General features: G+C 68.1%; 44 protein-coding genes, 1 tRNA gene, 1 other RNA gene and 3 riboswitches (1 of these 49 running past the window's edge). Of the genes, 24 read left to right on the top strand and 22 right to left on the bottom strand.

Going from position 1 to position 57,671, the window contains the following annotated elements:
* Positions 1-590, top strand: the 3' portion of a protein-coding gene (locus tag AC5RUH_RS01835) for an oxygenase MpaB family protein (RefSeq protein WP_494127745.1). The gene continues 316 nt to the left of window position 1, outside the view; only the last 590 of its 906 coding nucleotides appear in the window; its start codon lies beyond the left edge, outside the window; its stop codon occupies positions 588-590.
* Between the two features lie 269 nt (positions 591-859).
* On the opposite strand, the gene AC5RUH_RS01830 is transcribed toward AC5RUH_RS01835, so the two are convergent.
* Positions 860-947 (bottom strand) — tRNA-Ser (locus AC5RUH_RS01830).
* A gap of 541 nt (positions 948-1,488) precedes the next feature.
* Here AC5RUH_RS01830 and AC5RUH_RS01825 point away from each other — a divergent pair.
* From AC5RUH_RS01825 to AC5RUH_RS01805, 5 genes are all read left to right on the top strand, one after another.
* Entirely contained in the window at positions 1,489-2,502 is a 1,014-nt protein-coding gene (locus tag AC5RUH_RS01825) for a prenyltransferase/squalene oxidase repeat-containing protein (protein WP_494127744.1), read from the top strand.
* Positions 2,503-2,548: 46 nt separating this feature from the next.
* Positions 2,549-2,644: signal recognition particle sRNA small type (gene ffs, locus AC5RUH_RS01820), an RNA gene on the top strand.
* Positions 2,645-2,719: 75 nt separating this feature from the next.
* Positions 2,720-6,316 carry a DNA polymerase III subunit gamma and tau gene (locus AC5RUH_RS01815; RefSeq protein ID WP_494127743.1) on the top strand — a complete coding sequence of 1,199 codons (3,597 nt, stop codon included), beginning with the start codon at positions 2,720-2,722 and terminating at the stop codon, positions 6,314-6,316.
* Positions 6,317-6,340: 24 nt separating this feature from the next.
* Positions 6,341-6,937, top strand: coding sequence for a recombination mediator RecR (gene recR, locus AC5RUH_RS01810; protein WP_494002065.1), 597 nt, complete (start codon positions 6,341-6,343; stop codon positions 6,935-6,937).
* Between the two features lie 241 nt (positions 6,938-7,178).
* Positions 7,179-8,468, top strand: coding sequence for an aspartate kinase (locus tag AC5RUH_RS01805; protein WP_494002064.1), 1,290 nt, complete (start codon positions 7,179-7,181; stop codon positions 8,466-8,468).
* A gap of 90 nt (positions 8,469-8,558) precedes the next feature.
* Here the strand turns inward: AC5RUH_RS01805 and AC5RUH_RS01800 are convergent, their stop codons facing one another.
* Together AC5RUH_RS01800 and AC5RUH_RS01795 are read right to left on the bottom strand one after the other, a co-directional pair.
* Positions 8,559-8,771 (bottom strand): hypothetical protein, encoded by a 213-nt coding sequence (locus AC5RUH_RS01800; protein WP_494002063.1) that lies wholly within the window; start codon positions 8,769-8,771, stop codon positions 8,559-8,561.
* A 74-nt stretch (positions 8,772-8,845) separates the two neighbouring features.
* A complete protein-coding gene (locus tag AC5RUH_RS01795) occupies positions 8,846-9,058 on the bottom strand; it encodes a hypothetical protein (protein WP_494002062.1) in 213 nt (70 codons plus the stop codon).
* A 91-nt stretch (positions 9,059-9,149) separates the two neighbouring features.
* Here AC5RUH_RS01795 and AC5RUH_RS01790 point away from each other — a divergent pair, with 91 nt between their 5' ends.
* Complete coding sequence (locus AC5RUH_RS01790) at positions 9,150-9,614, top strand: MarR family winged helix-turn-helix transcriptional regulator (RefSeq protein ID WP_494127742.1); 465 nt, start codon at positions 9,150-9,152, stop codon at positions 9,612-9,614.
* A 113-nt stretch (positions 9,615-9,727) separates the two neighbouring features.
* Here the strand turns inward: AC5RUH_RS01790 and AC5RUH_RS01785 are convergent, their stop codons facing one another.
* Positions 9,728-12,886, bottom strand: a complete 3,159-nt coding sequence (locus tag AC5RUH_RS01785; RefSeq protein ID WP_494127741.1) for a S8 family peptidase — start codon at positions 12,884-12,886, stop codon at positions 9,728-9,730.
* A 318-nt stretch (positions 12,887-13,204) separates the two neighbouring features.
* On the opposite strand from AC5RUH_RS01785, the gene AC5RUH_RS01780 reads away from it, so the two are divergent.
* Both AC5RUH_RS01780 and AC5RUH_RS01775 read left to right on the top strand, forming a co-directional pair.
* Complete coding sequence (locus AC5RUH_RS01780) at positions 13,205-14,245, top strand: 3-methyladenine DNA glycosylase (protein ID WP_494127740.1); 1,041 nt, start codon at positions 13,205-13,207, stop codon at positions 14,243-14,245.
* A gap of 2 nt (positions 14,246-14,247) precedes the next feature.
* The gene (locus AC5RUH_RS01775; protein ID WP_494127739.1) at positions 14,248-14,844 is read left to right on the top strand and encodes a hypothetical protein; all 597 of its coding nucleotides are present in this window, start codon (positions 14,248-14,250) and stop codon (positions 14,842-14,844) included.
* An 83-nt stretch (positions 14,845-14,927) separates the two neighbouring features.
* On the opposite strand, the gene AC5RUH_RS01770 is transcribed toward AC5RUH_RS01775, so the two are convergent.
* Positions 14,928-15,098, bottom strand: a complete 171-nt coding sequence (locus AC5RUH_RS01770) for a hypothetical protein (RefSeq protein ID WP_494013269.1) — start codon at positions 15,096-15,098, stop codon at positions 14,928-14,930.
* Positions 15,099-15,320: 222 nt separating this feature from the next.
* Here AC5RUH_RS01770 and purS point away from each other — a divergent pair, with 222 nt between their 5' ends.
* The 4 genes from purS (at position 15,321) to AC5RUH_RS01750 (ending at position 19,326) form a co-directional block, all read left to right on the top strand.
* Entirely contained in the window at positions 15,321-15,593 is a 273-nt protein-coding gene (purS, locus tag AC5RUH_RS01765; protein ID WP_494002056.1) for a phosphoribosylformylglycinamidine synthase subunit PurS, read from the top strand.
* Positions 15,593-16,375, top strand: a complete 783-nt coding sequence (gene purQ, locus AC5RUH_RS01760) for a phosphoribosylformylglycinamidine synthase subunit PurQ (protein WP_493977174.1) — start codon at positions 15,593-15,595, stop codon at positions 16,373-16,375. Before purS ends, purQ begins: the two co-directional genes overlap by 1 nt.
* Positions 16,376-18,790 carry a phosphoribosylformylglycinamidine synthase subunit PurL gene (gene purL, locus AC5RUH_RS01755; protein WP_494002054.1) on the top strand — a complete coding sequence of 805 codons (2,415 nt, stop codon included), beginning with the start codon at positions 16,376-16,378 and terminating at the stop codon, positions 18,788-18,790.
* Positions 18,791-18,921: 131 nt separating this feature from the next.
* Positions 18,922-19,326, top strand: coding sequence for a VOC family protein (locus AC5RUH_RS01750; protein WP_494127738.1), 405 nt, complete (start codon positions 18,922-18,924; stop codon positions 19,324-19,326).
* 54 nt (positions 19,327-19,380) lie between these two features.
* On the opposite strand, the gene AC5RUH_RS01745 is transcribed toward AC5RUH_RS01750, so the two are convergent.
* From AC5RUH_RS01745 to uriH, 4 genes are all read right to left on the bottom strand, one after another.
* Positions 19,381-21,828 carry a penicillin acylase family protein gene (locus AC5RUH_RS01745; RefSeq protein ID WP_494127737.1) on the bottom strand — a complete coding sequence of 816 codons (2,448 nt, stop codon included), beginning with the start codon at positions 21,826-21,828 and terminating at the stop codon, positions 19,381-19,383.
* A gap of 375 nt (positions 21,829-22,203) precedes the next feature.
* Complete coding sequence (locus AC5RUH_RS01740; protein ID WP_494127736.1) at positions 22,204-23,163, bottom strand: ribokinase; 960 nt, start codon at positions 23,161-23,163, stop codon at positions 22,204-22,206.
* On the bottom strand, positions 23,160-24,584 hold the full coding sequence (gene uriT / locus AC5RUH_RS01735; protein WP_494024819.1) for a uridine transporter UriT: 1,425 nt from the start codon (positions 24,582-24,584) through the stop codon (positions 23,160-23,162). Before uriT ends, AC5RUH_RS01740 begins: the two co-directional genes overlap by 4 nt.
* Positions 24,581-25,624, bottom strand: a complete 1,044-nt coding sequence (gene uriH, locus AC5RUH_RS01730) for a uridine-preferring nucleoside hydrolase UriH (protein WP_494127735.1) — start codon at positions 25,622-25,624, stop codon at positions 24,581-24,583. The genes uriT and uriH overlap by 4 nt, the downstream gene beginning before the upstream one ends.
* Positions 25,625-25,832: 208 nt before the next feature.
* Between uriH and AC5RUH_RS01725 the strand changes: the two genes are divergently transcribed.
* Positions 25,833-26,825, top strand: coding sequence for a LacI family DNA-binding transcriptional regulator (locus AC5RUH_RS01725; RefSeq protein ID WP_494127848.1), 993 nt, complete (start codon positions 25,833-25,835; stop codon positions 26,823-26,825).
* Between the two features lie 30 nt (positions 26,826-26,855).
* Here AC5RUH_RS01725 and AC5RUH_RS01720 read toward each other — a convergent pair whose 3' ends face one another.
* The 4 genes from AC5RUH_RS01720 to AC5RUH_RS01705 form a co-directional block, all read right to left on the bottom strand.
* Positions 26,856-27,656 (bottom strand): SDR family oxidoreductase, encoded by an 801-nt coding sequence (locus AC5RUH_RS01720; RefSeq protein ID WP_494127734.1) that lies wholly within the window; start codon positions 27,654-27,656, stop codon positions 26,856-26,858.
* A 56-nt stretch (positions 27,657-27,712) separates the two neighbouring features.
* Positions 27,713-28,033 (bottom strand): putative quinol monooxygenase, encoded by a 321-nt coding sequence (locus AC5RUH_RS01715; RefSeq protein ID WP_494002047.1) that lies wholly within the window; start codon positions 28,031-28,033, stop codon positions 27,713-27,715.
* Positions 28,034-28,118: 85 nt separating this feature from the next.
* Positions 28,119-28,664 carry a DUF1990 domain-containing protein gene (locus AC5RUH_RS01710; RefSeq protein WP_494127733.1) on the bottom strand — a complete coding sequence of 182 codons (546 nt, stop codon included), beginning with the start codon at positions 28,662-28,664 and terminating at the stop codon, positions 28,119-28,121.
* A 3-nt stretch (positions 28,665-28,667) separates the two neighbouring features.
* A complete protein-coding gene (locus tag AC5RUH_RS01705) occupies positions 28,668-29,072 on the bottom strand; it encodes an MmcQ/YjbR family DNA-binding protein (RefSeq protein ID WP_494127732.1) in 405 nt (134 codons plus the stop codon).
* Positions 29,073-29,415: 343 nt separating this feature from the next.
* Between AC5RUH_RS01705 and AC5RUH_RS01700 the strand changes: the two genes are divergently transcribed.
* A complete protein-coding gene (locus tag AC5RUH_RS01700; protein WP_494013280.1) occupies positions 29,416-30,255 on the top strand; it encodes a DUF1206 domain-containing protein in 840 nt (279 codons plus the stop codon).
* 78 nt (positions 30,256-30,333) lie between these two features.
* Here the strand turns inward: AC5RUH_RS01700 and AC5RUH_RS01695 are convergent, their stop codons facing one another.
* The 4 genes from AC5RUH_RS01695 to AC5RUH_RS01680 all read right to left on the bottom strand — a co-directional run bounded on the left by AC5RUH_RS01695 (position 30,334) and on the right by AC5RUH_RS01680 (position 36,228).
* Positions 30,334-31,755: an LLM class flavin-dependent oxidoreductase gene (locus AC5RUH_RS01695; protein ID WP_494127731.1), complete on the bottom strand. Its 1,422-nt coding sequence runs from the start codon at positions 31,753-31,755 to the stop codon at positions 30,334-30,336.
* Between the two features lie 88 nt (positions 31,756-31,843).
* Positions 31,844-31,933: riboswitch (SAM riboswitch) on the bottom strand.
* Between the two features lie 88 nt (positions 31,934-32,021).
* Positions 32,022-33,485: an APC family permease gene (locus AC5RUH_RS01690; RefSeq protein WP_494127730.1), complete on the bottom strand. Its 1,464-nt coding sequence runs from the start codon at positions 33,483-33,485 to the stop codon at positions 32,022-32,024.
* Positions 33,486-33,498: 13 nt separating this feature from the next.
* A complete protein-coding gene (locus AC5RUH_RS01685; protein ID WP_494127729.1) occupies positions 33,499-34,776 on the bottom strand; it encodes an acyl-CoA dehydrogenase family protein in 1,278 nt (425 codons plus the stop codon).
* A gap of 213 nt (positions 34,777-34,989) precedes the next feature.
* On the bottom strand, positions 34,990-36,228 hold the full coding sequence (locus AC5RUH_RS01680; protein ID WP_494127728.1) for an acyl-CoA dehydrogenase family protein: 1,239 nt from the start codon (positions 36,226-36,228) through the stop codon (positions 34,990-34,992).
* 75 nt (positions 36,229-36,303) lie between these two features.
* Positions 36,304-36,418: riboswitch (SAM riboswitch) on the bottom strand.
* A 327-nt stretch (positions 36,419-36,745) separates the two neighbouring features.
* On the opposite strand from AC5RUH_RS01680, the gene AC5RUH_RS01675 reads away from it, so the two are divergent.
* Positions 36,746-37,702: a zinc-binding dehydrogenase gene (locus AC5RUH_RS01675; protein WP_494127727.1), complete on the top strand. Its 957-nt coding sequence runs from the start codon at positions 36,746-36,748 to the stop codon at positions 37,700-37,702.
* 63 nt (positions 37,703-37,765) lie between these two features.
* On the opposite strand, the gene AC5RUH_RS01670 is transcribed toward AC5RUH_RS01675, so the two are convergent.
* Positions 37,766-38,182 carry a CoA-binding protein gene (locus AC5RUH_RS01670; RefSeq protein ID WP_494127726.1) on the bottom strand — a complete coding sequence of 139 codons (417 nt, stop codon included), beginning with the start codon at positions 38,180-38,182 and terminating at the stop codon, positions 37,766-37,768.
* Between the two features lie 138 nt (positions 38,183-38,320).
* Entirely contained in the window at positions 38,321-39,619 is a 1,299-nt protein-coding gene (locus tag AC5RUH_RS01665; protein WP_494127725.1) for an alpha/beta hydrolase, read from the bottom strand.
* 119 nt (positions 39,620-39,738) lie between these two features.
* On the opposite strand from AC5RUH_RS01665, the gene AC5RUH_RS01660 reads away from it, so the two are divergent.
* A complete protein-coding gene (locus tag AC5RUH_RS01660; protein ID WP_494127724.1) occupies positions 39,739-40,281 on the top strand; it encodes a helix-turn-helix domain-containing protein in 543 nt (180 codons plus the stop codon).
* A 170-nt stretch (positions 40,282-40,451) separates the two neighbouring features.
* Here AC5RUH_RS01660 and AC5RUH_RS01655 read toward each other — a convergent pair whose 3' ends face one another.
* Positions 40,452-40,817: a VOC family protein gene (locus tag AC5RUH_RS01655; protein WP_494127723.1), complete on the bottom strand. Its 366-nt coding sequence runs from the start codon at positions 40,815-40,817 to the stop codon at positions 40,452-40,454.
* A 360-nt stretch (positions 40,818-41,177) separates the two neighbouring features.
* Here AC5RUH_RS01655 and AC5RUH_RS01650 point away from each other — a divergent pair, with 360 nt between their 5' ends.
* From AC5RUH_RS01650 to AC5RUH_RS01635, 4 genes are all read left to right on the top strand, one after another.
* Positions 41,178-42,017 carry an ABC transporter ATP-binding protein gene (locus tag AC5RUH_RS01650; RefSeq protein ID WP_494127722.1) on the top strand — a complete coding sequence of 280 codons (840 nt, stop codon included), beginning with the start codon at positions 41,178-41,180 and terminating at the stop codon, positions 42,015-42,017.
* A 106-nt stretch (positions 42,018-42,123) separates the two neighbouring features.
* Complete coding sequence (locus AC5RUH_RS01645; protein ID WP_494024577.1) at positions 42,124-43,167, top strand: aliphatic sulfonate ABC transporter substrate-binding protein; 1,044 nt, start codon at positions 42,124-42,126, stop codon at positions 43,165-43,167.
* Positions 43,167-44,090 (top strand): ABC transporter permease, encoded by a 924-nt coding sequence (locus tag AC5RUH_RS01640; RefSeq protein WP_494127721.1) that lies wholly within the window; start codon positions 43,167-43,169, stop codon positions 44,088-44,090. The genes AC5RUH_RS01645 and AC5RUH_RS01640 overlap by 1 nt, the downstream gene beginning before the upstream one ends.
* Entirely contained in the window at positions 44,081-46,252 is a 2,172-nt protein-coding gene (locus AC5RUH_RS01635) for an acetate--CoA ligase (RefSeq protein WP_494127720.1), read from the top strand. Before AC5RUH_RS01640 ends, AC5RUH_RS01635 begins: the two co-directional genes overlap by 10 nt.
* 155 nt (positions 46,253-46,407) lie before the next feature.
* On the opposite strand, the gene AC5RUH_RS01630 is transcribed toward AC5RUH_RS01635, so the two are convergent.
* Both AC5RUH_RS01630 and malQ read right to left on the bottom strand, forming a co-directional pair.
* Entirely contained in the window at positions 46,408-47,235 is an 828-nt protein-coding gene (locus AC5RUH_RS01630) for an endonuclease domain-containing protein (RefSeq protein ID WP_494127719.1), read from the bottom strand.
* Positions 47,236-47,673: 438 nt separating this feature from the next.
* A complete protein-coding gene (gene malQ, locus AC5RUH_RS01625) occupies positions 47,674-49,833 on the bottom strand; it encodes a 4-alpha-glucanotransferase (protein WP_494127718.1) in 2,160 nt (719 codons plus the stop codon).
* Positions 49,834-50,110: 277 nt separating this feature from the next.
* Positions 50,111-50,205, top strand: a riboswitch (SAM riboswitch).
* Positions 50,206-50,294: 89 nt separating this feature from the next.
* Here malQ and AC5RUH_RS01620 point away from each other — a divergent pair.
* The 3 genes from AC5RUH_RS01620 to AC5RUH_RS01610 form a co-directional block, all read left to right on the top strand.
* Complete coding sequence (locus AC5RUH_RS01620; protein WP_494127717.1) at positions 50,295-51,770, top strand: O-acetylhomoserine aminocarboxypropyltransferase/cysteine synthase family protein; 1,476 nt, start codon at positions 50,295-50,297, stop codon at positions 51,768-51,770.
* A complete protein-coding gene (locus tag AC5RUH_RS01615) occupies positions 51,767-52,264 on the top strand; it encodes a CoA-binding protein (protein WP_494127716.1) in 498 nt (165 codons plus the stop codon). Before AC5RUH_RS01620 ends, AC5RUH_RS01615 begins: the two co-directional genes overlap by 4 nt.
* 201 nt (positions 52,265-52,465) lie before the next feature.
* Positions 52,466-57,671: Ig-like domain-containing protein (locus tag AC5RUH_RS01610; RefSeq protein WP_494127715.1), on the top strand; the 5,206-nt coding region annotated here is incomplete at its 3' end.

Below are 57,671 nucleotides of genomic sequence, written 5' to 3'. Positions count from 1 at the left end.
CGGCACGCTCCGCCTGCGACCTGGTGTTGCGCCTCCATGAACGCGTCCGCGGAACCTACACCGACTCGGCCGGCGGACAGCAACCGTACTTTGCCAACGACCCCCACCTGTTGCGGTGGGTGCACCTGACCTTCACGGACGCCTTCGTCACCGCGCACCTTGCCTACGGCCGACGGTTCCCGGGTGGTCCGGACCGCTATGTGGCCGAATGGGCCAAGGCCGGCGAGCTCATGCAGGTCTCGGACCCGCCCCGCACTTATGCGGAACTGCGCGCCCAACTGGCCGGCTTCGCCCCGGAGCTCGCCTCATCGCCCAACATGGAGGAGACGGTCGCGTTTGTCAGGCGGCCGCCGCTGCCCCGCTCGCAACGGCTGGGCTACCGCATCCTGTTCGCCGCCGCCGTCGAAACGCTGCCCGAGGAGCACCGCCGCCTGCTGGGGTTGCGCCCGACCACTCCCCTGCCGCTGCGGATCCTCATCAAGCCCGCCACCCAGCTCGTCCTAGGCGTCGTCCGGCTGGGGCTGAGCAAGACCGGGCCGAGCGAAGCCGCCGCTCGCCGCCGCCTCGCCCGGCTCGGGCAGCAGGCTTGACGGCGCGCGTCACGGGACGCAACTGTCCACGTTTAAAACGACCCTGGGGCAAAGCCGCAGGTCAGGGGCCTGTGATTCGCCAAAAGATGGACAGTTATGGCTGAACATGGACAGAAGCAGCCGGATCCGCGGCTGGCTCGCCGGTAAGAACCCCTCGCCCGGCCTTGCGCTGCGCCTTCTCGTCCGCCCTTGCGCTGCGCCTCGGCAACCGGCCTTGCACCTTAACGCCAGCGGCCCCGGTCTACAGTGCAGATCGGGGCCGCTGGGTCTGGCGGAGGATGGGGGATTTGAACCCCCGAGGGCGTGAACCCAACACGCGTTCCAGGCGTGCGCCATAGGCCGCTAGGCGAATCCTCCAGATGCTTGCTCACAAGAGCAGATACCAGAGTACCCGAAAGCGGCCCCATGTGCCGAATCGGCAGGAGTGCAGGGAACTGGGCGCGGGAGTCCAGAAAGCTGGAGTGCGCGAGTCCAAGGAACTGGGGCACGGGACGTCATGCGGCTGGGGCCGAGGACTCCAAGGACCTCGGTCGCGGGCCGACTAGGGGCTGAGGGCATGAAGGTTTAGGGAGCCGGGCGAAAGTCCAGGGGAGCCCGGCACGGAAGTCCAAAAAGCTGGGGCCGAGGACTCCATGGGGCTGGGGCGCGGGAATTTAGGGAGCCGAATCCGGGAGTTCATGTACCTCAAGCCAAGCCTCTAAGGGGCCTGAGGTTGGGCGGCCTGGCCTCCTCCGGAGACGGCCGCCACCCCTTCTGTACGGGCCCAAAAATCGAATCCGAGACCGCGCGGGTACCGCCGCCGTTTAGCTCTGGAAGGCTGCGACCGGCAGTGGCAAACTTACGCCATGGGTGAGGTGAGGGGCTGGGGGCAGCCCCTTTTCTAAGGGGACTAAACAACATGGCCACCGGTACAGAGTCAGCGGTAGGCAGCGTGCCACCGGCACGCATTGTGGACTGGCTGCTGGCCGGGGATGCGTCAATCCGGTTCCAAACCCTGCGTGATCTCTGCGACGCGCCCGAAGGCGAAGTGGCGGCCGCGCAAGCCCAAATCGCCGACTCCGGCTGGGGTGCCCTGCTGCTCGCGGCGCAGGATTCGGACGGCAGCTGGGGCGGCGGCCTCTACAACCCCAAATGGACCTCCACCATGTTCACCCTGCTGCTGCTGCATTGGCTCGGACTCGCCCCGGGGCACCCTCAGGCCGTGGCCGGCTGTCGGAGGCTGCTGGACGGGGCAGAGTACTTCGACGGCGGGCTGACCTACGGCCGGCACCAGGACCGGGCCGAGAACTGCGTCACCGCCATGGCTGTGCTGGTCGGCTCCGAGCTGGGCCAGCGACTCGGCGGCGATCCACGGATCGACAAGGCAGTGTCGTGGCTGCTGGCCGAGGAACTGGACGACGGCGGTTGGAACTGCGAGCCCCACAGCTCACCGACCAAGCACGCCTCGTTCCACACCACCATCAGCACCCTGGAGGCGCTGGCTGCCTACCGGCACAGCGGCGGCTCGATCAAGGTGGACGTCGCCGAGGCACGCGGCCGCGAATTCCTGCTGATGCATTCGCTCTACCGGTCACACCGGACCGGGGCCGTGGCGCATCCTTCGCTGTCCCAGTTCCGGTTCCCGCCGCAGTGGCACTACGACATCCTGCGCGGACTGGAGTACTTTCGCGCCGAGGGCTGCCCGCACGACGACCGGATGGCGCCCGCCATCAAGGTAGTGGCCCACGGACGGCGCAGCCCGGGCAACTGGGGCGGGTACCGCCCGTATCCGGGGCGGATGTGGTTCCGCTGGACGGCAGAGGACATCGGCCGCTGGGCCACGCTGCGGTGCTCCCGCGTGCTGCGCTGGTGGGATGCTCCCGACGCCGTTCCCGACGCCGCCGCCGGCTCCCCGACGACCCCCGGCGGGTGACGGGCGCCTGATTTCGGGCCGCCGTCCGACGTCAGGTAGACTGTTCGTCGGCCCCTCATGCGGTGTCATCCTGTGAACTCCCCCAGGACCGGAAGGTAGCAAGGGTAAGCGGGCTCTGTCAGGTGCATGAGGGGTCTTTACTTACCCCCATGCTGCCTATCCCCAGCCCGGCCGCTCCGGCGTGCACCGGCCCAGTTTCAACCGATAGGGTTTGATCGTGAGTACAGCCCTTTACCGTCGCTACCGCCCGGACACTTTCGCGGACGTTATCGGGCAGGAACACGTCACCCATCCGCTGATGGCGGCGCTGCAGAAGAACCGCGTCAACCACGCGTACCTGTTCTCCGGCCCGCGCGGCTGCGGCAAGACCACCTCGGCCCGCATCCTGGCCCGCTGCCTGAACTGCGCGGAGGGCCCCACCCCCACCCCTTGCGGCACCTGTGACTCCTGCGTCGAGCTCGGCCGCGGCGGACCCGGCAGCCTCGACGTCATCGAGATCGACGCCGCATCCCACGGCGGCGTGGACGACGCCCGCGACCTGCGCGAGCGGGCCACCTTCGCCCCGGTGCGCGACCGCTACAAGATCTTCATCATCGACGAGGCCCACATGGTCACGTCTGCCGGCTTCAACGCCCTGCTCAAGATCGTCGAAGAGCCGCCGGAACACATCAAGTTCATCTTCGCCACGACCGAGCCGGACAAGGTCATCGGCACCATCCGCTCCCGGACCCACCACTATCCTTTCCGGCTGGTCCCGCCGGAACCGCTGATGCAGTACCTGGAACTGCTGTGCCGGCAGGAGAACGTTCCGGTGGCCCCGGGCGTCCTCTCGCTCGTGATCCGGGCGGGCGGCGGTTCGGTCCGCGACTCGCTCTCCGTGCTGGACCAACTGATGGCCGGCGCCGGACCCGACGGGCTGGACTACGAACTGGCCGTTTCCCTGCTCGGCTACACGCACGCCTCCCTGCTGGACGACGTCGTCGACGCCTTCGCCGCGGGCGACGCGTCCACCGTGTTCAGCGCGGTGGACCGCGTGGTGCAGACCGGCCACGATCCGCGCCGCTTCGTCGAGGACCTGCTCGAGCGCTTCCGCGACCTGATCATCGTGCGCGCCATGCCGGAAAGCGCCCACGCCATCCTGCGCGGCGTCCCGGAGGACCAGATCGCCCGGATGCAGACCCAGGCCAACCAGCTGGGCGCGTCCGAGCTCTCCCGGGCCGCGGACATCACCAACCAGGCGTTGACCGAAATGACCGGCGCCACCTCCCCGCGCCTGCACCTTGAACTGCTGTGCGCGCGGATCCTGCTGCCCGCCGCCGACCAGGGCGAGCAGGGCGTCGCGGCTCGGGTGGACCGGATCGAGCGCCGGCTCAGCTACGGTGGGGCCCCGGTTTCCGCACCGGCAGCCGGCCAGCCGCAGGCGCCCGCCGTGCATGCCGCCGCGGAGCCCCCGCTCTCCGGGCCCGAAGCCGCGCGCGCCGCGCTCCGGGGAGCCAACGCACAGAAGGCCGAGCCCGCCCGCCCGGACGCCGAGCGCCTCACTCCCCCGCGGGTGAGCACCACCGACTGGCCCCGCGAAGACCAGCAGGGTCCCGCCGCCCCCGCCGCCAACAACCCCCCAACTTCAGGCCAGCCTGCCCAACAGCACGACGGCGGAGCTCCCGCTGGCTCCGGGGGTACGGCACCTGTGACGGCGGCATCCTCCGGATCTCCGGATGGGAACGGCGCCGCGGCCGCAGCCGAGGCCCAGGCGTCTTCCGCCCAGCCGCCTTCGGCTCCGGCATCCGCCAACGATTCCAGCCGTCCGACCGTCCCGTCGTCGGTGTTCGGGAATCCGCGAGACGGCGGCAGGCAGGACGCCGGTGTGCAGGTCCCCTCCGATGCGGCCGGCCAGCAGAACGCTGCTGCCGGCTCCTCCGGCGAAAGCGCGGCCGACTGGGGTGGCACCTGGGGCGCCATGCCGGAGCCGGCTCCGGCACCCGAAGCCCAGCGCCCCGCCCCGCCGGCCGGAGACCAGGCCCGTGGATCGGGTCAGCCGGCTCAATCTCCCCGGAACACGGCGGCGCCGGTAGCGGCAGCCAACGAGCGGTCGCAGGCACAGGGCCAGCCCCCGGCGCAGCAGCGCGGACCGCAGCGGCAGGCGCATGCAGCACCGCAGGCTCCGGCACAACCGGATCCCGTTGCACCACAGGCGCAGGCTCCGGGACAACAGGCTCCGGCGCGTCCGGAACAGGCCGCACCGCCGGCGCACGCTCCTCGTCAGGGCCAGTCCGGCCCCCAGGCGTCCGGGCAGATCGAGATGATCCGCCGCGCTTGGCCGGAGATCCTGACCACGCTCAGCGGCATCCGCAAGGTGACGTGGATGAACGTCAGCACGAATGCCTCGCCGCTCAGCCTCGACGGCACGGCGCTGACGCTCGGCTTCAAGAACCAGGGGTCCGCCACCAACTTCAACAACGGCGACCACGCGGACAACGTGCGTCAGGCCATCCAGCAAGTGCTCGGCATCGACCTGCAGATTCAAACCGTCGAAGACGCGTCGGTGACAGCGGGTGAGTCAAACCCAAAAGTACCTACTAGCCGGCCGCAGCCGGCAGACGGAGGTTGGCCCGCCAACACCGCTACGGTAGGTGCGCCCGCGCCGGTTTCCCAACCGGTTGTTGGGCAAGCAGGTCATCCGCAGCCGGCACCGGCCGCTGCCGGGATGACCGGATTCATGTCCGGCTCGGCCTCGGCGCCTTCTCCGTCTTCTGCTGAACCGGCGATGCCGGCTGCCCGGGCCGAACCGGCCGGGTCGGCGACGTCGGCTGGCTCCGCAACGTCCGGCTTCCCCGGTGGTCCTGCGATGTCGGGGGGATCCGGCGTATCCCCTGCCTCGGCCGTTTCCGGTCCGTCTGCCCCCAGCGGGGTCTCCGCGTCCACCGGCGTTTCAGCCGCAAGCGGGATGTCGGCGCCAACCAGCGCTTCAGCCCCAAGCGGGATGTCCGCGGGCTCAAGCTTGTCGGCACCCACAGCCGCTTCAGCCCCCAGCGGCATGTCCGCGGGCTCAAGCCTCTCGGCGCCCACCGCCGCCTCCGCACCCAGCGCTACCTCCGCCGCGTCAGGGGCATCAGCCCCCAGCGGTTTCTCCGGGGCCACCGCGGCGTCAGCGCCGTCGGCCGAATCGCCGAACGGCGCCTCCGGCAACGGCCAGCGGCCGCCGGCCCTGCCCGGGGAGAAGCCGGTGTTCGCGAAGCTGGCCGAGCGGATGGCGGCCCCGGGGGCTCCCACCGCTGTCCCCGTGGCAGCCGGTGCGCCATCGGCCTCAAATTACTCCGGCTCGGCGCTGGCCGGCTTCCCCGCCCCCGCCCCCGCATCTCCAACAGGTCCAGCAGCTCCAGCCTCTCCAGCCTCTCCAGCAGGAGGAATCCTCGGGGCTGCCGCCCAACCTAACAGCCAGCCCGCCGGCGCCCTGTCGGCACCCCCAAGCACTCCCGCCCCCTCCTCCCCGGCACAGGCTTCTCCGTACGACGACATCCCCTACGCGAACGACGAACCACCCGCCGAGGAATGGGAAACGACGCCGGACCGGCAGATGCCCGGGCAAAAGCGCAGCCGCTACCAGCAGTTGCTGGATCAGGCGAAGGCCACACGGGCGACATCTGCCGCCGCGGCGCCGTCCCCGGCAGCCCGTGACCTAAACTTGAAGTACGTCGAGGACATCCCCAGCGAAGACGACGAGGCCATCGAAGATTCCGGACTGGTGGGCCGCGCTGCCATTGAAAGGCTCCTCGGGGGACGCCTGATCGAAGAACGAAGCCTCGACGGTTCCTAACCGCCCGCGGAGATTGAAGGTTCAGTGTACGAAGGTGCTGTCCAGGAGCTGATCGACGAGCTCGGCCGCTTGCCTGGAATCGGCCCGAAGTCCGCCCAACGCATCGCGTTCCACATCTTGGAGTCCGATCCGGCCGACATGAAGCGGCTCGTTGACGCCGTTACCCACGTCAAGGAGCGGGTGAAGTTCTGCTCCATCTGCGGGAACGTCTCCGAACAGGACACCTGCAACATCTGCCGCGACCCGCGCCGGGATCCGACGGCCATCTGCGTGGTGGAAGAGTCCAAGGACGTCATAGCGATCGAGCGCACCCGGTCCTTCAAGGGCCGCTACCACGTGCTCGGCGGCGCCATCAATCCGATCGGCGGCGTCGGTCCGGAGCAACTGCGCATCCGCGAGCTGCTCGGCCGCCTCTCGGACGGACAGATCGAGGAAATCATCATCGCCACCGATCCGAACCTTGAAGGCGAGGCGACGGCGACCTACCTGGGCCGGATGCTCAAGACCATCGGCATTCCCGTCAGCCGGTTGGCGTCCGGCCTGCCGGTGGGAGGCGACCTCGAGTACGCGGACGAAGTTACGCTGGGCCGCGCCTTCGAAGGCCGCCGCATGCTCACGTAGCAAACCGGCGGCCCAGCCACGCGTCAGTCGGCGGTGTCGGGCGCCTGGCCCGGCACCGTCGTCGTTATTACCCTGGCCGGTCATACTGTCCGCCGCATTCTCCGCCGTAACCACTACGGCGCTAGAATGGCGGTTGCCGCGCGGTGCGCAGCCGGGATGCGTGGCAGCAAATCCATGAGCCCGGCGGCGCGCCCTGGCGGCCGCGGTCCGGGCCCCAACCCAGGAGTTGTTTAGAGAACACATGAGCCTGATAGTGCAGAAGTTTGGCGGTTCCTCAGTATCGGACGCGGAGGGGATCAAACGCGTGGCACAACGCGTGGTCGACACCCAGGCCGCCGGCAACCAGGTTGTCGTCGTCGTGTCCGCCATGGGAGACACCACCGACGAACTGCTGGATCTGGCCAACCAGGTCTCCTCCAGCAGCAGCAGCGCCCGCGAAATGGACATGCTGTTGTCCGCCGGCGAACGAATCTCGATGTCGCTGCTGGCCATGGCCATCCAGGAATTCGGCTCCAGGGCCCAGTCCTTCACCGGCAGCCAAGCCGGCATGGTCACCGACGCCATCCACGGCAGGGCGCGGATTATCGACGTCTCGCCGCACCGGGTGATGACGACCATCGAAAAGGGCGAGATCGCCATTGTCGCCGGCTTCCAGGGCATCAGCCGGGAGAGCAACGACATCACCACGCTGGGCCGCGGCGGTTCGGACACCACCGCGGTGGCGCTGGCGGCGGCACTGGGCGCCGACGTCTGCGAGATCTACACTGACGTGGACGGCATCTACACCGCCGATCCGCGGGTGGTGCACACCGCCCGCAAGATCGACGCCATCTCCAGCGAGGAGATGCTGGAAATGGCGGCCTCCGGCTCGAAGATCCTGCACCTGCGCTGCGTCGAGTACGCCCGCCGCTTCGGCGTGAAGCTGCACGTGCGCTCGTCCTTCAGCACGAACGAGGGAACCTGGGTACTGCCCAACCCCGACGACAAGATCAAGATTCAAGAGGGAGAACCCTTGGAACAGCCCATCATCTCCGGCGTTGCCCACGACCGCTCCGAAGCCAAGGTCACCATCCTGGGCGTGCCCGACATCCCCGGCAAGGCCGCGGAGATCTTCGGCATCGTCGCCGGCGCGCACTCAAACATTGACATGATCGTGCAGAACATCTCCACCCGCGGGACCGGCAAGACGGACATCTCCTTCACGCTGCCCATGGTGGAGGGCAAGGAAGCCCTGGAGGCACTCAACGCGGCCCAGGACGTGGTGGGCTTCGAGGGCATTCTCTACAACGAAAACGTCGGAAAGCTCTCGCTGATCGGGGCGGGCATGCGCTCCAATCCCGGCGTCTCCTACAAGTTCTTCGAAGCCCTGCACAAGGCCGGCGTGAACGTGGACATGATCTCCACCTCCGAGATCCGCATCTCGATTGTCACGCACGCCGATCTGCTGGACACGGCGGTCCGCGCTGTCCACGCGGCATTCGACCTGGACACCGACGAGGAAGCCACGGTCTACGGCGGCACCGGCCGCTGACGCCGCGGGGCGGAAACGGAGAGGGGCTGTCAGCAGTTGGCTGACAGCCCCTCTCCGTGTGTGTCAGGCCCTGCGCGGCCTCGTCGCGTGTCAGGCCTTGCGCGGCTTGCGGTAGGCGTAGGCGTGGCCGGGACCGCGCTCCACTTCGATCTCGGCCAGTTGTTCCTCCGCCGCTTTCTCCGCCGCGTCGTGCCGGTGCACCACCGGGGTGTCGGCTTCGATGCGATCGGCAGGGCCCCAGACCTTCGCCGCCTTCTCCGTGGCTCGCATGAAGCGGTCCATGAAACGCCGATTTCCAGCCATCTGAATCACCTTCTTGCTCAGAAGAATCCGTGGCATCAGTTTAACGAGGCCCGGTACGGAAGAACAGGGCGGGGCTAGGCCGGCTTCTTCGGCACGATGTAGGTGCTGCCGTCCGCCCGGGTGACCGTTTCCCACTGCGACGCTTCGGCCTCGCGCTGCTGGAGCAGCGCCTTGTTCTCCTCGGTCATGGGATGGTCGACGCCGCTTTTCTGGGCCGGGCCGAAGACGATGCGGAACTTGCCGGTCGCCCGCATGAACGCGTTGACGCGGGACTTCTTCTCGGTCATGGGCGTGATCCTTCTTCCGGTGCCCGGTAGACTCTGCGGGCATTCAACCCCATAATAGGGGACGAACAATTAGCGCACGAACTGATGGAGAGTGGTGGCCGTGACAGCGACGGCGGGGACGACGGACGACCTGCTGCTGGAGCACCAGCTGTGCTTCGCGCTGTCGGTGGCGTCGCGCAGCGTGGTGGCCTCCTACAAGCCGGTGCTGGAGAAGCTGGGCCTCACGCATCCGCAATACCTGATGATGCTCGCCCTCTGGGAGCAGAGCCCGCGGATGGTCAAGGACCTGTCCGAGGCGCTGCAGCAGGAACCCGCCACCCTGTCCCCCATGCTCAAGCGGCTGGAGCAGGCCGGCCTCGTGACCCGGGAGCGGGTGGAAGGCAACGAGCGGGCGCTGGCCGTGGGGCTGACCGCTGCCGGCCAGGCGCTGCGGGAGGAGGCACTGGCCGTGCCCGGAACCATGCTGGCGCGCCTGGGTCTTGAACGCGAGCAGTTGCGCGAACTGAACGCCTCGATGCATGCGCTGATCAAGGCCGCGCGGGAAGCCACGGACTAGCGCCAACGCACGGAGCCGCCGGAAGATGCGGCGGGAGGGTGGCCGGTGGTTGTATCCACCGGCCACCCTCCCGCTTGTTCAGGTGCTGTCAGCGGCCGGGGCCGCCGGCGCCGTTAGCGGCCGGAGCGCTGCCCGGGCTGCTCCGAGGCACTGCCGTCGACTATCACGGCCGTACCTTCAGCTGCCGGCGCCTGCGCCGCGGCGCCGTTGCCGGAGACGTTGACCGTCACCGCCGTGGCCGCGCCGTCGCCGAACTTGATCAGGCCGACCCAGCTGCCGGCTGCCAGGCCGGACCAGGCGGCGGTTACCGTGCCGGTCTCGCCGTTGGCCAGCTGCAGCGGATCCGGGCTGACCGTCAGGTTGCCGGCGTCACCGCTCAGCGCAACCGCGTCGATGGTCCCCTTGCTCGCCTTGCCGTCCGGGCTGCTGTACAGGTGCGCGATGGCATAGTACGTGCCCGGGGCCGGATTGTTGATGGCCAGGGACTCGCTCGCCGACGCAGTGGCCGCGGAGATTACGGTACCGGCTGGGGTGTAGACATACAGATCCCAGTCTGCCCCCGGGTCGGCCGCGGTGATGGAGAACTGCGCCAGCGTGGCACCCGCCGGCACCGCCTGCGGGGCGAATCCGGTGCTGCCGTTGGAACCGATCACGGCGGGCTGGCCAGGGACCTTCTCCACTGCGGTGGCGTTGGCCTTGGCCAGGCCCTCGACCGCGACGTCGATCGGCGAGTTGGTGCCCGAGGTGACCTCGATCGTGCCCGAGCCGTCGCCGCCGTCGGAAGCGAACGCGACGCTGGCGGGAGCCACCGCGGTGACCGGCCGGACGGCGATCGGCGAGACGACCGCGTGCTGGCCGGAGCCCTTGGCCTCTTCCGTCCAGACCAGCTCACCCATGGTGAACTGATCCAGCGGCGCATCCGCATTCTCGAAGGTGACCTTGAACGTGCGTTCCTGGCCGGCCTTCTTGAAGGTCAGCTTCGCGGGCGAGACCTTCACGTTCACGCCCGGCAGGTCCACGGCCGCCGTGTAGGTGCCGGGCTTCAGGGCTGTGAGCGTGCGCTCCACGGTGACCTTTCCGGCCAGCTTCCCGAGGGCGAACGACGGCACGTTGATGTCCTTGGACTCGACGGTGTCCCGCTTCTTCAGGCCCAGGTCCAGGCCTGTGCCCTGGATGAAGCCGAGCCAGTCGTTGATATCGGCATCGTAGGCCAGGCCGGGATCGCCCATCCGGGCGGTATCCACGTGGCCGGCGCCGGTGGCGAAGCGGTCTTCGTTCACCGAGCCGTCTTCCGTGACCAGGTCGCCGGCGGTGGTCATCATCGCCGACTTCACGGTGGCCGGGGACCACTTGGGGTTCTTGGCCAGCAGCAGCGCGCCGAGGCCGGCTACGTGCGGCGCGGCCATCGAGGTGCCGGACATAAAGCCGCTGGTCTCGCCGCCAACTACCGGGGAAACTCCGGCGAGCACGTTCACGCCGGGGGCCGTGACGTCCGGCTTCAGCAGGTTCGAGTCCACCGCCGTGGACGGACCGCGCGAGGAGAACTCGGCGACCTGCGGGACCGGGCTCTGCGGCAGCCCCGTGGTGTCACGGTCGCGCAGCGCCGCGGTCAGCGACGGGTCCGCGGCGACCTTGTCCTTGATGGACGGGTCGTCGATGTGCACGGTGGGGACGGCATGCAGGTCCAGGTCGAGCGACCCGGGGGTCACGTTGACGAGCACCATGCCGACACCGCCGGCCTGCTCGACGGCGACCGATTTGTCCGCGCGGGCGATCACGCCGCGGTCGCAGATGACGATCTTGCCTTCGACCTTGGCCGGATCAAGCTTGCCGGGGTAGCACAAGCGTGCTTCGTCACCGGTGGCGCCGGCCGCACCGGCCTGCGCGGAAAGGATCAGCGCAGTCTGCGGAACCTCGCGGTTCATGATGGACGTGCCGCGGTACTTGGTGCCGTCCGAGAGTTCCACGGTGCCCTGCAGTTCGTTGGAGAACGTGCTGGCGGCCACAGTGGTCACCCAGGGCGCGCTGTGGTTGACGGTGGCGGGAGCCGGACCCGCGTTGCCGGCGGAGGCGGAAACGAAAACGCCCACCTCGGCCGCGCTCAGGAACGCCACCGACACCGGGTCCAGGACGGAGTTGTTGTTGCCGGAGATGGAGTAGTTCAGCACGTCGACGCCGTCGAGGATGGCCTGCTCGATCGCGGACACGGAGGCCGAGGTGTAGCAGCCGCCGGTGGCGTCGTCGTTGTCCTCCCAGCAGATCTTGTAGACGGCGACCTTGGCGGCCGGAGCCACGCCGTTGCCGGTGCCGAAGTCGCGGCCGTCAACGGTCTGCGTCACGCCGCTGTTGCCGGCGGCCGTGGTGGCGGTGTGGGTGCCGTGGCTGGCGATGTCCAGCGGGGAGATGGACTCCTGCGGGTGCCTGTCTTCCGGCGGCACGTAGGCCAGGAAGTCGTCGGCGTAGTAGCGGGCGCTGAGCACCTTGGAGTTGCATTCGGTGCCGTCGAATCCGGAGCCTTCCTGGCCCGGCTGGCATTCGCCCAGGAACGTGCTGCCGTCTGCCTTGAGCATGGCGATCTTGCCATCCGGCGTCAGGTACGGTTCGCCGACCTTGGCCTTGCCGGTCAGCGGCTTGACCTCTTCGCCGGCCAGGAAGTCGCTGTCCGGGTAGTAGCCGGTGTCGATCACGCCGACCACGGTTCCCTTGCCGGCGTTTTGTGCGCCGCCATACTGTTCGGCCCAGACGCCGTTGCCGCCGGGCAGGTCCAGGAAATCGGTGCTGGAGTAGTCCGGGTGGTGCTGCTCGTCCGGAGCTACCGCCGCCACGCCCGGCTTCTTGGCCAGCTCGGCTGCCTGCAGCCCGGTCAACTCCGCCGCGAAGCCGTTCACCGCCGTCGTGAAGCTCTTCCCGATCTTGACGCCCTGGGAGGCGGCGACGTCGTTCTGCTGCTCCTGCAGGTGTGCCCGGTACTTCTTGGCGTTGGCGCTGTTTCCGTTCAGCTTTTCGCCCGGCGCGGGCTTCGTTGCCGCGATGCCGGACACGCCGCCCTCATAGGTGGCCAGCGGGTCGCCGGAGAGCATCACGATGTAGCGGCCGTCCTCGTAGACGGCCTGCTGCCCGTCCGGATTCGAGGTGATGGTGCGGGCGAGGTCGGCGGGTGCGGCCGCCGCCGGGCCGGCGAGCCCGGAGAGGATCAGCGGTATCCCCAGTGCGAGTGCCGCGGCAGAGCGCAATCCCTGCCGGTGCACAAAGCTGCTGCTTTGCTGTGTCATGAGAAGGAAATGCCTTTCATCCGGTGGGCGCGACCGCTTTGGTCGGCCCGCAGACGCAGCCGAATGCCTATCCTGCAGGCCGTGCGGCCGCAGGGTATTGGATTTCCCCGGCGTGCGAGGCCGGCCCCATCCCCATCTGTGACAACAGCCACATGGTGCGTCTGTGGGATCAAAGTACCGCACCGGAAGGTCTGAAAGAACCGTTTCACCCTTCTTGGGTGCGCCGCCGCGGAAATTCCCTGCGCGTACTTCCCTGCCGGGGCCGGCGGTGCTATAAGCCGGGTGCCAATCTGACGCGGCGGCTGGGACAATGGAACCATGGCGCCGCAGGTTCTCCTCGACCGGCTCCGGGTGCTCGAACCGGAGCAGTGGCTGCCGCGCGCCCGGGCCCACGGCGAGCGCGCCGAGCGCTTCACCCAGCCCTACCTGCAGCGCCGCTCGGCCGGGCTGAAACACCCGGTGGAAGACTTCCTCTTCACGTATTACAGCCTTAAGCCGGGGCAGCTGGCGCGCTGGCATCCCGGCGCTGGCGTAATGTTGACCGGCGACGGCGCCGGCGAGCGCCGCGGGTGGAAGTTTTACCGGGCGCTGACCGCCGCCGAGTGCCGCGCCACGGGAGTGGAGCACGACGCCGGTGCCGTCACCTTCGACGCCGAAGCCTTCCTGGCGGCGCGGGGAACGGCGGTGGCGTTTTCGCGGGAAATCCTGGCCGGCGCCGCGTCGCGGCCGGCCCGGTTCGGCTGCTTCGGGCTGCACGAGTGGGCCATGGCCTACAAGTCACGGCTCAACGGCGTCCGGCACGACTACCTGGAGCTGCGGCTCGGCGCGGAGGGAACGGATCAGGTGGTGGAGGGCAGCCGGATCAACTGCTCGCACTTCGACGCCTTCCGGTTTTACACGCCGCAGGCCATACCGCTGAACACGCTGCAGCCCACCCGGGAAAACCAGCGGCAGATGGAACAGCCCGGCTGCCTGCACGCCAACATGGACCTGTACAAGTGGGCGTACAAGCTGGCCCCGGCGCTGCCCAGCGAACTGGTGATGGACTGCTTCGAGCTGTCCTGGCGGATCCGCGAGCTGGACATGCGGGCCTCGCCCTACGACCTCTCGGGCTGGGGCTACGAACCGGTCAGGATCGAGACCACCGAGGGCCGCGCCCAGTACGTGGCGGCCCAGCGGGCGTTTGCCGAAGAGGCGCAGGCGCTGCGCCTCCGGCTCCTGGAAGCCCTGGACGTGCTGGAGGCACTGGATGTGCTCAAGGCGCCTAATGTGCCGGACCGCGGGACGGAGGGGAACTCGTCGTCGCACCGTGCGGGCGCGCGTCACTCCGCTCCGGGAAAGACTCGAACGGAGGACTGACCATGGCCGTTGAGGCGGAGCGTCCAGGGCGGCGGCGGGGCCGTTGCCGCCAAGCGGCGGTGCTCCTTTCCTGCCTGCTCTTCCTGCCATGGCTGGCGGCCTGCGGCCAGGGCGACCAGCCGCAGCCTTCCCCCGGCATCGCCGTTCCCGCTTCCCCGGGCGACGGCGGGGCCCCTTCCCCGGGCGACGAGGGGACCCCTTCCCCGTCGGAACCCGCTCCCTCGGAACCCCCGACGGACGACCAGAAAGGCGTGGCCGTGGATGCCGAACTGTCCATCATGCTGACCTCCGCCGACAGCACCGCCCGGCTTGAGCAACTGCTGGTGTGCCGGGATTCCCATCCCGCCGAAGGCTCCACGGTCAGGGACCCGGAGGGCGCTTGCGCGGCGCTGGCCAAGCACGGGGACAAGGTCTTCTTCGAACTGCCCGATCCCAACCGCCTCTGCACCCAGCAATACGGCGGTCCGCAGCAGGCCCACGTCACCGGCACCTTCAACGGCCGCGAGGTTAACAAGCACTTCTCCCTCACCGACGGGTGCAAGATCTCCGAGTGGAACGCCATGGCCGCGTTGCTGGGCGGCCGCGCCGGCGAAGTTTAGTGCCGACCTGGTCAGCGCCGCCGTGGCCGACCTGGTCAGCGCCGCCGTGGCCGACCTGGTCAGAGCCGCCGTGACCGACCGGGTCAGCGCCGGCCGTCGCGCATGACTTCGCTCACCCGGCGGTCAAGATCCCGGCGTGCGGCACGGGCGGTCCGCCGGTCGTCGCGTTTCTTCCGAATGACCATCCGCCCGAGGCCGCCCAGCACGACGGCGGCCAAGATGGGCAGCAGCATGGACTGTGGCTTCTCCGTCATGAAGCCATGCTACGAGCCCCGCTGGCCGACGGCACGGTTTTGCCGGGATCCGCCGTCGTCGTCCCGTAAAATCAGCGCCCCGCGATGCCGGTAGAATAGTCATGCAAGCTCGCGGAGCGCTGGATCAGCGTGAGACGGCACCAATTGTTGGATTGACACTGCACTGAGTTCCGCGCGCCTCGCTTCGTTTGAAGAGCACAATCCAAGCACAGGAGTGGCCGGATGCCCCGGATCGTTGTTGATGTCATGCCCAAGCCCGAAATCCTTGATCCGCAGGGCAAAGCCATTGCCGGCGCGCTGAACCGCCTGGGCCTGGCCGGCTTCAGCGAAGTCCGCCAGGGCAAGCGCTTCGAACTGACGGTTGACGGCGAGGTGACCGAGGAACTCCTGGAACAGGCCCGGCATGCCGCCGCCACGCTGCTCTCCAACCCCGTGATCGAAGACGTCACCCGGGTGGAGGTCATCACCGAGGCGACCATCGGGGCCGGCGAATAATGACTGAGACACCCCTGATCGGCGACTTCTCGCCCGCACCGGACGCAGGCCTTTCGGGCGCGCGCATCGGCGTCGTCACCTTCCCCGGCACGCTCGACGACCGCGACGCGGCCCGTGCCGTGCGGATTGCCGGCGGCACAGCGGTCAGCCTGTGGCACGGCGACCATGACCTGCAGGGCGTGGACGGCGTGATCATCCCCGGCGGCTTCTCCTACGGCGACTACCTGCGCGCCGGCGCGATCTCCCGCTTTGCCCCGCTGATGGAGCAGATTGCCGACGCCGCCAACGCGCAGCACGATCCGCTGCCGGTGCTGGGCATCTGCAACGGCTTCCAGGTGCTGACCGAGGCACACCTGCTGCCCGGCTCCATGATCAAGAACAACCACCTGCACTTCCTCTGCCGCGACCAGAGGCTGCGCGTGGAGAACAACACCACGGCCTGGACCAGCCAGTACGAAGCCGGCGCGGAAATCGTGGTGCCGCTGAAGAACCAGGACGGCCAGTACGTCGCCGACGAGAAGACCCTGGACGAGCTGGAAGCCGAGAACCGCGTGGTGTTCCGCTACTCGGACGGCAACCCGAACGGCTCGCGCCGCGACATCGCCGGAATCAGCAACGCCGCGGGCAACGTGGTGGGCCTGATGCCGCACCCCGAACACGCCGTGGAAGCCGGCTTCGGCCCGGACTCTTCCGCCTTCGGCGACGTCGAGCTGCGCGGCGGCACCGACGGCCTGGGAATTTTCACCTCCGTTTTGACGAAGATTGTGGCAGGTGCCAAGTAAATGACCGAGACCAATCCGACCAGCGCAACAGTGGATACCCGGCTGGAAACCGAGGCCGAGGCACGCAATGAGCACGTGCAGAGCTACGGCGGGGCGGCCGACGCCGTCGAACGCGCCGAGGGGCGTCAGTTCAACATCGACACCGTGGAGCATGCCGCGCAGACCCCGGACACCGAGTTGCCTTGGGCCGAGCTGGGATTGAAGCGCAACGAGTTCGACGAGGTAGTCAAGGTGCTGGGCCGACGCCCCACCGCCGCCGAGCTGGCCATGTATTCGGTGATGTGGTCCGAGCACTGCTCCTACAAGTCTTCCAAGGTCCACCTGCGCCAGTTCGGCGACAAGGTCACCGAGGACATGAAGAAGCACATGCTGGTGGGCATCGGCGAGAACGCCGGCGTGACGGACCTGGGTGACGGCTGGGCCGTAACCTTCAAGATCGAGTCGCACAACTCGCCCACCATGGTCGAGCCGTACCAGGGCGCCGCGACCGGCATCGGCGGCATCGTGCGGGACATCATCTCCATGGGCGCGCGCCCGGTGGCCGTGATGGACCCGCTGCGCTTCGGCGCGATCGACCACCCGGACACCGCCCGCGTCGTCCACGGTGCGGTCGCCGGCATCGGCGGCTACGGCAACTCGCTGGGCCTGCCGAATATCGGCGGCGAGGTCGTCTTCGACTCCGTTTACCAGGGCAACCCGCTGGTGAACGCCCTGGCCGTGGGCGTCATGCGCCACGAGGACATCCGGCTGGCCAACGCCTCCGGCAAGGGCAACAAGGTGGTGCTGTTCGGCGCGCGCACCGGCGGCGACGGCATCGGCGGTGCGTCCATCCTGTCCTCGGAGTCCTTCGACGACACCAAGCCCTCCAAGCGCCCCGCGGTCCAGGTCGGCGACCCGTTCTCGGAGAAGGTGCTCATCGAGTGCTGCCTGGAACTGTTCAAGGGCTCGCTGGTCGAGGGCATTCAGGACCTGGGGGCCGCCGGCATCTCCTGCGCCACCTCGGAGCTGGCCTCCAACGGCGACGGCGGCATGGACGTCGAGCTGACCTCCGTGCTGCTGCGCGATCCGACCCTGACGCCGGGTGAAATCCTGATGTCCGAGTCGCAGGAACGCATGATGGCCGTGGTCTCGCCCGAGAACGTCGAGGCGTTCGAGGCCGTCATGGCCAAGTGGGCCGTGGAATACTCCTGGCTGGGCGAGGTCACCGACACGGGCCGCCTGGTCATCAAGTGGGACGGCGAGACCATCGTCGACGTCGACCCGCGCACCGTCGCCCACGACGGCCCGGTCTACAACCGGCCCTACGCCCGCCCGGAATGGCAGGACAGGGTCCAGGCAGACGGCTTCCGCGCCTCCGCCGCCGGCGCCAACCCCCCGGCCAGCGCCGAAGACCTCAAGGCAGCCGTGCTGGAACTGATGGCGTCCCCGAACATGTGCTCGAAGGACTGGGTGACCAACCAGTACGACCGCTACGTGGGCGGCAATACCGCACTGGCCATGCCCGACGACGCCGGAGTGGTCCGGGTGGACGAGGAAACCGGTCTCGGGGTTGCCCTGGCCACCGACGCCAACGGCCGCTACACCTACTTGGATCCCTACCAGGGCGCGCAACTGGCCCTGGCCGAGGCCTACCGGAACGTCGCAACCGTGGGTGCTATCCCGATGGCGGTGTCCGACTGCCTGAACTTCGGTTCGCCGGAGGACCCGGACGTCATGTGGCAGCTGGCCGAAGCGATCCGCGGCCTCTCCGACGGCTGCATGGAACTGGGCGTCCCGGTCACCGGCGGCAACGTCTCGCTGTACAACCAGACCGGCAACACCCCGATCCACCCGACCCCGGTCGTGGCGATGCTCGGCAAGCTCGACGACGTCGGCCGCCGCACACCGTCCGGCTGGCGCGAGGACGGCCAGGCCATCTACCTGATGGGCACCACCCGCGACGAGCTGGACGGCTCCGAATGGGCCAACCTGCGCGGACACCTGGGCGGCAAGCCCCCGGCCGTGGACCTGGCGGCCGAGAAGCTGCTGGGCGAGCTGCTGATCAACGCCTCCCGGGACGGCATGATCGACGCCGCCCACGATCTCTCCGAAGGCGGCCTGGCCGCTGCCCTGTCCGAGATGGCGCTGCGCTTCGGCGTCGGTGCCCGGATCGGCCTGGGCGAGGTCTGCGAACGTGACGGCGTCGACCTGTTCACGCTGCTGTTCAGCGAGTCCCAGGCCCGCGCCGTCGTGTCCGTGGCGCGCAGCGAAGAGGTCCGCTTCAAGGACATGTGCGGCGCGCGGGGCTTCCCGTTCATGCGCATCGGCGTGGTGGACACCGAGAACGGCGCGCTGGACTTCCAGAGCGAGTTCTCCGTGCCGCTGGCTGAACTGAAGGAAGCCCACGAGGGCACCCTGCCGAAGTACTTCGGGTAGGTTCCGCCGCCCACGGGGCGAGCGAAAGAGGGATGTTCCGTGCACCGCGGTGCGGGGAACATCCCTCTTCGTCTTATCTCCGAGGACCGGAACCCGCCGGTGCGGGCAATCCGTGTCTGTAGGCTGTGCCCATGACGGCACCGCAGATCTATATCAGCTTCCCCGGCACTGCCCGCGAAGCTCTCGGTTTCTATGCAGAGATCTTTGGCGGAGAGCTTTCCCTGCACACCAATAAGGACTTCGGCAACAGTGCGGGACCGCCGGGGCAGATAGCCCACGGAATGCTGAACGGCGTGGTCGCCCTGGCCGGATCGGATGCGGCACCCGGCGAGAAGACCGTCCGGCTCGAGGGCGTCATGCTCTCGTTGCTGGGGACGGCCGAGCCCGAGGTGCTGCACGAGTGGTTCGACAAGCTCGCCGTTGGCGGCCGGGTCGTCGATCCCCTTGCCCCGAAGCCGTGGGGCGCCTCCGATGGCCAGGTGATCGATCGTTACGGACTCCACTGGCTCGTCGGCTACGAACCGGTAGGCCCATAGGGAAAGCAGCAGGCGGCCACCGCCGGTGGCCGCCTGCTGTCGACTACGAACAGGTCACTTCAGTAGTTTCTCGCTCTCGAGGTTGGCTTCGAGCTGTTCCGGGTAGAGGTTTTCCGTCTTGCATTCGAAGTCCGCGTACATCTGCAGTTGATCAGCGTAGTGCGGGGACTTGGTGCCGTCTGGAGCGATGAAGCCGCTTTGGCCGGGCGGGGCTACCGTGCACATCTCGGCCTGCGAACCGAAGAGCGAGACGATGTCATTCTGGGTGCCGCGGTTCATGTAGTCCGGCCCAGTCAGGTTCTCGTTCGGGTTCGCCTGCGGGACGCCGATAAAGTTCTTGTAAGAGAACTCGTGCTGGGGCGTGGGCGCGGTCCAGTTCTTGCGGTCGGTGCCCTGTTCGGCCTCGAGCTTCTCCAGCGCCTGCTGGTAGGTTTCCAGCAAGACTTGCTTCTTGTCCGCGCCATTAAAGAAGTCGACGTGCTGTAAGACCCCGGCGTCTTTACCCAACAGGGCGTTGTAGACGAGCTTGCTGCCGTTTGCGGGACGGGCGAGACCGGTGCCCTGCGAGTAGCTGGCAAAAACGGAGGCTGGCAGGTCGTCCTTGAGCACCGCCTCGAACAGGATCGGCAGCCAGGCATCCATGATCGCTGCCTCAGGGCCGTCGAGCTTGCCGTCGCCGTCACTGTCACGGCGCTGGCCATCCCATCCTGTCAGGAGCCGGACATCCTGGACCACGGGATCCTTGGCGGGCAGCGTTTTGACGGCTTCCTCGAGGAACGGGCGGAAGTAGCGGATGTTCAGGTCCGCAAACGAGGTTTCTTCGTTGATGTTCCAGATCTCGTCGGTCGTGAACTTCTGCTGGTCCTCAAGCCGTTCAATGATCTCGTTGACCCGGTCCACCGGCGACCAGTTTCCTGAGCCTGCGTTGAAGCCGGCACCGGACTGGTTGTTCCAGTTCACGATATAGCCCTGTTTGGGGTTGTAAACCTTGGGGTTTTCGGAGAAGTCCCTGATGCCCTTCCACTCCATGGACCCGTCGCCGACGGCGGGGAGCCGCGGGTCGTGCCCTTCGGCGCGGATGGGCAGCTTGCCTGGGGAGACGTAGCCGATGTTGCCTTTCTTGTCGGCGTAGTACCAGTTGATCGTAATGCCCACCTTCTCCGCCTGGGCCAGGTACTCCTCCCAGTTTTGGGCCTTCATGATCTTGATCCAAGCCATGAAAGACTGGATTTCGGTACCGGTCCAGCTGCGTTTCTTTGAGTATGCCGTGTTGTTCGCTTCGTCAAAGCTGGTCACGAAACCGTGGACGGTGGAGTAAACCTGCTGTTCGATCGGTTCCTGTCCGGCGACCTCGATCTTTTCGGTGCGGACATCCATCGGCACCCAATCGCCGTCGTACTTGTACTCGTGGGGGTTTTCCGGGTTCAGCTGCTCTTGGTAGACGTCGTTGACGTCGAGCGGTCCGGCGGTGGATCCCCAGCTGATGTTCTTGTTGGTGCCGAAGAGGATGGTGGGGTGGGCGAAGGGTGTGTTCCCCGTCACATCGTAACCGGCCCCGTGCAGGCCGATGCCGTAGACATAGGAGGGGTTGAACCAGGAGAACTGGGGGCCATTGAGCAGCACCGAGCCCTTCTCCTTGCTCTTCTTACCGCCGACGATCCAGAGATTGCTGGCCTCAGGCTGGAGGTTCGGCCAGTCGCCGCCGCCGAACTGCTTCATCCGCTCCAAGCCGTCATCCTTCAGATCCTGGGAGACTTTGTTGAGCTTGGCCATCTGGGAGGGGCTGTCCGAGGCCAGCTGGTTCGGTCGCTTTTTATCCTTGCGCGGCACGGTGGTGGGGGCGGTGGGATCTTCGATCCACTGCAGCTGATCGAAGAGGAGCTGGCCCTGCTCCGCACCGTGTTCGGCGGTGAGCTGCTGGAGGACCTGCAGGCTGGAAAGCTCCCCTGCGCTGTCCGAGAATCGGTTGGCCATGGTGCCGACCCAGATCATCGCCACGTCGTACCCTGACCACCGGGAGGGCTCGAAGCCGTAATCGGTGAACTGCTTCGGCAGCAGCGCGCCCGGGTTGTCCATGACCTCCGAAATGCGCTTGTTGAAACCGGCCGCGTAACCGTCGAGGATGTCCCGATCTTCTGCGGGCAGGGCAGCAATCTGCTCCCTGATGGCTTCCGGGTCAAAGGAGGCCCGGGAGCGCTTGTCGATCTCGACGTAGTCCGCGCCCAGCACTTCGGCAGAGGTGCCCAGAACGGCGCGTTTGGCCATTTCCAGTTGGAACATACGGTCCTCAGCAACTGAATAGCCATAGCCGTAGAACAGATCTCGGGTCTTGTCCGCGTAGACGTGCGGGACGCCGTAGGTGTCCCGCTTGACGGTGATAGCGCCCGATCCGAGGACCTTTTCACTACTTTGCTGCACGGTGTCCGTGGTGTCGGCTGCCGTAGCGCCGGGGGCGGCAAGGCCTCCCGCCAACCCCGCTGAAAGAACCAATGAGAGTGCCATGAGCGCTGGTTTCGTCTTTTTCACCTGACTCCTCGTCGAATCAACTGCGATGGAACTGCATGCGAATGCCGTCGGCAGCCCCTCCGTGAAAGGGCCTGGTTGCCGGCGGCAACTCAATGCCACAACACCGGTAGCGGGTTGGCAATGGTTGCTGGTCTAATTCCCGTCCAAACGTTCATTTTTTATTGACAGGGAGTCGGGTCCCGTGGCGCCCGCGTTTTTTCGGGATTACTGCAGCCGGACACTTATAATCGCCGCCCCACAGACCACAAAGAGTTCTGCCCGGAGGGTGAGAGGCTCCACCAACGACGACGGCGCCGCGCACCTTCCGGTGCACGGCGCCGTTCGTTTGTGGGTGGTGTACGGCCTCTGCCGTCAGGCGCCGGCCCGCAGGCGCTCCACGTCCGCCAGCCGCGGATACGCGGCCTGGGTTCCCTTCTTCGTGGCGGCCAGGGCAGCAGCGACCGAAGCGAACGCCGCCGCCTCGGCCAGGGTCTCCCCTGCGGCTAGCCGTGCCGCGAGGGACCCGGTGAAGGCGTCGCCGGCGCCGGTGGTGTCCACGGCGTCAACCTTGGTGGGGGCGATCCGGGTGAAACGGCGCCCCTCCTCGGCATGCCCATCCAGCACGATGGAGCCTTCGGCACCCAGAGTGACCACGACGCGGTCCAGCCCCTGCGCCGCAAACTGCAAGCGCACCTGCTCCCAGTCGGCAACGGCGGCATCGGCGCAGGGCATTTCGCCGCCGCCGAGGAACAGCGAAGCCTCGTGCGCGTTGACCAGCAGGACGTCGGTGAGTTCGGCCAGGCTTCTGGGCACGGGCGCGTAAGGCGAGAGGTTGAGCAGCACTGTAGCTCCGGCGTCGTGCCCTGCTCGTGCTGTCGCCTCCACGACGTCCAGGCCGACCTCGAGGCAGAGGCAAACCACGGCGGCGCCATTGAAAACGTCCCCGGCTGCGGCGACATCATCCGGAACCACCGTGCCGTTGGCGCCGGGGGAAATAACGATGCTGTTCTCCCCCGCGGCGTCAACGGTGATGACCGCGACGCCGGTCTCGACGCCGGCGGCACGGCGCACGCGGGAAACGTCCGCGCCGGCCCCTGCCACGGAGGCCAGCAGCATGTCTCCGTTGGAGTCCTCGCCCACGGCGCCGATCAGGGCGACGTTGCCGCCGAGCCGGCCAGCGGCCACGGCTTGGTTGGCGCTCTTGCCTCCCGGGTTCACGGTGAAGCCTTCGCCGCGGAGGGTTTCGCCAGGGTTGGGCAGCCGCTCGGTGTAGATGGTCAGGTCCGCGTTCAGTGAACCAACGACGACGATGCGTCCGGCCCGCGGACTCACTTTTCCACCTCGGCCTCAACGGGCTTGGGGATCAGCAGCGAGGCGGCGAAGGCCGCGACGGTGATGACCAGGCCGACCACAATCACCGTAAGGTAAGAGCCGCGGTCGCCCAGCGCCGAGGTGCCCACGAGCACCGCCGGCAGCACCAGGAAGCTCAGCCCGGCGCCGAGGTTGAAGGCTCCGGCGTTCATACCCGGCAGGAAGCCGGGGTTGCCCGGGGGCGAGAGCACCACGCCGAGCCCGTTGAGCATGATGTTCGCGGTGCCGGCGTACATGATGCCGAGCAGCGCAGTGGCGGCGACCATCACCGGCAGGCTGTTCAGGCCGAACAGCGCAATGATCACCAGGGAGACGATGCTGCCGATCATGCCGATGCGCAGGACATTGGTGTAGCCCAGGACCGGGGCGAGCCGCCCGCTGATCGGGCCGAAGACCCAGCCCAGCAGCGCGTAGGGGGTCAGGATGAGCAGCGCCGTTTCGGTGGGGCCGAGGCCGAAGCCGGGTGCGGCGGCCTGTACGTAAGCGGGGACAATCCCGTTGATCACGGCGAAGATGCCGGTCATGGTCAGGATTGTGGTCAGCAGCGGCGCCCACGTGGAGCGCTGGCGCAGATGGACAATCTCGACCATCGGCTCCTTCGTACGCTTTTCGGTGACCCAGAAGGCGGCGAACGCTGCGGCGGCCACGGCGATCAACACCAGCGAGAGAATCAGGGTTCCCGTGGAGAACGCGCCGACCAGCTTGGCGGCCTCGTTCAGCGCGGTGAGCAGGGCACCGACTGCGACAACAATAAAGACGACGCCGGTCCAGTCCATCCGCGTCCCGGCCTGCGGTTTGCTCTCGGGCGTCAGGACGGCGACGAGGATCGCGGCGAGCACGGCGAGCACCACCATGAACCAGAAGATGCTGCGGAAGCCGTAGTGCTCGGCCATGTAGCCGCCGAGGAAGGCATCGACGCCGGCCACGCCGCCGTTGACCGCGAGGATGACCCCCATCAGCGTGCCGTACGTGCGCGGGTTGGGCACGGCGGTGCGCAGCATGATCAGGCACAGCGGAACGGTGGGGCCGCTGACGCCCTGGATGATCCGGCCCACGAAGAGCCACGTAACGTCCGGGGCCAGCGCCGCGATCACGGAGCCGACGGCCGTCAGCAGCATCATGCCGACGAGGATTCGCTTGCGGCCGACGATATCGCTCAGCCGGGGCAGGAACAGGGAGAACAGCGCGGCGGTGGTGAAGAACCACGTCTGGGACAGGCCGATCGAGGCTTGGTCGGTCTGCAGTTCCTCCCCCATGGTGACCAGGGCGGGGCTGAGCATGGAGGCATTGAGCTGGAAGGCCACGCAGGCCGTCAGCAGGGCGACCATCAGGGCGGTGGTGCCGCCGCGGGTGGCCTTGGTGTCGTGGAGAACGGCGCTCATTTCGCTGCCTCCCCGGTGGTGACCGACGTCGCGGAGGCGGGCGCCGCCGTCGTCGTTGTGGTGGCGGTTCCCGTTTCTACCTCGCCGATGCGGACCAGCGCATCGGTCACCAGGTTCCAGAACTTGGTGCGGTCAAGGTCCACGGCCACGGAGGTGTGGCAGTCGGCCGGCGCGGGGGCGCGGAAGTCGGCGACGGTCATGCCGAGGGTCAGCTTGCCCTGCAGTTCGATGTCGACCGGGACCTTGCGGGTGGTCATCACCGTGGGGTCGATGACGTAGGCGACGGCACACGGATCGTGGACCGGCGGGTAGTCGAAGCCCTGTGCATCCTTGTACGTCTGGGCGAAAAAGTCCATCAGTTCGCGGACAAAGCGGGCCGGGCCGGTGCCGACGGCTTCGATTTGCTCGACGACGTCGGGGGTGGCCAGCGCCTGGTGCGTGAGGTCCAGTCCCACCATGACCAGGGGCCACTTCTCGTTGAAGACGATGTGGGCGGCCTCGGGGTCGATCATGATGTTGAATTCGGCCACGGCGGACCAGTTGCCCACATGGTAGCCGCCGCCCATCAGCACGACTTCCTTGACCCGCTCGACGATGCGCGGCTCCTTGCGGGCGGCCATCGCGATGTTGGTCAGGCCGCCGGTCGGGACCAGGGTTACGGTGCCGGGTTCGTGCGCCATGATCGTGTCGATAATGAGATCAACGGCGTGCCGCGGGTCCAGTTCGATGGCGGACTCCGGCTGCGCGGGGCCGTCCATGCCGGACTCGCCGTGGATATCCGGCGCGGTTTCGATGGTGCGCACCAGCGGCCGGTCGCAGCCGGCGGCGAACGGGACACCGGTGATGCCGGCGATCGTCCCCACGGCCAGGGCGTTCTTGGTGACCTTTGCCAGGGTCTGGTTGCCGACAACGGTGGTCACGGCGAGCAGTTCGATGTTCGGGTTGCCGTGGGCCAGGAGCAGCGCCACGGCGTCGTCGTGCCCCGGATCGCAGTCCAGGATGATCTTCTTCGGTCCGGGCGTCGCGGAAGTGGCGTCCATGTTTTCTCTCCACGTCATCGGGGCCCCGCAGCGGGGAAATTGTCACAGCGAGTTTGACATCCCCTTCCGGTCCACGTCAAACGCTTGACGTAGTGCGCGTCAAGCGCTTGATGCCTTGTTGCGCTTGATTACGCCTATCATGGGGCTCATGGATTCCGCCCGCCCTCCCCAACACCCGCCGCGCGTCGGTCGGCGAGTGACCGCGGCGATGGTGGCGGCACGCGCCGGCGTCTCCCCCGCGACGGTTTCGTTGGTGGCGAACGGCAAAACGCGCGGGCGGGTGTCCGCCGACAACATCTCCCGGGTCAGCCAGGCCATCGCCGAACTCGGATACGTGGTGGACAGCGTGGGCAGTTCGCTGGCCAAGGGCGTCAGCTCCATTGTGGTGCTGGTGGCGCCGGACATTTCCAACCCGTTCTTCGCCAAGGTCGTTACCGGCGTGCGCGAATCCCTCGGCGCGGACTTCCAGCTGCTGCTCTCCGTCACCGAAGCCGGCGAATTCCCCCGCGCGGATGACATCCGCCGGCTCCTCGCCCTGCGCCCGGCAGGCCTGCTGGTGGATGCCCCCGATGCCGCGTTCCTCGAGGACCTCTCCCCCACGGGCCCCTTGGTGCTGCTCGACGCGCCCGGGCTGGAGGCTTATGCGCCGTCCGTCAACCTCGACGTGGCCCACGGCGCCCGCGAACTCGCGGCGCACCTGGCCGCCTCCGGCCACCAGCGGGTGGCGTACCTGGACAGCGTGACCGGCACAGCCACCTTCACCATTCGCCGGACGGCCTTCCTGGAGGAAGCGGCCACTCGCGGGATGACCGCAGACCCGGCCCACCTGATCAGCACCACGATCGACGTCGGCGCGGCAGCCGACGCGTTTGCCGCCGCCTGGCCCCAGTGGCAGCAAGCGGGTGTCACCGCCGTCGTCTGCGCCACCGATACCCACGCGTACGGCGTGCTGCAGCAAGCGCGCGTTGCCGGCGTGCGGATCCCGGACGAACTCGCCGTCGCCGGCTTTGACGACCTGCCCTACTCCGCCACCAGCAACCCCGGCCTCACCACCGTCCACCTTCCCGCCGCCCGGCTGGGCCTCAAGGCCGGCGAACAGCTGCGCGGCCTGATCGAAGGCCGCGACCTCGAGCAACCCCAGCTCACCTTGGAGGCCTCGCTGATTGTGCGCGGCTCCACGGAGCGGATCGCCGCCAACTGACCAACGACGGCGCGGTCCGGGCCGTCGCGGCTACACCTTGCGCCAGTCGTGCCCGGTCACGGCCGCCCCGGCCTGCGGCCCCATCTGCAGCATGCCGCCGTCCACCACCCACGACGCCCCGGTGACGTAGCCGGCTTCGGCCGACGCGAGGAAGGCGATCACGGCTGCGACCTCGCGGGCGTCGCCGGGCCTTGCCAGCGGAATGCCCGGCCGGTCGATGCGGTGCGGGTCTTCGTCCTCGTTGCCGGTCATGGCGGTGGCGATCTCTCCCGGCGCGACGGAGTTGACCGTGATGCCGTGCCGGCCGAGCTCCAGCGCCATGTTCTTCACCAGGCCGCCGAGGCCGTGCTTCGCGGCGTCGTACGGGGCGGCCCCGATCATCGGCTGGTGCTCGTGCACGCTGGTCACGGCGATGATCCGGCCGCCGCGGCCGGCATCCGCCATCCGCCGGGCTGCCCGCTGCATGCACACGAACGCGCCGTCCAGGTCGGTGGCGACCACCCGGCGCCAGGTCTCGTAGTCCAACTCCAGGAACGGCTCCGAGGCGCCCGTGCCGGAGTTGTTGACGAACACGTCCAGTCCGCCGAGTTGCTCCGCGAGCGAATCGACCACGTCGCCGCAGCCGGGCAGGTCCGTGGTGTCCAAGTGGGCGACGGCGGCGCTGCGGCCGAGCGCGCGCACCTCCTGCGCGGTCTCTTCAGCCCCGCTTTCGTCCGAGTGCCAGGTGATCCCCACGTCCAGCCCTGCCCGGGCGAGCGCGACGGCGGTGGCCCGGCCGATGCCGGAGTCGGAACCGGTGACGATGGCGGTGCGCGGCGTGAAATTTTCCATGGGCCTATTGTGGCGAAGAACCGGCCGCTTGCCAGCCCCACCGGCCGCGCGGGCCGCTACGCGACGGTCATTTCGCCCATCAGGTCCCAGTCGTCGCCCTCGACCTGGCGGCTGATGATCCGCGGCGTTTCCTGCAGGTACTGCGGCTGCTCCTGCATGGCCTTCTTGAAGTGGTCGCTCTTCACATGCGCTTCGGCCGCGTCGTCCCGGAAGGCCTCGACCAGCACGTACTCATTGGGGTCCTCCACGCTGCGCGACCAGTCGAACCACAGGTTGCCCGGCTCGGCACGCGTCGCCTCGGTGAATTCGCGGACGAGTTCGGGGAAGTTATCGGCGTACTCGTCCTTGACCTTGAACTTGACCACAATGAAAATCACGAGGCATCAGCCTTTCTTCTGTTGGGGGTGTCTTTTCATCCTGTCATGTACCGCGCGGTCCGTCAGGTCAGGTGCGGCCAATCAGTTAGCGGCGGTGCCCGGCCTGCCCGCCGGCGAGCGCCTTGGCCGCGGCAATATAGCGCCGCGTGACCAGCCGCTGTGCGGCCTCCGCCACCGGTGCTCCTGCCCGGTAGAACCAGTTGGCATGCCGGCTGAACGCGAACACCTCGAAGACCACCCGCCCGCTCCCCTCCAGCACAGCCACAAAGCCTTCCTCCCCCGACTCCGGATGTCCAGGCAGGGTGCCGTAGCCGAAGCCCGTCCGGGTCGGCGTCCGTTCCGTCCACACCACGCGGCACGGGATGGCGAGCCGCAGCGGCCCGACGCCGAACCCGGACACCACCTCCGCGCCTTCGGCGGCCACCGGCCCCGTGGCATCGACCCGCAGCCCGGCCAGCCGATGCACTTCCCACCCCATCAGCCCCTCGGCCAGCCGGTGAAAAGCGTCTTCCCCCTCACCGACACCGACTCGCTCGTCGACGACCCGGTATCCCGGCGGCGAGGTGCGCTCCCGGCTCAACCCCACGCCGTCGTACGTCAGCGGAACCCCGCCCAGGTCCTCGGCCCTCACCGCTCAGCCCTGCAGCGCATCGTCGCCCCTGGCCAGGCCCATCCAGCCCAGCATCTCGCGGTCGCGGTGCGGCAGCGACGCCACCACCAGGTCGTAGGAGTCCTCGATCATGTCCCGCAGCATGTCGTCGGGCAGCCCGCCGTCGCAGCGCACGCCGTTCCAGTGCGTTTTGTTCATGTGATAGGCACCCGTGATCTCCGGATGCGCCGCGCGGAGCTGCTGCGCCAGCACCGGTTCGCACTTGAGGCTGATGCTCAGCCGCGGCGCCTGCAGGTCCGAGAGCGCGAACATCTTCGCCGCTCGGCCTGCCGCCCGGACCTTGAACACCGACGACTCGGGCCCAAACGGGAAGTCCTCGAACGCCCCGGGCAGGGACAGGCAGAATGCGCGCAGGGCGGTTGCGTCCATGGGCACGAGCCTACTGCTCCCGGCCCGCGCCGGTCACGGTTCTGCGCAGATCGACGTACCACCCGGCCTCCGTGCCTCGCCCCGCCCGTGCCTCGCCCCGCCCGAGCGTCGCCCGCGCCGCTCACGGTTCTGCGGAGATCGACGTGCCCACCCGGCCTCCGTGCCCCGCCCCACCCGAGCCTGGCCCGACGCCCCCTGGACCGCATCCCGCCCTAGTTCCGCCCGGTGCGCGGCGGCAACTTCGGTGGCAGGATGGTTTCACAGTTGTTTCACGGGGAACGACGGCGGGCTTCGGTGCCGCCGGCGGGTTTCGGAACGGGCGACGGCTCTGGAGAGGAGACCCATGTCAGACACCGGCAGGGAAGCGAAGCGGGCGGCCGGCAGGGCCAAGGACAAGACCGAGGTCGCCGCCAATTCCAAGGCGTTCGAGCGGGTGGCGCGGTTCGGTTACGTGGCCAGCGGCCTGCTGCACGTGCTGATCGGCGCGATCGCGCTCCGGCTCGCCTTCGGCGGAGGCGGCGAGGCGGACCAGACCGGGGCCGCCTCAAGCCTGGCGAAGACTCCGGGCGGGATGTTCCTGCTCTGGGCGGGCATGCTTGCCGCCGCCGCCCTGGCCTTGTGGCAGATCAGCGAGGCGGTGTTCGGCGGCCGCGGCCGGGAGGCAAAGAAGAGGTGGGGCTACCGGGCGAAGTCCGTGGGACTGGCCATCGCGTACACGGTGGTGGCGGTATCGTTCGGCAGCTTCGCGCTGGGTTCCGGCGCCGACAGCAGCCAGAGTTCCCAGGACGCCAGCACCAGGCTGATGCAGTGGCCGGGCGGTGCCGTTGTCCTGTTCCTGATTGGCGCCGTCATCATGGGCGCCGGCGTCTTTTACGTGTACAAGGGCCTGAAGAAGAAGTTCCTGGACGACCTCAAACGGCTCCCCAGGGGCAGCACCGGCACCGCCGTGACGTGGACCGGCGTCGTGGGTTATGCGGGCAAGGGGCTGGCACTGTTCGTGCTGGGGCTGCTGTTGGCGGTGGCCGCGGTGCAGCACGACCCGCAGGAGGTCAAGGGGTTGGACGGGGCGCTCAAGGCGCTGCGTGATCAGGCCTTCGGCCCGGCCGCACTCGCCGTCGTCGCCGTTGGCCTGATCTGTTACGGCCTCTACATGGGCGCCCGGGCGCGCTACGCGAAGATGTAGGCACCGGAGAACGACGGCGGTGCGCCTCCCCGTGGGCCAGGCGCACCGCCGTCGTTGTTTAGATGGTTCTGCCCGTGCCTAAGCTCGGTGGGCCAGCGCGTTCTGCAGGCGGAAGCCAGCGGCCCGGTGGTTCTCCGGCAGCTTGTCGCCGCGGCCGAAGAGCTTGTTGCGCAGGGTCCCCGGCGCGTACTCCGTGGGGTAGGCGCCCAGCTTCTGCAGTTCCGGCACGACGAATTCCACGATGTCCTCGAAGGTGCCCGGGGTGATCGCGTAGGCCAGGTTGAACCCGTCCACGTCGGTCTCGTCGACCCACTCCACGAGCTTGGCGGCTACCTCCGCGCCGGAGCCGACGGTGATCGGGCCGAAACCGCCGACGCCGACCCATTCGGCCAGCTGGCGGATGGTCCACGGCTTGCCGCTGTCGCCGGAGGCCTTCTGGAAGGTCTCCACGGAGGACTGGATGGCGTTGGACTTCACGTTTTCGCCAATCACGTCATCCGGGCCGTAGGTGGAGAGGTCCACGCCCATCCAGCCGGAGATCAGCGCCAGCGCCCCGTTGATGTCTGCGTAGGACTTGTAGTCCTCGAATTTGGCCTGCGCGGCGGCGGTGTCGGGCCCGGTCACCACGGTCTGCATCGCGTAGATGCGGACGTCGTAGCGGTCGCGTCCGGCCGCCTCCACGGCGTCGCGGATCTTCTTCACCGATGCGGCCAGCATCTCCTTGGTCGGGCAGGTCACGAACACCGCCTCGGCGTTCCCGGCGGCGAACTCGGTGCCGCGCTTGGAAGCCCCGGCCTGGAAGATGACCGGGGTGCGCTGCGGGCTCGGCTCGGTGATGGCGATGCCGGGAACCTTAAAGTACTTGCCCTCGTGCCGAATCTCGTGGACCTTCGCCGGGTCGGTGAAGACGCCGGTCTCCACGTCCTTGACCACCGCGTCGTCCTCCCACGAGCCCTCGAGCAGCTTGTAGATGACCTCGAGGTATTCGTCCGCGTGGTTGTAGCGCTCGTCGTGCTCCAGCTGGTCTTCCTGGCCCATGTTGCGCGCCGCCGAGGGCAGGTAACCGGTGACCACGTTCCAGCCGACCCGCCCGTTGGTCAGGTGGTCCAGCGTGGCCAGGCGGCGGGCGAACGGGTAGGGGTGCTCGTAGGCGGTGCCGGCGGTGACGCCGAAGCCGAGGTTTTCGGTCACCGCGGCCATCGCCGAGACCAGCATGAACGGATCGTTCACGGGGACCTGTGTGCCGGCGCGCAGCGTGGTCTCGTTGGAGGATCCGAAGACGTCGTAGGTGCCGAGCACGTCGGCGATGAACAGGCCGTCGAACAGGCCCTTTTCCAGCACCTTGGCCAGGTGGGTCCAGTAGCCGATGGTGTTGTAGGTGGGGGACTTGTCCTGCGGGTGGCGCCACAGTCCGGGCGACTGATGGCCCACGCAGTTCATGTCGAAGGCGTTGAAGCGAACTTGGCGCCGGGGGTTGGGCTGCGGGTTGTTTACGGTCATGTCAGGCTCCTTTTCTGATGAGAAGAGCCCGCGCCAGCCCTCCGTCGGGCATGCGGCTGCCAACGGAAGACCAACGAGAGATCGAGCTTCTCCATCGGTCCTGGCGGTAGCACCTTCCTCAGGGAGGGGGTTGCTGCGGCGTCAACAAGCCAGGTCTCTCGGCCGCTCTGGATGGGTACCCCTCCATTGGACACCCGGGGGCGTCCGGAGGGAAATGTTCCGCGTCACGCGGAGTAAGAATTACGACGCGTTACGCCGGGTATAAATCACGACGCCGGTGCGGAGCCGGCTTTGGTCTGCGGACGCTTCCATCCCGCCACCGCTCCGGCCCCCAGGCAGACAAGAATCAGGACGACGACGGCGATCGCCAGCGGCACACTGTTGCCGACCAGGGTGGGCAGGTTCTGCAGGATCAGGCCCAGGATGGCCAGCAGCCCGAGGAGTCCGAGAGCCGGGGCGACCGAGCGCTTCCAGTCGCGGGCCGGTGCGCCCTGCCGGCGGAAGAAAACCAGCACCGCGATGCTGGTGACCGTCATCAGCACCACCACGCCCAGGGAGGCGAAACCGGCAAACCAGGTGTAGAACTGCACGATGGGGTCCCAGCCGGCCACCACCGCGGCCAGCAGGAACAGGGCCACCACTCCGGTCGAAGCGGCCGAGGCCAGATGTGGCGAGTGGTGCCGGGTGTGCGTGCCGGCCAGCTTGGCGGGGAAAATGCCTTGTCCGGCGATCTGGAAGAAATAGCGTGAGCTGATGTTGTGCAGGGACAGGATGCAGGCGAACAGGCTGCTGGCCAGCAGTACCTGGATGACGTGGCTGCCCGCGGTTCCGAGGTAGAGCGCGGTAGTCTCCGAGAGCAAGGTGCCGGGCGCGTCCGTGGCCTTTTGGACGATGCCCTCGTCGCCCCACACGCTGATCAGCAGCCAGCTGGAGAGCGCGTAGAAGCCGCCCACCACGATGAGGGCTACATAGGTGGCGCGCGGGATCGTCTTGTCCGGGTCCCGTGCCTCGTCGCGAAACACGGCGGTGGCCTCGAAGCCAATGAAACTCAGGATGGCGAACAACAGCGCGATGCCGGGCGCCCCGGACAGCACGGTCGACGGAGTGACGAACCCGGTGGACAGGCCCTCTCGACCGCCGCCGCCAAAAATTACGGCAGCGTCCAAAACCAGCACGATCAGCACCTCGGCGACCAGCAGTACCCCCAGCACCTTGCCGGAGAGCTCGATGTTGCGGTGGCCCAGCCAGGCGACGGCGGCCAGGGCGGCAGCGGCCCATGCCCACCATGGCAGTGCCGGCCCGCCGTAGGCGCGCACCACTTCGTCGACGGCCGGCGCCAGCAGGCCGTAGACGCCGGCTTCCAGCGCGAGGTAGGAGAGCAGGGCCACGAAGGCCGCCCCCAGGCCCGCCCTGCGGCCGAGGCCTTTGCCGACGTAGCTGAAGAACGCGCCGGCCGTTGGCACGTGCGGTGTCATGGTGGTGAAGCCGACGGCAAACAACAGCAGGATGGCCATGGCCAGCAGGTAGATGAAGGGAAGGCCGGCGCCGTTGCCGCTGACGATGGCCAGCGGGACGGTTCCGCCGATGACGCCCAGTGGCGACGCGGCGGCCAGCACGATGAGCACGATGCTGGCGACGCCCAGCCGGCCGGAGAGCCGTGGAGCACCGGCATTGGCGGCCGCGGCGGTCTCGGGTGCGGCGAGGGTTGGGTTATTGACGGATACGGACATAGTTGGCTTCTTCCTAGAAGGCCGCGGAGCGGGTGGCTTGGCTGGCTGGACGGGCGCCGTCGCTCTGTGGCTGACGCGCGGCGTCGGCATTGGCCTCGCCAATCGTCCAGACGTACGGGGGCTCGGCGCCGTTGACTTCCCAGTCGCCGATGATCCGGGCCTTATAGATGAACGGGTTGTGCGTGGCCACGGTGCGGGCGTTGCGCCAGTGCCGGTCCAGTGCCTTGTCCGTGCTGGTCGAGGAGGCACCGAGCGCGTTGAAAAGGGCGCCTGCGGCGTCCGGGACCAAGGCGCTGAGCACAATCTGCGCCCGGCCCGATTCCAGTTCGACGGCGATGTTGGCCGCCTTCTCGGCGTCGGCGTCTGACTGCCGCGAGGCGAAGACGCGGTCCAGGCTGCGGGCAACGCCGAGCGTGGTTGCCTTCGCGGCGTAGGCCTTGGCGCTGATTTCGCCGACCACCTGCAGGACCTGCGCGTCGTGCCGAACCAGCGGGGCGTTTCCGTGGCCGAACACCCGCTTGCGGTCCCGTACGTTCTCTGCGGCTTCGCTGGTGACGGCCTGAGCGATGCCGGCCAGGGTCACCAGCAGGATGTGCTGGTAGAGCGCCGTCTGGTACGGGAAGCGGTCGGCGAAGGCGGACACGTTGGCAGGGTCCACCACAGCGTCGGTAAACACGGTGGTGCCGCTGCCGGTGAGCCGCTGGCCGAAACCGTCCCAGTCGTCGAAGGTTTCCACGCCCGGCGTCTTGGTGGAGATGATCACCGAGACATCGGAGCCGTCCGGGCGCTTGGCGGTGACGTCGATCCAGTCCGCGAAGATGGTGCCGGTGGTGTAGAACTTGCGGCCGTTCAGCAGCAGCTTGCCGCCGGTCTCGGACAGCACGGTGGCGGTTCCCCCGGCGCCCGGTTCGGTCCAGGCGTTGCCGGCCAGCTCGCCGGACGCGAAGCGCCGCAGCCAGGCGCCGCGGTCAGAGGTGCGGCCGTTGTGGTACAGGTTCTCCTCCACCAAGGCAATGTGCGAACGCAGCGCCTGCGGAATGTTGCTGTCCGCGGCGGCCAACTCGATCAGGAGCCGGGTGAACTCTTCCCAGTCCAGCCCGTCGCCGCCAAGTTCGGCGGGGATCCGTGTGGCGCCAAAACCGGCGTCCTTCAGCCAGCCGATCTGCTCAAACGGCAGCTTGCGGGTGAGCTCGCGGCTTAACGCCCCGGCGGCGATGCGCGCGAAGATCGGACGGTACTTGGCGGCCGCGGCGTCGAAGGCCGTGGCGAGGTTGTCGAGTGTTTCAGTCATGGTGGTTCTCCTGGAGGTTTCGCCGTGAGGGCGTCAGATGAGGCCCTCAGGTTTCGGGCAGTGGTGATGGGGCGCCCGGGTTGCGGGCACCGGTGATGGGGCCCCGCGGGTTGGGGCCCCGCGGGTTGGGGCCATCGGTGGTGGGCCCGCGGATGGCGGGCAGCATGAGGTGACCCGCGGGCTGCTGCAGGGGTGTGCGGCGTTCCGCGCGGCTTAGGTGTAGAGCGAAATCGGCTGGACGTCGCCGAGCAGGTAGTTGGCGCCGACCTCGACCTTCTTGTAGTCGACCGGATCGTGCAGGGTGTGCGTGCGGATGTTGCGCCAGAAAATGTCCAGCCCGACCTCGGTTTTCGCGGAGGACGAGCCGGTGGTCTCGAAGATCCGGTTCGCCACGTCCACGCCCACCTCGGTGGACACGACCTTGAGCCGCGCAATCTCGAGCGCGATGTCCGCCCGGGCTTCCGCGCTCAACTGCGCGCCGGCGGCAATAACAGCGTCGAACCTGGCGTTCGTCCGGTCGGCCAGGGCCTCCACCGCGGCAACCCGCGACACCAGCTCGCCGTAGACCCGCTGCGTCAGCGGATCCTGGGCATAGGTCTCCTGCGTGCTGAGGAACCAGGAGTTCCGGCGCGCCAGCGTGATCCGGCGTCCGCGGTCCAGCGCCCCCTGCGCGATGCCCAGGTAGAGGCTGCCGAAGGCCAGCTGGATGTACGGGGTAACCAGCGTGGAGAAAGGCTCCTCCCCTACCTCGCCGATGATGTCCGCTTCGGTGACCTGCACGCCGTCGTACTTCACCGAGCCACTGGCCGAGAGCCGCTGTCCGAGCGCATCCCAGTCCCCGAGGTATCCGATGCCCGTTCGGTCATGCTCCAGCGCGAGGGCCAGGAACTTGCCCCGCTCGGGTCCGGCCGCGATCACGGCGTTGACCAGGATGGCGTCGCCGACGGAAGCGCCGGTGGAGAAGTGCTTGGTGCCGTTCAGCCGGAAGCCGTCGCCGTCGGGAACAAGTTCCAGATTTGGGTCCACCGGGTTCACGGAGTCGCCCCAGGACCAGCGGCCCCGAGCGGAGCGGCGGAGCAGTCGTTCCTGGACCTGCGCATCACCGTAGAACACGACGGCGCCCAGGTTGGCGTAGTGGTAACCGAGTATTTGCGCGATCGACGCGTCGGTGCGGGCCAGGATGCGCACGGCGTGCAGCGCGCTCTCCCAGTGCCCGCCCTCGCCGCCCCAGTCGGCCGGGATGATCAGGTTGAGCAGGCCCGAGTTGCGCAGCAGCTCCACCTCGGCGTGCGGGTCGGCGTTGCGTCGGTCGCGCTCCAGCACGTCCGGGGCCAGCGCGGCGGCAACGCCTTCGGCTACTTGCTGCCAGTGGGCCAGTTCCTCGGCGGTAGCCTGTCCGGCCCACGGGGCTGGGCGGGTTTGCGGGTTGTTGGCGGTCACGACGGCGGTCATGTTGGCTCCTCACGGCGGGGCTCCCATCCGGACCCGCGGCGCAGCAACCGTCACGGTTGGGGCGCATCCCGGAGGGGGCCGTACTTGCCGGGCACGGTGTTGTGCGCGGCCGGATCCTCATCTGGGGCACCCCGCTACGGGAGAGGGTTGCCGCCCAACCAGCCAGAGCTTGTCGTTGGGACTCTTGATCTCGGAGTCGAGTATGCCGGGGCCGATCCGGTGCAGGGAAGCACATGACAGGCCATGACATTCTGCTGCCGTTTGTTACGGAAACCGCTTCTGATGACGACGACGGCCCGTCGCCCCAGCCGGCTCCGGGGGCTGGGGCCGGCAGGCGTCCGCCCGGCTCCACGGGCTGGGGCTGCAGGCTTCCGCCCGGCGCATTAAGCCGTGCGCATTCCTCTGCGCGGCTGTCCCCTACTGGCCTGGTTACGAGGGGACTACCGTGGAGGTGCACTGCCAATATGGCCGGGCCGGGACGGGCACCGTCCGCTGGCCGTCGTACGGGAGGTTCATCATGAAGGCATGGCAATTTGTCGGCACGAAGAAGCCGCTGGAGCTTAATGAGGTTCAGGAACCCCACGCTGGCCCCGGTGAAGTGGTCGTCGACGTCAAGGCGTCGGGGGTCTGTCACTCGGACGTCTCGACGCTCGATGATCCGGGATGGATGGCGCTGTTCCAGCACGGCCTGCCCCGCACCATGGGCCATGAATCCGCCGGCGTTATCAGCGAGGTCGGCGAGGGCATGGACCATTGGAAGATTGGCGACCGCGTAGGCCTCTCTCCGGTGATGTCGGACGGGGACGCATTGGGTTACGGGAAGTGGGATGGAGGCTTCGCCGCCAAGCTTCGCGCGACCGACGACAATCTCGTCGCCCTGCCCGACGAAGTGCCGTTCGACCTCGGCGCGATGGCGACCGACGCCGGCTTGACCGCCTACCATGCCATGATGGCGGTCGGCGGGGCGAAGAACGGCATGAAGGTCGGCGTCATCGGCCTGGGCGGACTGGGCTACATCGGTGCACGCTGTGCCGCGTTGGTCGGCGCCGAGGTGTACGGCGCCGAGGTCAATCCGGAAACCCAGAAACTGGCCGACGAGATCGGATTGGCTGGCGTCGGCGCCTCGATCGAAGAGTTCAAGGACAAGAACCTGGAGCTGATCGTGGACTACGCCGGCTTCGGCACCACGACCTCGGCCGCCATCGAAACCCTCGCTGAGTTCGGCACCCTGGTTCAGGTGGGCATGGGCCGGTTGGAATCGACCATCAATACCTACCCGATCATCATCAACCAGCTCACCATCAGGGGCTCAAAGTCCGGTACCAAGGAGGATCTTGCCGGCATCTACGAGCTGATGAAGAGTGGCCAGCTCAAACCACCCATGAACCACATCAAGCATGCCGACATTCCCGGCGCAATCGACAAGCTTCGCGCGGGAGGCGTCGTCGGCCGCTTCATCGCTGTGTACGAGTGATGCGGGGACTCGAGGCGGCCGTCCGAAGGCGGGGCAGGGCTGACCGCAGCCCGTGAGCTGCTGTTATAAACCGAAGCGCGGGGCCTCGATGGCCGGGCAGGTATCCATGACGACGTCCAGCCCGGCCGCCTTGGCCCGTTCCGCGGCGGCTTCGTCGATCACGCCCAGCTGGAGCCACACCGCCTTGGCACCGACTTCGATGGCCTGGTCCACCACCGGGCCGACCTTCTGCGAGTTCACGAAGCAGTCCACCACGTCGATCTCGCCGGGAATGTCCCCGAGCTTTTGGTAACCGGTCAGGCCGAGGACGTCGTCGCCCTGCAGGTTGACGGGGACGACTTCCATGTCCAGTTGGTCCATCAGGTACCGGGAGATGCGCATGGCCACCCGGTGCGGGTTCGTGGACAGGCCGACGACGGCCCAGCGGCCGGGGTTTTCGAGCAGCCGCCGGACGACTTCGGGGTCATTCTGGTGTGCCATGGCTCGACCCTACCCGCGACTCTTCGGCACCGGAACCGCCGCCGGCCCTCTCCCCCTCAGCCGCCCTCATCGAGGAGTCGGCAGGCGCCCTCAACCCGTCGGTTTAAGGGCGCCAGCTGAACAGTCGATGGTTTGGGGCTAGCCAGCCAACCGGGCCGCCGCTGCGTCGGCGTGCTCCGCCACCCAGTTCCCCACCAGTTCCAGCACTTCAGCGTCCACGGGCTCGCGGATCTGGCGCTTGTAGTCGGAGAGGGTCGGAACCTTCGGGTCGCGGCGCAGCAGGTGCGACAGGTCCTCGATCTTCCTCGTGGTCACCGGGCCGGGGACAGTGGCCGCGATGATGTCCAGGTCGGCCGGGTCCACCTGCACGTCCTTGGCGCCCGTGATGGCCAGCACCGGCATGTGCAGGCGCTCCAAGTTCGGAACGGGGTCGAAGTCGAGGAACTCCCGATGCCACAGCGCGTTGATCTTGCGGCCCTGCATGCGCACCACGTCCTCGGTGGTGAGCCGAAGTTTTTCCACCGACTTCGCCTGCACCTTGACCAGGTCCTGGCGGAAAAGCTTCAGCAGCAAGCGCGGGAAGGCGGGCAGCGAGTCGCTGATCTGGGCCGTCTGCCACCTGCCTGTCTCAAAGCCTGTCTGCGCCGAGGCTGAAAGCAGCACAGCCCCATCCACCCGTGTACCGGACTCTGCCGCCACGGCCGCCGCGTGGTAGCTGCCTTCGCTGTGGCCGACCAGGAACACCGGGAGGCCCGCGGCCTTTTGGGCGGCCATCCAGCGGAGGGCGGCCGCGGCGTCGTCGGTGTTCTGACGGAAGCCGGCCGCCCAGAAGGTTCCTTCCGAGTCGCCGGTACCGCGCTTGTCGTAGCGCAGGGAAGCGATTCCGTGGCCGGCAAGTGCCGTCGCCAAGTCACGGCTGATGCCCAACGGCATCCGTTTGTGGTCGGCATTGCGGTCGATCGGTCCCGAGCCCGGCAGGATCAGCGCGGCGCCGCGGACCGTTCCGGCCGGTTCAGCCCAGGTTCCCGTCAGCTGAACGGTCCCGGACGGGAAGCTGATCACTTCTTCGGTGAACGCCTGACCGGCGGGCAGGCCGGCGGCCTTCCGGATCCGGGCCGCAACTTCCTCGGCATCGGGAAGCGACACGACCACCCGGGCGTACTTTTGCCCGTCCAGGTCAAGCTGAACTGCCGGGGTGCCGCGGCGGGCGACGGCGAGGGTCTTGCCGCGGCCGCGCCACGTTCCCACCCGAGTCCGTCCCGGGATCGCAAGCCCGGGAGCCCGCCATCCGTGGACGCCGTCGAACGCATACGCGAGCACCCGGACGGAGGTCACCGCGGACAGCGGGAATCGCTGGTCGCCGAGCAGCCCCGCAACTTTCTCGAATCGATCCAGCTCCAGCAGAACCTCCTTGTTCTCCACCACTATCGCCGCCACCGCGCCTCCCTTCGGGTCGTTTATTGCTCGTGTCTTGGTCGTCGGTCGCCCATTTGGTTACCGGACAGTACGATTATTATCAGTTGCAGGAACAATGTCAACTGTGAGAACGTTGAGCCATGTCCTCCTCACAGAGCGCCGACCTGATCCTGCACCCCGTACGCCTGCGGATCGTCCAGACGCTGCTGGGCAACCGTGAGCTGACCACGGCGGAGATCTCCGCCGAACTCCCCGACATTCCCACCGCGACGCTTTACCGGCACATAAGCACGCTCTCCAAGGCCGGCGTGCTGGCGGTGGCCCAGGAGAGACCGGTTCGCGGCACCACCGAACGTACCTTTCGACTGGACGTAGCCAGGAGTTCAGTGGCCGAGGACGATCTGGCGTCCATGACGGCCGATGACCACCGGCGCGGCTTCATGGCCTTTGCGGCCGGGCTGCTGGGTGCCTTCGACCAATACATCTCCGGGGGGAATCCGGACTTCGTGCGCGACGGGGCCGGTTACCGGCAGACCGCCCTCTGGATGACGGACGAAGAGTTCGAGGATTTCACCTCCGCCATCAGGGCTGCCGCAGAGAAGGTGGTGGCCAACGGCCCTGAAAAGGGGCGGCACCGCCGTTTGTTCTCCACGGTCCTCATCCCGGCGGATCCGCCCGCCTGACTGACCGCCCCGCCGGGCCCGCCCCGGGAGCAACGTCCAACATCGGCGGCACATGGGCGGGAGGAGACGGCGGCGTCGTCGGCTGGCTATGAAAGGAGGCAGCGACGCCGGCGACACCCGAGCGAACGGGGGCATCGCCGTCGTGATGGCCCCGAGGGGGCGGGCCGGCGTTACGCGTCCCAGCAGAGGCAGAAGGGGTGTCCGGCGGGGTCGGCGTACACCTGGAACCCCGAGGCGGACGCCGGGTCATCGGCCGGCTTCAGCAGCTTGGCACCCAGGGACGTCGCCTGTTCATGGGCGGCCGCGAGATCGTCTATGTAGAGGTCCAGGTGGATCTGCTGCGGCGTCCCGTCCGGCCAGTCGGGCGGGATGTGGTCGGGCGCAAGCTGGAATCCCAGCCGCGATTCGCCGTCCACCATGACCGTGTGCCAGTCGTCTTCGGCCTCGACCGTCCCGTCCAAGAGGCCGGCCCAGAAGGTGCTCTCCGCCGCGAGGTCGGCGGCGTCGAACACGATGATCTCTCTGCTGATTTTCATGCGGTCATCCTGCCACTGAGCCGAAGTTGCGTCCATGGTTAGCGGGGATGCGCCTGTTTCCCCGGCGGGTTCCCCACGAGTGGTTCGCGCCTTTGTTACGGCAGATTGTCATTCCGCCTTTGTTACGGGTCATTATTACGGGCAGTTTGCCGGGAGCCCCGCCCGTGCCGTTTAGTTGGTGGTGACCATCCCGAGCGGCCGAGAGACCTGGATCGACGACGCCGCAGCAACCCTGGTCACCGGAAGCCCACCCAGGCTGCCGGTGATAACGAGGTGACAAGCCACGGGTACGGCCGGCGATTGCCGGGCCGCACGGCTTGATCCGTAGGGTGCTACTGCCAGGATCGATGGAGTGATCCCATGACTGCCGTACTGTCGTCGTCCCGCCACGCGGCTCCCGTTGCCGCTGCACCCGCGGCCCGTTCCGACTCCGCGCTGGCCGTTTCCTTTCGCGCCCTGAACCGCACGTTCGGCACGGGAGCACAGGCCCACACCGTGCTGCGCGACGTGAACTTCGAGGTCCGTCCCGGCGAGGTGCTGGCCATCCTGGGCCCGTCAGGCTGCGGCAAGTCCACCTTGCTCCGCGCCACCGCAGGCCTCGACGCGCCCAGCGCCGGCGCGGTGGAAATCGACGGCACTCCGGTCCAGGGCATCGACTCCCGCTGCGCCGTCGCGTTCCAGGAACCCCGGCTGCTGCCGTGGCACACCCTGCAGGCCAACGTGGCCATCGGCCTGCCCAAGAGCTCCAGCGCCAAGCAGGGCAAGTCCAAGGTCGCCCGGCTGCTGGACCTGGTCGGCCTGGCCGCCTTCGCCAAGCACCGGCCGCGCGAGGTCTCCGGCGGCATGGCCCAGCGGGCATCCCTGGCCCGGGCCTTGGCCCGCAATCCGGGCGTGCTGCTGCTGGACGAACCGTTCGGCGCGCTGGACGCGCTGACCCGGATCAAGATGCAGGACCTGCTGCTCGATATCCACGCGGTGGAACCCACCACTGTGTTGCTGGTGACCCACGACGTGGACGAGGCCCTGCAACTGGCGGACAGGATCATCGTGCTTGGCAAGGAAGAGGGCCGCGAGGACGACGGCGCCACGATCGTGCGCACCGTCGACGTTCCCGGCAGCCGCCCGCGGGACCGCGGTTCGGTCGAGTTGGCCCGAATGCGCCGCTCGCTCCTCGAAAGCCTCGGCGTCGACGGCCATTAGGGCCGCCCTCGCCACCCACAAATCACGCAATGCCCGGGCCGTTCGCGCCCGAAAGTCATCCGGAGCGGAATTTCTCCTGTTCCGCACCCCGTCCAAAGGAACCACCATGTCTCTTGCCAGCCGTTTCTCCCGCCGCCCGCTCCTCGGCGCTGCCGCCGTTGCCGCCACCGCCTCGCTGGCCCTGACCGGCTGCGTTGCCGGTGAGGATTCCGAAGCCACCGCGGCCCAAGGCGGCGGCGATGGCGTGCTCAACATCGACTTCGCCACCTACAACCCGCTGAGCCTGGTCATCAAGGAAAAGGGCTGGCTGGAGGCCACCCTGGCCGACGAGGGCGTCGAGGTGAACTGGGTGCAGTCGGCCGGTTCCAACAAGGCCAACGAGGCGCTGCGCTCCGGAGCGGTCGACGTCGGCTCCACCGCCGGTTCAGCGGCGCTGCTGGCCCGCGCCAACGGCTCGCCGATCAAGACCATCAGCCTCTACTCGCAGCCGGAATGGGCCGCCCTGGTGGCGCTGCCCGACTCCGGCATCGAGTCCGTCGAGGACCTCAAGGGCAAGTCCGTGGCCGCCACCAAGGGCACCGACCCCTACTTCTTCCTGCTCCAGTCGCTGGAAGAGGCCGGCCTCTCCGCCGACGACGTCACCGTGGAAAACCTGCAGCACGCCGACGGTTTGACCGCGCTGAAGCAGGGCTCGGTCGACGCCTGGTCCGGCCTGGACCCGATCATGGCCGGCGCAGAACAGGACGGCGCCGAGCTGTTCTACCGGAACCTGGACTTCAACACCTACGGCTTCCTGAACGCCACCGAGTCCTTCCTGCAGGAGGAGCCGGAACTCGCGCAGGCCGTGGTGAACGCGTACGAGAAGGCCCGCGCCTGGGCCGCCGAGAACCCCGAGGAAACCGCGCAGATCCTCGCGGACGTCGCCGGCCTGGACCTCGAGGTCGCCACCAAGGTGATCACCGAGCGCAGCAACCTGGACGTTGAGGCGGCCCCGGGCGAGAAGCAGCGCGCGGTGCTGGCGAAGGTCGGGCCGGCGTTCGTCGAGACCGGCGACGTGAAAAGCCAGGCCGACATCGACGAGGCCCTCGCCACCCTGCTCGACGATTCGCTGGTGAAGCAGGCCGATCCGTCGGCCATCAAGGAATCCTGATGACGCACCTCGGTAATCCCGGCGCCTCCGGCGCCAGCGTTTACGCCACCAGTCAGGAAGGCCTCACGGCCACCGGCGTCCTCAAAACCGCGGGCGCGCCCCGGCCGGAACAGGACGGCCCCTCGACCGAGCGCTCCCCCGCCAACGGATGGTCCCCGACCGGGGTGCTCGGCAACGGCTGGGCCCGCCTGCTCCTTGGCCTGCTGCTGCCCGCCGCCCTGCTCGCCGCCTGGCAGTGGAGCGCCTCCGCCGGTCTGTTCAGCTCCGTCCAGCTGCCGGCACCGGCGGCTGTCATCGAGGCCGCCGTCGACCTGATCCAGCGCGGCGAACTGGCCCAGCACGTGGCCATCTCCACCCAGCGCGTGCTGCTCGGCTTCGCTTTTGGCGCCGCCCTCGGCCTGGTCTTCGGCGCGCTGATCGGGCTGTCCAAGGTGGCCGATGTGCTGCTCTCCCCCACCATCGGGGCGCTGCGCGCGGTGCCGTCGCTGGCGTGGGTGCCGCTGCTCATCCTGTGGATGAAGATTGGCGAGGACTCCAAGGTCACGCTGATCCTGATCGGCGCGTTCTTCCCCGTGTTCACCACTGTCTCGCTGGCCCTGCGCCACGTGGACAAGAACCTGGTGGAGGCCGGTCGCGCGTTCGGGCTCAAGGGCGTGAAGCTGCTGACCACCGTGCAGCTGCCGGCCGTGGTGCCCGCCGTGTTCTCCGGGCTGCGGCTGGCGCTGGCACAGGCCTGGCTGTTCCTGGTGGCGGCGGAACTGATCGCCTCCTCCATGGGTTTGGGCTTCCTGCTCACGGATTCGCAAAACAACGGCCGCACCGACCGGCTGCTGCTAGCCATCGTCCTGTTGGCCATCATCGGCAAGATCACCGACGCGCTCCTGGGAGTCGCGGAGAAATGGGCGGTCAAGAGATGGGCATAGAAGTAGCCGAAACCGCCGGCGGCCGCCGCGCCGCCGGGAGCACCGCCGTCGTCGGTCAGGAAGGGCCGGCGCCGTACCGCGACCGGGTGACCGAATGGCCGGAGCCGCAGACCGAGGCCGAGCGGATTGAGTTCTGGGAGCGCGCGGCGGCCCGGCTTCAGTGGGCCGAGCCGTGGCACACCGCGCACTCCGCCACCCCGGTGGACAGCGTTGCACGGCGGGGACCCGAGCTGCGCTGGTTCGACGGCGGCACGCTGAACGCCGCGGTCAACTGCGCGGACCGGCACGTCGAAGCCGGGCTCGGCGACAAGGTGGCGCTGCACTTCGAGGGCGAGCCCGGCGACCGCCGGACCGTGACCTACCGCGAGCTGCAGGAGCTGGTCTCGCAGGCCGCCAACGCGCTGCTGGCGCTGGGCGTCGGCAAGGGCGACCGCGTGGTCATCTACCTGCCGGTGCTGGTGGAAACCGTCGTGATCACGCTGGCCTGCGCGCGGATCGGGGCGGTGCACTCGCTGGTCTTCGGCGGCTTCTCCGCGGAGGCCCTGAAGTTCCGGGTGGAGGACACCGGCGCCAAGCTGCTGGTCACCACAGACGGCCAGTACCGCCGCGGCACCGCCGTCCCGGTCAAGGCCAACGCCGACGCGGCGGTTTCCGGCGAGAACGCGATCGAGCACGTGCTGGTGATCAACCGCACCGGCCACACGGACATCAACTGGGTGGAACGCCGCGACGTGTGGTGGCACGACGTCGTCGAAACCCAGCCGCGCGTCCACGAGGCCGAGGCGTTCGACGCCGAGACGCCGCTGTTCATCATGTACACCTCGGGCACCACAGGCCAGCCCAAGGGCCTGGTCCACACGACCGGCGGCTACCTGACGCAGGCCTCGTTCAGCCACACGTACCTGTTCAGCAACCCGGACCCGGACGCGCGCGAGGACGACGTGCACTGGTGCACCGCGGACCTGGCCTGGGTCACCGCGCACACCTACGAGATCTACGGGCCGCTGAGCAACGGCGTCACGCAGGTGATTTACGAGGGCGTGCCGAACGCCCCGCACCCCGGCCGGCACTTCGAGGTCATCGAGCGCTACGGCGTGACCAGTTACTACACGGCGCCCACGCTGGTCCGGTCGCTGATGGGCTGGTTCCCCGACGGCATCCCGGCCGAGTACGACCTGAGCTCCGTCCGCCTGTGCGGCACGGTGGGCGAGGCCGTGAACCCGGAGGCCTGGCGCTGGCTGCGCAACCAAGTGGGGCGGGATTCGCTGGTCGCCGGGGCCCCCTCGTCGGGCGTGCCGATGGTGGATACCTGGTGGCAGTCGGAGACCGGGGCCACTGTGCTCTCGCCGCGCCAGACCGATGCGTCCTTCAAGCCCGGCTGCGCCACCCGCGCCCTGCCGGGGCTGGCCACGGACATCGTGGACGACGGCGGCGCCCGGGTGGGTGCCGGCGAGCAGGGCAACATTGTGGTCACCAGCACCGGGCCGGCGATGGCGCGGACCGTGTGGGGCAACCCGGAACGCTACTTCACGTCCTACTGGGAAAAGTACGCGGCGCAGGGCTGGTTCCTGGCCGGCGACGGGGCCCGCTTCGACGCCGACGGCGACACCTGGATCCTGGGCCGGACCGACGACGTCATCAACATCTCGGGACACCGGCTGTCCACGATCGAGATCGAGTCCGCGCTGGTCTCACACCCGGCGGTGGTGGAGGCCGGCGTCTGCCCGACCTACGACGCCAAAACGGGACACGCGGCCACGGCTTTCGTGGTGCCGCGCGACAAGTCGCTGATCGGGACGAGGGTTGCGGGGCTGACAGCCTCGGAAGCCGGGCAGGCCGCGGAAGCCGGGCAGGCCGCGCCGGCCCCCGGGCAGCCGGAAGCCGGTCCGGCCTCCGGAACGGCGACGGCCGCGCAGGCCGCGGAAACTGCGAAGCAGGCCGCGACAATTGCGGCCTTGCGGGACCACGTTGCCACGCAGATCGGGCCGATCGCCAAGCCCCGCGACGTGGTGTTCGTCCCCGACGTGCCCAAGACCCGCAGCGGCAAGATCATGCGCCGGCTGCTGACCCAGTTGTTCGAGGGGACGGAGCTGGGCGACACGACCAGCCTGCAGAACGAGCCGTGCATCGCCCAGATCCAGGCCATCTGCGACGCACGGTAAAGTTTTCCGCCTTCACCGGGCAGGGCTGTCCATGTTTCGGCGGACCGCTGAGCGTTTCTCCTAGTCAGGGCCAGAGGCCGCTCCAAAAGGTGGACAGTTGCTGCAGAACTGGGACACCCGGCCTGCCGCCTGCATGACTCCGGGGAACCCCGCACTCAGGCAACACGCCGCAACATCGTCATGACCTCGGCGACAACGTTCTGGGGCGTGAAGACGAGATCCTCGTACACGTACCGCAATGTTGGAAACCCGCTGAGCATGCCCGCGTTGTTCCTTTTGCGGTCCTTCTTGAAAGTCGCCCGGTTCCAGTGGAAGTCGAACCCGTCCAGCTCAATGATGAGGCAACCTTCCACCACCATGTCCACTCGTCCAAGCCCCTGGACCGGCACCTGGGTTTCCACCCGAAGCCCGACCGTGCGGAACAGGTCGCGGGCGATAATCTCGAGCGGCGAATCGGCGTCGTCACCGATGCTCAGAACGACGGCCCGACGCATGCCGTTGCGTTTGCCTGGAAGCCGCTCCACCAGTTCGGCTTTGGTAACGACACCCCTGCGCACGGCCGATTCCGCTACGACCAACGCCTCCAGCCGCGGCCTGCATCGGATGGCATGCAGTACGCAGTCCAAAATGCTCACATAGCTCCCAGGCCGCTGCCTCCCCAGCAATTCGCCCCGGTGCTTCACAGTGGACGGCGGCTGCCGGCTGTGAAGCGTCCACAGGTGCAGTTGATCCGGGTCTTTGATCGTCCAAAGCCCCAGTTCCCGAGCCGCTGAAATGCAGGTAATCAATCCGTTGGCCAGCACGGCGACGCGTACGTTCGCATCGGCCTTCTCCGTACCGACGATTCCTTGGCGGAGCACAGTGATCGCGCCGTTCTTGACGGCTGCCTTGATCTGGTCTCGGCTGAAACCGCAGCGCGCCAGTTCGCCGGTTGGGAGTGTTCCACCGCGCCGTTCAACGTAACCAGCTATCACCTCATCCATGACCACGAGCATGCAGGCTGCGGCGGCGGACAGCTAGATCCCCGCACTCCCTGTGGACAACGTGCTGCTGCCCGGCTGCAGAGACCCGGCCACGCCGCGGGACTCTCCACGTTTTGCGGGAAGCTTCTGCGTTTGTCCTAGTCAGCGCCAGACCCCGCTCCAAGACACGGACAGTTCCTGCTGAAGGTGGACAACTGGTCACGTTCAGCAGCCCCCGTTCCTTGGCAGGGCGCACGGCCATTCGACGCGGGCGACGATGCGTTCCGCGTCCGTCCAAGGGGGAGCCCCGGCCGACGCCGGTGCGTTCCGCGTCCGTCCAAGGGGGAGCCCCGGCCGACGCCGGTGCGTTCCGCGTCCGTCCAAGGGGGAGCCCCGGCCGACGCCGGTGCGACGCGCCGGCGGGGTCGCGAGAGGCTTCCCGGCTCGGCGTGGACCCGCCTAGTCCTGACCCAGGGCGCGCACCAGCGAGTCGAACCGCTCGTTGGCGGCCAGGTCCTCGATCAGGACCGACGCCCCGTCCGGCCCGGCCAGCGGAATCCGCCAGTTCGGGTATTCGTCCGCGGTGCCCGGCTGGTTCTGGGTCCGAAGCTCCCCCACAGCGTCAGTGAGCGCAACGCCCAGCAGCACCGAGGGGGTCTGCGTGATGAACGCGTGCAGCGCCTCGACGGTGCGTTGTTCGGCGGCGGGGCCGGCGCCGTCGTCGTGCGGTGGGGCGGCCGGCACCCGCGAGCGCACCGTGGAGAGCACTGCCTCTTGGGCTGCCTGGTCCAAAGCCCGTTCCTCCTCCACCGGCCGGTTCAGCAGGCCCAGCGATTCGCGCAACTCCACGTGCTTGCCCGCCAGGTAGCCGGCGGTAGGCGGCAGGTCGTGCGTGGTGACGCTGGTCAGGCAGGAACGGCGGTAGCGCTCGGGTGCGCGGGGGCTGCCGTCCTCGTACTCAAACCACAGGATGGAGGTCCCCAGGATGCCGCGCTCGGCCAGGTAGTCCTGCACGCCCGGCTCGAACACCCCGAGGTCTTCGCCAATAACGACGACGCCGGCCCGTTCCGCTTCCAGGGCGAGGATGCCTATCAAGGCCTCGTGATCGTAGTACACGTAGGCGCCTTCGCCGGGAGGGCTGCCGGCGGGAATCCACCACAGCCGGAACAGCCCCAGGATATGGTCCACCCGGATGCCGCCGGCGTGCCGCAGGACGGTCCGCAGCATGTCCCGGTAGGCAACATAGCCGGATTCGGCCAGGCGGTGCGGATGCCACGGGGGCTGTGACCAGTCCTGGCCCTGTTGGTTAAACATGTCCGGCGGCGCACCCACGGAGATGCCGGGGGTCAGCACATCCTGCAACGTCCAGGCATCGGCGCCGGTGGGATGGACGCCGACGGCGAGATCGTGCACTATCCCGATGTTCATTCCCGCGTCGAGGGCGCTGCCCTGCGCCGCCTCGAGCTGCTCGTCGCACAGCCACTGCAGCCATTGATGGAACTCGATGCGGTCCTTCAGCTCGCTCCGCTGTGCTTCGACGAAAGCGGCATCGGACCACTCCGGTGCCCCGGCCGGAACAGTTTCGGCCATGGCACACCACAGGGCAAACCGCTCCAGCCCCTCGCCTTCCTGCGCGCGGAAGGCTTCGAACCGCTGCTGCCGTTCCGCGGACCGGGGCACCGCGAAGACCGTTTCCAGAGCCTGCAGCTTGGCCGCAAAAACCGGGTCGCGGTCCAGGATGACGGCGTCCAGGTTCGCGTCGTGGAAGTTGTTGGCCAGCGGGACGCCGCTGGCTTCGGGCACGTCCTCGACCCGCAGGTACAGGGGATTGACGAACCGGCGCGTGGAGGGCAGGTAGGGCGAGGGCTCCACCGGCGGTTTCGGCTGCGCCGCGTGCAGCGGGTTGATCAGGACGAACCCCGCGCCCTTCGCGGCAGCCGTCCCGGCGAGGCTGGCCAGGTCATGCAGGTCGCCGATGCCCCAGGAGGACCGCGAGCGCACGGAGTACAGCTGTGCCATCAACCCCCACGTCCGGGGCAGGCGGTCCGCGGTGGTCAGGCGCCGCGGGGTGACCACGAGGGCGCACCGTGCCTCGCTGTCGGCTGGTTCCGCGGCCGCGCCGGTTCCGGGCTCCATCGCCTCCGACTGGGCCGGGGCCGCACCGGTCCCAGACTCGATCCCCTCCGACTGTTCCGCTACCTCCAGCGTGTGCCAGCCCAGCGGGATGTCGGCCGGCACCACCGCCGTGAAACGAACAGGCGGGGCACCTTCCGCATCCTCCGACCCGCCGGCCAGCACCTCGACGTCGCGCCGGGAGCCGTCCTCCAGCAGGATCCGGACCCGAGGACGGACGCCGGGCGGCGCGTTGACCGGAACCTCGGTGGCGGTGCCTTGGCGGACGACGACGGCGGGCGGCAGCGTGCGCTGCACCGGTACCAGTTCAGCGGCTCGGAGGGAAGCCGTCACATCGTCGTCGGTGGCACAGGGGACGTCCAGCGCGGTGAGGACGGAAACCAGCGTTGCCTCACTGACTGTCTTCTCGCCCCCGTCCCAGCCATGGAAGGTAATGCCAACGCCATGTTTCCCCGCGAGGCGCTGCAGCGCCGAAAGTTCAGCCATAGACCCAATCTACGGTGAACTGTCCGGACGCGGGAACGTCCCTCCTCAGCGGGCCAGGCGAAGATCGTGCCGCCGAGCGGCGGGCACCGCCGTCGTCCGGGCATTCGCAAGCAGGGCATTGCGCGGCGGACCGCGAGCGGCCGGCACCGCCGTCGTGCCGGGCATTCACAAGCCGGGCGACCGCAAGGCGCCCGCCGCAAGCACGGGCGCCCCAACCCCGGACGCAACGCGGCTCAACATTCTTTGCTGCCGCGGCGGTTGGTTGCGAGAATGGACGGGACCATCCCGAGCGGTTGAGAGATCTGGCTCTTTGACACCGCAGCAACCATCCGGACGCCACCGGAAAGGTGCTACCGCCAGAAGCGATGGAGAGAGCGCAAGCAATCTTTGATCCCGACGGCGCCCGCGCCGCCAAGGACGTCATTGCCCGGGAACCCAAGTTTTGAAGGAGCAAGCGCCTGATGGCTGAACGCACATTCGGTTTCCGCACCCGCGCCCTGCACGCCGGCGGCACGCCCGACGCCGAGCACGGTGCCCGGGCCGTACCGATCTACCAGAGCACCTCGTTCGTGTTCAAGGACACAGACGACGCCGCGAACCTCTTCGCACTGCAGAAGTACGGCAACATCTACTCCCGCATCGGCAACCCCACGGTCGCCGCGTTCGAGGAGCGCATCGCCTCGCTCGAGGGCGGCATCGGCGCGGTGGCGACGTCGTCGGGCATGGCCGCCGAGTTCATCACCTTCGCGGCCCTGGCCGGCGCGGGCGACCACATCGTGGCCTCGTCCAAGCTCTACGGCGGCACCATCACCCAGCTGGACGTGACGCTGCGCCGGTTCGGCGTGGAGACCACCTTCGTCGACTCCAACGCCCCCGCCGACTTCGCCGCGGCCATCGGCGAGAACACCAAGGCCGTCTACACGGAGATCGTGGCCAACCCGTCGGGCGACATCGCGGACCTCGCCGGCCTGGCCGCTGTGGCGCACGACGCCGGAATCCCCCTGGTCGTCGACGCCACCTTGAGCACGCCCTACCTGATCCGACCGATCGAGCACGGCGCGGACATCGTGATCCACTCCGCCACCAAGTTCCTGGGCGGCCACGGCACCACCCTGGGCGGCGTCGTCGTCGAATCCGGGCGTTTCAACTGGGGCAACGGCAAGTTCCCGCAGATGACCGAGCCGGTGCCCAGCTACGGCAACGTGTCCTGGTGGGGCAATTTCGGCGAGTACGGCTTCCTCACCAAGCTCCGGTCCGAGCAGCTGCGCGACATCGGCCCGTCGCTGTCCGCGCAGTCCGCGTTCCAGCTGCTGCAGGGCGTGGAAACGCTGGCCCAGCGGATGGACGAGCACCTGGCCAACGCCCGCACCGTGGCCGAATGGCTGGAAGCCGACGAGCGCGTCTCCTGGGTCAGCTACGCCGGCCTGCCCGCGCACCCGCATTACGAGCGGGGCCGGAAGTACCTGCCCAAGGGCGTGGGATCCGTGTTCAGCTTCGGCGTCAAGGGCGGCCGCACCGCGGGCCAGAAGTTCATCGAGTCGCTGCAGCTGGCCAGCCACCTGGCCAACATCGGCGACGCCCGCACCCTGGTGCTGCACCCGGGATCGACCACGCACCAGCAGCTCACCGCCGACCAGCTCGTGGCCGCCGGCGTGCCCGAGGACCTGATCCGCATCTCCGTGGGCCTGGAAGACGTGGACGATATCCTCTGGGACCTGGACCAGGCGCTGGCCGCCTCGCAGCAGGCCGGCGCCGAGCACGGCCCCAGCCGCGACCATGAGGACGCCGCGTTCGACAGCTCCGAGTTCGCCTCGCCCAGCTATGCCGGCGAGTCCTGCGCGATCCCGGCGGAGCGCTCCCCCCGGACAGAGCCCGGAACGCGCGTAGTCGAGTCCGTCGAAGAACTGATCGAAGCCGAAGAAGGAGCCGCCAAGTGACCGCGACACCCGAACGCACCTGGATCGGCCCGTCCGCCGCGGAGCGTCTGAACATCCTACGCAACACCAAATCCATCGCCATCGTCGGCGCCTCGGACAAGCCGAGCCGGGCCAGCTACTTCGTGGCCACGTACCTGCTGTCCAGCTCGCCGTACAAGGTGTATTTCGTGAACCCGGTGGCGAAGGAGATCCTGGGTCAGCCGGTGTACAAGTCGCTGGCGGACCTGCCCGAGGTGCCGGACCTGGTGGATGTCTTCCGCAGGCACGACGACCTGCCCACCGTTTTGGAGGAAACCCTGGCCGTCGGCGCCAAGACGCTCTGGCTGCAACTGGGCTCCTGGCACGAGGAGGTTGCGGCCCAGGCCGAGGCCGCCGGCTTAAACGTGGTGATGGACCGCTGCGTGAAGATCGAGCACGCCCGCTTCCACGGCGGCCTGCACCTGGCCGGCTTCGACACGGGTGTGATCTCCTCGAAGCGGCAGCTGACCGTCTAGAGGGCCTGCCGCCCCGAGGGCCTACCGCCCCGCCCGCCTGCCGCCCCGCCCCTTGTCCCCCGGCCTTCCACGTGGAGGCCCGGGGGCAAGGGGCCGGTTTTTTCCTGCCCGGAAGTAGACGGAAAGAGCCTTCAAGGATTTCCCCAAGGTCCTCGTCGGATGCTGTGGCCAGCCACACATCACTCGACTAGGGGAGTCACCGTGTTTACTGCACCAACCGATCCACAACCGAGGAGGGGCACCGAACGTGCCGACAAGGGGAGGCCATCCTTCCCCCGGAAAGTTACGGCCGGGCTCGCCGCGCTGGTGCTGGGCGCGGGCGTGCTGCCCTCCGCCCTCGCCCCCGCGGCGTTGGCAGCGCCGGTAGGCCAAGGCTTGACCCTCAATGCCGGGGACATGCGATTCATCCTGAAGCAAATCAAGATCGCGGAAAACCACGCCACCAAGGAAGACGCCGAGGGCAAACCCGTGCCGGGCCAGCCGCTCCTGGGCCCCGGCCCCAACCAAATAGCCAATCCGCTGCTGCCCTACGGGCTGCGCACGGTGGACGGGTCCGACAACAACCTGGTGCCCAACCAAGGGCACTTCGGCGCCGCCAGCCTGCCCTTCCCGCGGCTGGCAGAACCGGAATGGCGGGCCACCGCCGGCGGGCAGTCGTACAAGTCGGTCAACGTTCCGATGATCCGGGACGCGGACCCGCGCTTCGTCAGCAACGTCATCGTGGACCAGACCTCCACCAATCCGGCCGCGATCGCCGCGGCCGGCAAGGCGCACCGGACGGTGAACGACGGCCCGACGGCGGTCCCCTGCGACGACGAGGGGCTGCCCCTGAACTGTGTTCCCGACGGCGAGACACTCGACATCCCGAATGTCACCACCGACTTCGGGCTCTCGCCGCCCTACAACGGCTTCTTTGCCCTCTTCGGCCAGTTTTTCGACCACGGCATCGACTTCACCAAGAAGACCAGCAACGTCGTCATGATGCCGCTGGCCAAGGACGATCCGCTGTACGTCGAGGGCTCGCCCACGAACTTCATGCTGCTCAACCGGGCGGAGAACCAGCCCGGCCCCGACGGCAAGCTCGGGACCGACGACGACGTCCAGAACGCCACGAACACGGACTCTCCGTGGGTTGACCAGAGCCAGACCTACTCGTCGAATCCGTCCCATCACGTCTTCCTCCGGGAGTACGAGCTCAACGAGGACGGCGACCCGGTCTCGACCGGCGAACTGGCCGAAGGCGAACCCGGCGGCATGGCCACCTGGGCGGACATCAAGGCGCAGGCCGAGTCCATGCTCGGCCTGAAGCTCTCCGACGCCGACGTCGTGAACATCCCGATGCTGGCCACCGACCAGTACGGGCGCTTCCTGCGCGGCCCCAACGGGCTGCCGCAGTACATCACGCAGGACAAGCAGTTCGTGGAAGGGAACCTGGAGAACCCCGTCGCGCCGCCGGCGGATGTCCAGCGGATCGGCATCGCGTTCCTGGACGACATCTCCCACTTCGCGGCACCGTTCGACTCGCGGGGCGCGGCCCTGGCACCCGACGGGGACGGCGGCATCACGCCCACCAGCGGCCGGCAGGACCCGGGCACGTACGACGACGAAATGCTCGACGCGCACTTCGTTGGCGGCGACGGCCGCCTGAACGAGAACATCGGCCTCACCGCCGTCCACCAGGTCTTCCACTCGGAGCACAACCGGCTGGTCACCTACATGGAAGAACTGCTGACGTCCCTGAACCTGGACCTGAACGAGTGGAAGCTGCCCAACGGCGAATGGAACGGGGAGCGCCTCTTCCAGGCCGCACGGTTCGTGACGGAGATGGAGTACCAGCACATCGTCTTCGAGGACTTCGCTCGAAAGATCCAGCCGGGCATCAATCCCTTCAACGTCTTCACCCAGTCGGACACGGCGATCGACCCGGCGATCGAGGCGGAGTTTGCCCACGCGACCTACCGGTTCGGTCACTCCATGCTGACGGACACCGTGGATCGGAAGACCAACAGCGGAGCCGACATCGGCCTCCCGCTGCTGGACGCGTTCCTGAATCCACCGGCCTACTACGCCAACGGAGACAGCACGATGACGCCCGAGCAGGCGGCAGGCGCGATCGCGATGGGCATGACCGACCAGGTGGGCGCAGAGCTCGACGAGTTCGTCACCGACACGCTGCGCAACAGCGTGCTCGGGCTGCCCCTGGACCTGGCCGCGCTCAACATCGCCCGCGGCCGGGAGACCGGCGTCCCGTCGCTGAACAATTTCCGCAAGGACCTCTACGCGAAGACCAGCGAGTCGTCCCTGAAGCCCTACAGCAGCTGGGTGGACTTCGGGCAGGCGCTGAAGCATCCGGATTCGGTGGTCAACTTTATGGCCGCTTACGGCACGCATCCCAGCATCACCGGGGCGACGAGCATCGAGGCCAAGCGCGCGGCGGCGCAGAAACTCTTCGACATGAGCCCCGACCCGGCGGCCGAAACTCCGGCCGATGCCTACGATTTCGTCAACAGCAACGGGGAGTGGGAGAACGACGGCGGCGCCTCCAGGACCGGTTTGGACACGGTCGATCTGTGGGTGGGGGGCCTGGCCGAAGCCCAGAATCTCTTCGGCGGGCTGCTCGGCTCCACCTTCAACTACATCTTCGAACGCCAGATGACGGACCTGCAGGACGGTGACCGTCTCTACTACCTGTCCCGCACCTCGGGCCTGAACCTGCGGGCCCAGCTCGAAGGCAACTCCATGGCCGAGCTGGTGATGCGCAATACCGACGCTTCCGCGCTCAAGGCCGACGTCTTCGGCGTCGCCGACTGTGAGTTCGAGATGGGCAACATCACCGGCACCACGGGCAACAATGTGGCCGATGATCCCGCCTCGGCCTGCGACGAGTCAGCACTGCTGCTCCGCATGGCGGACGGCACCATCCGCTACCGCGTCATCAACAGCGTGGACCGCTCGGGCCTCAACGCCCAGGCGACCTATAACGGCAAGGACGATGCCGACGGCGCAGACGGGACGGACCGGATCTGGGCCGGCGTCGACAACGACACCGTCTGGGGCAACGGCGGCAGTGACATCATCGAAGGCAACGACGGCGCGGACACCCTCCTGGGCGGCGCCGGCAACGATCGGATCACCGACTCCCACGGGGACGACGTGATCAAGGGCGGGCCGGGCAACGACGCGATGGACGCCGGTCCCGGACTCGACGTGATCATGTCCGGCGACGGAGACGACTTCTCCAACGGCGGACTCAACGGCAACCAGACCTTCGCCGGCGAGGGCAATGATCTCGTGATAGCCGGCGACGGACCGGACACGGTGTTCGGCGGCGGCGGCGATGACTGGCAAGAAGGCGGCAACGCGAACGACCTGCTCCAGGGCGACAGCGGTGCCCCGTTCTTCGACGACATCAACAACCCCGGCCACGACGTCCTCATCGGCGACAGCGGCGAGGACGACTACGATGCCGAGGGCGGTGACGACGTCATGGTCGCCGGTCCCGGGATCGAGCGCAATCACGGCGTCTACGGCTTCGACTGGGTGACCCACGCCCGGTCGGTCGAGGCAGCCGATTCCGATATGCGCATGATCATCGTGGAGGGCCCGAACGCGCTCAAGGACCGGTTCCTGCTGGTCGAGGCCCTCTCCGGCTGGGACAAGGACGACGTCTTGCGCGGCGATGACGTGATTCCGGCCGATCCCGACAACGAGGTGGCGGTGCCCGGCCTCAGCAATACGCTCGACGCCGAGGGCATCAAGCGGATTGCCGGCCTGGCCGAGCTGCTGCCCGCCGGTGCCACCGAGTTCGGCGCCGGCAACATCATCATCGGCGGCTCCGGGAGCGACCAGATCTGGGGCAACGGCGCGGATGACGTCATCGACGGCGACAAGTGGCTGAACGTGCGGCTCAGCGTACGCGACGCTCAGGGCGCTGAACTGCGGTCAGTCACCAGCCTGAAGACCATCCAGGCCGATATTATGGCCGGCCGGATCGACCCGGGCGACGTCGTCATCGTGCGGGAAATCCTCAACAGTGCGGCTCCGACCGACATCGACACCGCCAACTTCTCCGGCGCGCTCGATGAATACGACATCACCACCGTCGACGGAGTCACGACCGTGGCGCACGTCCGTGGCAGCGGGGACGACGGCACCGACACCATCACCAATGTCGAGCGCCTCCGGTTTGCCGACCAGACCATCGAGCTGACCGATACCGAAGGCCCCACGGTGACGGACCGCGCTCCTGCTGACGGGGCAACCGGCGTGGCCGTCGGGGTCGACATCACGGCGACCTTCAGCGAGGACGTCCAAGGCATCTCCGGGACAACGGCCACGCTGACGGCCGCGGAAGCAACGGCACCGACCGCCGCCACAGTGACCTACGATCCAGTGACCCGAACGGCGACGCTTGACCCGGTGGCGGACCTGGCGATCGACACGGTCTACACCGTTGCGCTCACCAGCGGCATCCGGGACGCGGCGGGCAACCCACTCGCTGCCACCAGTTGGTCGTTCACCACTGCCGGACCGGCTCCATCGGTGACCGGGCGCAGTCCGGAGGCGGACGCCACTAACGTGGCCACCAACAGCAACATCACCGCAACCTTCAGCGAACCTGTCGCCGGAGTCGACGGCACCACCTTCCGGGTCACCAACGCGGCCGGCACGGCAGTGACGGCAACCGTCAGCTACGACGACGCGACCCGGACGGCTACCCTCGACCCCGCCAACCTGCTGGCCAACCGCACCTATACCGTGCAGCTGACCGGCGGCATCCGGGATCTGCAGGGCAATGCCCTGCCGGCCACTACGTGGAACTTCTCCACCGAGGCCGCACCGGTTATCACCGAACTGACCCCGGCGGCGAACGCCACCGACGTGGCCACCAACAGCAACATCACCGCCACGTTCAGCAAGCCGGTCACCGGAGTCAACGGCACCACCTTCCGGGTCACCAACGCGGCCGGCACGGCAGTGACCGCAACCGTCAGCTACGACGACGCAACCCGGACGGCTACCCTCGACCCCGCCAACCTGCTGGCCAACCGCACCTACACCGTGCAGCTGACCGGCGGCATCCGGGACCTTTCGGGTAACCCGATCACGGCCACCACATGGAGCTTCACCACCGAAGCCGCGCCGGTCATCACCGAACGGACCCCGGCGGTGAACGCCACCAACGTGGCCACCAACAGCAACATCACCGCCACGTTCAGCAAACCGGTCACCGGAGTCAACGGCACCACCTTCCGGGTCACCAACGCGGCCGGCACGGCAGTGACCGCAACCGTCAGCTACGACGACGCGACCCGGACGGCTACCCTCGACCCCGCCAACCTGCTGGCCAACCGCACCTACACCGTGCAGCTGACCGGCGGCATCCGGGACCTTTCGGGTAACCCGA

This window comes from Arthrobacter sp. Y3223166, from assembly GCF_059090935.1.
Note: the sequence above shows the minus strand (reverse complement) of the source record. Positions and strands in the feature narration are given on the sequence as shown.

Bases quoted from the DNA above. Each gene is read 5' to 3' on its own strand.
- AC5RUH_RS01825 (WP_494127744.1), top strand. From the start codon at position 1,489: ATGGCCACCGGTACAGAGTCAGCGGTAGGCAGCGTGCCACCGGCACGC.
- AC5RUH_RS01805 (WP_494002064.1), top strand. From the start codon at position 7,179: ATGAGCCTGATAGTGCAGAAGTTTGGCGGTTCCTCAGTATCGGACGCG.
- AC5RUH_RS01800 (WP_494002063.1), bottom strand. From the start codon at position 8,771: ATGGCTGGAAATCGGCGTTTCATGGACCGCTTCATGCGAGCCACGGAG.
- AC5RUH_RS01795 (WP_494002062.1), bottom strand. From the start codon at position 9,058: ATGACCGAGAAGAAGTCCCGCGTCAACGCGTTCATGCGGGCGACCGGC.
- AC5RUH_RS01785 (WP_494127741.1), bottom strand. From the start codon at position 12,886: ATGACACAGCAAAGCAGCAGCTTTGTGCACCGGCAGGGATTGCGCTCT.
- AC5RUH_RS01780 (WP_494127740.1), top strand. From the start codon at position 13,205: ATGGCGCCGCAGGTTCTCCTCGACCGGCTCCGGGTGCTCGAACCGGAG.
- AC5RUH_RS01775 (WP_494127739.1), top strand. From the start codon at position 14,248: ATGGCCGTTGAGGCGGAGCGTCCAGGGCGGCGGCGGGGCCGTTGCCGC.
- AC5RUH_RS01770 (WP_494013269.1), bottom strand. From the start codon at position 15,098: ATGACGGAGAAGCCACAGTCCATGCTGCTGCCCATCTTGGCCGCCGTC.
- purS (WP_494002056.1), top strand. From the start codon at position 15,321: ATGCCCCGGATCGTTGTTGATGTCATGCCCAAGCCCGAAATCCTTGAT.
- purQ (WP_493977174.1), top strand. From the start codon at position 15,593: ATGACTGAGACACCCCTGATCGGCGACTTCTCGCCCGCACCGGACGCA.
- purL (WP_494002054.1), top strand. From the start codon at position 16,376: ATGACCGAGACCAATCCGACCAGCGCAACAGTGGATACCCGGCTGGAA.
- AC5RUH_RS01750 (WP_494127738.1), top strand. From the start codon at position 18,922: ATGACGGCACCGCAGATCTATATCAGCTTCCCCGGCACTGCCCGCGAA.
- AC5RUH_RS01745 (WP_494127737.1), bottom strand. From the start codon at position 21,828: ATGGCACTCTCATTGGTTCTTTCAGCGGGGTTGGCGGGAGGCCTTGCC.
- uriT (WP_494024819.1), bottom strand. From the start codon at position 24,584: ATGAGCGCCGTTCTCCACGACACCAAGGCCACCCGCGGCGGCACCACC.
- uriH (WP_494127735.1), bottom strand. From the start codon at position 25,624: ATGGACGCCACTTCCGCGACGCCCGGACCGAAGAAGATCATCCTGGAC.
- AC5RUH_RS01725 (WP_494127848.1), top strand. From the start codon at position 25,833: ATGGTGGCGGCACGCGCCGGCGTCTCCCCCGCGACGGTTTCGTTGGTG.
- AC5RUH_RS01720 (WP_494127734.1), bottom strand. From the start codon at position 27,656: ATGGAAAATTTCACGCCGCGCACCGCCATCGTCACCGGTTCCGACTCC.
- AC5RUH_RS01705 (WP_494127732.1), bottom strand. From the start codon at position 29,072: ATGGACGCAACCGCCCTGCGCGCATTCTGCCTGTCCCTGCCCGGGGCG.
- AC5RUH_RS01700 (WP_494013280.1), top strand. From the start codon at position 29,416: ATGTCAGACACCGGCAGGGAAGCGAAGCGGGCGGCCGGCAGGGCCAAG.
- AC5RUH_RS01695 (WP_494127731.1), bottom strand. From the start codon at position 31,755: ATGACCGTAAACAACCCGCAGCCCAACCCCCGGCGCCAAGTTCGCTTC.
- AC5RUH_RS01690 (WP_494127730.1), bottom strand. From the start codon at position 33,485: ATGTCCGTATCCGTCAATAACCCAACCCTCGCCGCACCCGAGACCGCC.
- AC5RUH_RS01685 (WP_494127729.1), bottom strand. From the start codon at position 34,776: ATGACTGAAACACTCGACAACCTCGCCACGGCCTTCGACGCCGCGGCC.
- AC5RUH_RS01680 (WP_494127728.1), bottom strand. From the start codon at position 36,228: ATGACCGCCGTCGTGACCGCCAACAACCCGCAAACCCGCCCAGCCCCG.
- AC5RUH_RS01675 (WP_494127727.1), top strand. From the start codon at position 36,746: ATGAAGGCATGGCAATTTGTCGGCACGAAGAAGCCGCTGGAGCTTAAT.
- AC5RUH_RS01670 (WP_494127726.1), bottom strand. From the start codon at position 38,182: ATGGCACACCAGAATGACCCCGAAGTCGTCCGGCGGCTGCTCGAAAAC.
- AC5RUH_RS01660 (WP_494127724.1), top strand. From the start codon at position 39,739: ATGTCCTCCTCACAGAGCGCCGACCTGATCCTGCACCCCGTACGCCTG.
- AC5RUH_RS01655 (WP_494127723.1), bottom strand. From the start codon at position 40,817: ATGAAAATCAGCAGAGAGATCATCGTGTTCGACGCCGCCGACCTCGCG.
- AC5RUH_RS01650 (WP_494127722.1), top strand. From the start codon at position 41,178: ATGACTGCCGTACTGTCGTCGTCCCGCCACGCGGCTCCCGTTGCCGCT.
- AC5RUH_RS01645 (WP_494024577.1), top strand. From the start codon at position 42,124: ATGTCTCTTGCCAGCCGTTTCTCCCGCCGCCCGCTCCTCGGCGCTGCC.
- AC5RUH_RS01640 (WP_494127721.1), top strand. From the start codon at position 43,167: ATGACGCACCTCGGTAATCCCGGCGCCTCCGGCGCCAGCGTTTACGCC.
- AC5RUH_RS01635 (WP_494127720.1), top strand. From the start codon at position 44,081: ATGGGCATAGAAGTAGCCGAAACCGCCGGCGGCCGCCGCGCCGCCGGG.
- AC5RUH_RS01630 (WP_494127719.1), bottom strand. From the start codon at position 47,235: ATGGATGAGGTGATAGCTGGTTACGTTGAACGGCGCGGTGGAACACTC.
- malQ (WP_494127718.1), bottom strand. From the start codon at position 49,833: ATGGCTGAACTTTCGGCGCTGCAGCGCCTCGCGGGGAAACATGGCGTT.
- AC5RUH_RS01620 (WP_494127717.1), top strand. From the start codon at position 50,295: ATGGCTGAACGCACATTCGGTTTCCGCACCCGCGCCCTGCACGCCGGC.